Origin of the sequence: Micromonospora sp. WMMD812 (assembly GCF_027497215.1) — a bacterium.
GTDB lineage: Bacteria > Actinomycetota > Actinomycetes > Mycobacteriales > Micromonosporaceae > Micromonospora.
This window is the reverse complement of the sequence record NZ_CP114904.1, coordinates 3444042-3501029: the sequence shown is the minus strand read 5'-3', so window position 1 is coordinate 3501029 and position 56988 is coordinate 3444042. Positions and strand designations below refer to the sequence as shown.

Sequence of the window (56988 nt, the reverse complement as noted above, 5' to 3'; positions counted from 1 at the left end):
CCGGGACCGGCCCGGCGGCCAGGGCCGCAACGCTCTTCGACGGTGCCCTGCGCGCCATTTTCTACCGCAGTGGCACGATGACCGTGATGAGTCCGCCCGGCGGACCCACCGTCGTGACCATGGAGCTGATCCGCTGACCGAATAGTTCTCAGCTGTTCACGTAGCTGGCCATGGCTGCTCGCCGACGGCCTGGCGCCTTGGCTCACTATTGGCCATCGCAGTCGCGCATCACAATGCCGTTTGCGTCGTAGGAGTGGACATCTGCCACCGAAACGCCGTAGGCAGGTCGGTCCCCGAGCGGAGTTACAGACTTCACCTCGGCTGTGCAGGGCTTTCGATAAAAGCCACGCCTCATGTCCCGAGTAGCCTCCGTCCAGGATTCGGCCTTGCGGCGGTCAAGAAAGCCTACTTCCCGTATGAAACGGGCGGCGTTGGCGCCCGTGATGATGAGCCGGTAGGAGGCCTGGGAGGCGTAACCGTGAAAGCTTTCACGGCCTGCGGGATGGCAATCACGGATAACCGAACGGACGCCGAGGCGGGCGAGCATCCGCTGAACCGCCCGCAGCCCGTCCAGGTCAATCCAGGTCAGCCTTATGGAGACGCCGCTCCCGGTTGACTGACCTTCGATGTGACCATCCGTATCGAACAATGCACGTAGAAAGCCGCGATAGAAGTCAGAGGAGCTCCGCTCCACATGACTCGTCACGGTCTTGTTGCCTCGCACGATGCCGAAGTCCCGAGCTAGGGCCGCAAGCCCTTTGGTGCCGATCCGTCGTTGGTTACTGGTGCTGAACCAGCCCTTGAAAGTAGGACCCACACCAAGATCGCGTATCGCACGCTCGATGTACTCCGAGACCGGTTGATCGCCATCGTTGTCCCAAATTGCACAGTAGGCGCGGCCGCCAGGGCCGAAGGTTCCATCCCCGACCAGGTGGCCGATCAGGTAGCCGTTGGCTTCTGAGCCCTCACCGTTCCAAGGGGCGACATCGTCGTGATCCGACAAGACGACCTTATCACCAGCTCGAAGTTTCTGTGCGGTCAACCAAGAAGTTGCCGTTCTGACCACCTGGTCCGCCCCGATGTTTGCCCTATAGCCATCCCGTGTAATCAGCTCCACAGTAGGTTTGGGTCCAGCCGGAAAGAAGCCTTCGGACAATGTCATGTGAGGCTTTCCGTCCAGGATCGCTAAAAACGGAACGTTGATCAAATCACGTGCTGGACGCGCGCCGCCCGAAGTCATGACCCAGGTATCAGAGTCGATACCCGCGTTGGAAGCGGTTATCTTCCGCTCCTTTCGATAAATTCGGACAGGGGTGATTTATGTATTGGTTACCGCCAAGCGGTTCCACAGCAATCGTCTGTGCTAAGTCCTGCAGCCCGCGGCACTCGATCGTACGGGGCGCGTCGTCCATGAAGGCTGATGGAGTTTGAGTGAGGCAAGTCTGGCCCACGACATCCAGTAGGGCCGAGTCATGCGGCGATTGCTCGGGCGGCGGCGTACATCTCGGCGGGCAGCGCGTGCTGCATACGCCACAGGATGCGCATCGGACGGTCGCCCGTGTGCGACTCATACGTCATGGGGCCGGCATAGAGGTAGACGGGCGCGCCCAGGTCGCCGTCGCCGATCTTGGTTTCCCGGACGAACAGGTGCACCGTCGAGCCGCGCTCGGCGTGCTGGATGTAGCGCTGCCCGGTCGCCGAGGCAGCCGACGTGGTGCTCTGTGACTCCCACTGGAAGAGCCTTTCGGTGATGGCCCGGTCGGCGTACATCGTGGTCGGGGAGTAGTGCGTCTCGGACTTGACCAGGGTGACGAAGAAGAGGTCAGCCTGGGCGTCCGGCAGCCACTTCACCCCCTCGCGCAGCGAGCCCGGGTTCGGCATCCCGAACGCGGCGCACGCCTCGTTCCGGCTGTACCGGGCGTGCACCCGCAGCGGCACCTCTTTGAGACCGACCGGCTCGGTGACCCGGTGGATTCGGTCCCGCAGCACCTCCGCCACCTGCCGCAGCTCGGTGCACCGTGCCGGGTCGGCCCAGACCCGCGCCAGCCGCTCGTCCCGCGAGGTCAGCGGAGCGTGCGGCCCCCACAGGTCGAAGTGCAGCAGGTCCCATAGGCGCCCCGCCTCGGGCCGCTCACCGCCTGTGACCCGGATCAGCAGGTCCAGCCGGTCGGGGTCGTCAATGTGCAGCATTCGCCCGATGGCCCGGCTCAGCTCGCGGTCGTCCGGCCCGGGCGCCGAGCTGTCCAAGCCGGCGAGCCGCCGCAACCCGGTCCATCCGCCGATGCCCGCCGACCGGTAGACGTCCTCGATCTCCAAACCGCTCTCCCGCAGGTACTCCGCCAGACTCACATCACCGAGCTGCCGCAGCTCGGCGGTGAGTCCGGGCTTCGAGGTCGGCAGCGCCGACTTCAGGTTGCTAAGCACGATCTCCTTCGCCACCCGGTCCAGCTGTACGTGGCAGCCGCTCGGCAGCGACGGAAAGTCCTGCTCGACGGTCTCCCGGATCACCCGCCGGCTTACCCCGGCTAGGGCCCGCCAGCGCAGGTCGAAGCGGAAGTTCGCGTGCTGCCCGCCGATGAAATCGAGCACGGTCAGGCAGGGCTTGTCGTCGTCCAGGCGCAGCCCACGGCCGAGCTGCTGAAGGAAGATCGTCGCGCTCTCGGTAGGCCGCAGCATCAGGATCGTGTCGACCATCGGCAGGTCGACGCCCTCGTTGAACAGGTCGACCGTGAAGAGAACTCGCAGCGCCCCGCTCTTGAAGTCCCTGAGCAGGGCTTGCCGACCAGCAGGATCGACCCGCGAGGTCACCGCCGCCGACGGTACGCCGTTGCGAGTGAACCACCCCGCCATGAACTCGGCATGCCCGATGCTGACGCAGAAGCCCAACGCCCGCATCCGCGCTACGTCGACCAGGTCCCGAGCCGCCCGCAGCACTGCCCGCGCCCGCGCGTCGTTGCCGGTGTAGAGGTTGTCCAGCTCCGTCGGGTCGTACCCCTGCCCGCGCTTCCACCGGAGCTGCGACAGGTCCACGTCGTCGTGCAGCCCGAAGTACTGGAACGGCGCCAGCAATTGCCGTTCGAGTGCCTCCCACAGATGCAGCTCCACGGCCGCATGGCCGTCGAACCACCGGCGCACGTCGCCGCCATCGGCCCGGTCGGGGGTCGCGGTGAGTCCCAGCAGTACGCGCGGCCGCAGCCGCTCCAACAAGCGGGCGTACGTCGGTGCCTCGGCGTGATGGAACTCGTCCACGATCACCATGTCGTACGCCTCGGGGTTGATTTCCCGCCGATGCAGCGACTGAATCGAGGCGAAGACGTGCTTCCAGTGCTGTGGCTCCCGGCCGCCGACCAGCGTCTCACCGAAGCTGCCGTCCCCCATCACCTGCCGGAACGTCGACAGGCTCTGCCGCAGGATCTGCTCCTGATGGGCGACGAAGAGCAGCGAGTCGACCGTGCCTGCGCGGTGTAGCCGCCGGTAATCCAGCGCCGAAACCACGGTCTTCCCGGTGCCGGTGGCCATGACAACCAGGTTTCGGTGCCGGCCGTGGACCTGACGCTCGGCGTCCAGGTCCGCCAGGATCTCCGCCTGATACCCGTACGGCCGCACGTCCAGGTTCGCTATCTCGGTCGGTGCGTCGCCGGGACGCTCCCCACTGAGGGCGTGCCGGAGCCGGTCGGCATCCCTGGCCGGGTCATACGCCTCGAAGGCCGGATCGTTCCAGTAATCCTCGAAGGTCGCGGTGAACGTGTCGATGACGTACGGCTGCTCCAGGTTGGATACGCGGACGTTCCACTCCACCCCGTCGATCAGGGCGGTCCTCGACAGGTTCGACGATCCGACGTACGCGGTGCTGGTGCCGTTGTTACGGCGGAACAGCCACGCCTTGGCATGCAGCCGCGTGGTCCGGGTCTCGTAGGAGACCTTGATGTCGGCGCCGAGTTCCGCAAGTCGGTCGAGGGCCCGCTGATCGGTCGCACCCAGGTACGTCGTGGTGATGATTCGCAGCCGGCCACCGCGGGCGATCAGCTCGCGGATGGCCGACTCAACGATGCGCAGGCCGTGCCACTTGATGAACGCGCAGAGCAGGTCGACCTGGTCGGCCGAGGCCATCTCGCGCGTGACCTCGTGCCCAATCCGCGGCTGGTGCCGGCCGTTGACCAGGAGGGCGCCGCTGGAGAGCGGGGTGGTTGGGCGCGGCGGAAAGACGGGCTGAGCGGGTGGGATGGGGGGTGCGGCGATGGCGTGCAGGAGTTGCTCGGCGTCGGCAATCTGATCCTGCTGATTTGCCGCCTGCGGGCTTAACGCACCGATGGCGTCGGCCATACGGTTTGCCAGCTCAATTTGGCGCCGGAACCTGTCGTCGCCACCACCGACGGCCTGGAGGGCACGCCGGGCCAGGGCGGCGACGTGATGCGCGAGAGTGTCGGGCGCATCGGCAGAGTCGAGGCCACCGCGCTGGATACGCGCGGCATCCATCGTGCTAAGCCGCTGAGCCAGATTCTCCGTGATCAGGTGTTCATAGATGCCCCGCTCAAGATCCGTCACTCGGTGACGTTAACCAGCCGGCCGCTCGTCCATCACCCCATCGACGGCCAAGATGCGGACCCGCTCGTCGTCATGCGCCCGACCGTGTACGGAGGCGACCTCCGCGATCGGTCGGCCGGCGGCGACCATCCGCCTCGAAATGCGCCCATCTGGAGGGTTCGGCAACCGTCTCAAGTAGCCCGCCATATGACTGGCAGCTCTGCATAATGGAGACGTCAACTCGCAAGCCGCCCAATCGCTTCAGCAATAGGGGCCCAAGGCGCCAGACCAGCGGGGGCAGGTTTCTGCGCTTCCGCCCCCTGATAGAGCGTCACTCCACTGGTCACAAGAAGCTCGGCACTTCGGGCATGAGCCGGGTGTGTGGTTAAAGCTTGTTTCAGATGCGGCGCGGCCAGGACCGGAAGGTGGAGCCCCAGCGCCTCGTTGAGGATGCCGAGGGCGAGGTTGTCGCTGATGCCGAGCGCCCACTTGTTGATCGTGTTGAAGGTGGCGGGGGCGACGACTACGGCATCCGCCTTGGGCAGCACGTCCGGCTCGCCCGGCCGCCGCCACTCCGAGCGGACCGGGTAGCCGGTCTGCGCGGACAGGGCCTCCGTGTCGATCCAGGTCGCCGCTGTCGGTGTCGCGATCACGCAGACGGTCCAGCCGTCTGCCAGCAGCAGTTCGATGAGTTCGCCTATTTGGAGGGCCGGCGGCGCGGCGCAGACGACGAGGTACATGACCCTCTCGTCGGTCATGTGAGCAGCCCGGCGCGTACCGCCATCGGTCGCAGGCCGGGTGTCGCCGATCGGCGTTCCTTGGACAGCAGGTTGAGCAGCAGCGATCGTGCCTGGACGTTGGCGCCGAGCACCTCAGGCGCGACGCGCTCAGCCTCCAGGAGGTGGAGGACGGCGAGCGAGCTGCCGTCGCTGCCCGTCGCGCTTGCCTCTGCGAGGTCGAGGTGAACCTGTGCCCGTCGCCCGACCAAAGCGATTGGCAGCCGGGAGGTATCCAGCCGACTACCGATGTCGATGGCACGTTCGGCATTGCCGGCCGCCACGGCTGCGGACACCGCGTGGATCGTGACGTTGGTTGGCCCGAATCCGGTCCACAATCGGTTCTGGTCGGATCCGAGGTCGTTGGCGACTGTTTGTGCCTGCGAGAGGTGACGTCCAGCCCGCTTCGTGTCACCCCGTCGCGCCGCGATGATGGCGGCCAGAAGCAGAAGCGCGCCCTGCGCGGATATCAGGTCCGGGTGGGGCGACGACCGCAGTCGCGCCAAGTGGTCGATGTTGGCGTCGGTGACCGCCTCAGCCTCGGCGATGCGATCCGGGAACCGGAGTAGGGCGCACGCGGCCTGGTAGGCGGCGACCGCCGCCAGTGCCTGATCGTCGGCGAGCTGCGCCGAGGTCGCGGCCCGGTCGGCGGCGAGGAGCGCCGTCTCACCGTCACCGACCTTGCATCCGATCTTGGAGGCGGCGACGTATGCGGCGGCGAGCATCTTGAAGGCCGTCGCCCGATGGATGCCTGATCCGGATCGGGTTAGCCCGGTCGCGACACGGAGGACATCCGTGATGTGGCGCGAGGCGGGGACGTAGCTGGCTCGCTGATACAGCCCGTGCACCCGGGCAACGGCGCGTCGCACTTCGGGCAGTGAGGCGGAGGGGCTTCCGGCGGTGTGGTTCGGCAGGTAGCGCGTGAGGAAGGCGCGCAGGTCAGCGAGTAGGTCGGCGCGGGTTGCGGGCGGGGTATGACCGGTGCTGTCTCCCATGATGCTTCCTCGGGGCGTCGCGACGGAGACATCATCGAGGATCTCCTGAAGCTGGTCTAGGGGCATCTGGAGGGCATCGGCGATCCGGATCCGGTGCCACGGTTGGGGGTCGTTCTCGGCCCGCTCCCACCGCACGACGGTGGACCGCTCCACGCCCAGGGCCTCGGCCAGTCGCTCCTGGCTGAATCCGAGCATCTTGCGTCGCTGCACCAGCCGGTAACGCTTGAGAGCCACTCGTCCATCCTCCCGGGATGACGTCACTCTAGTGAGAGTGCGTCGCCGTCCACGTGACGGGCAGTGCCTCAGTTTTGCCTCATTTGAGCGCCGCTAGCGCTGTAGTTCCTGCTCACGGCCGGTTTCAGAGTGGGGGTCACAGGCCCGGGGCGGGTGCTGGGCTCCGGGCGGTACGGGCGCGCGGCCGTACCGGGCGACCCCACCCGCCTCGGCGCCACCTGACAAAGAAACGGCGCTGCCGACCGACCAAGGAGGGCCATGGACTCGATTGACGAGATCCTCGGCGAGCTACCCCTGCCGCCCTACGTGACCGCCGAGGACGTTGGCTTCGCCATCAGGGCGGTCACCGTGCACGCCGCCGAGCAGTGGCCCGACGGCCTACGGTGCCGTAACGATCGTGCCCCGCATCCGTGCCGGCTGCACCGCTGGGGCTGGCGGGTCTTGGACCAGCGCGGCCTCACGGACCGCCAGGTCGAGCTGCTGGTCGCCGAGCAGACGGCACCGCGGCGATGATCTATCTGACCGGCGAGCGCCTGCACCCGCACGACGTTCGAGTCGCCACCTTCGACAGCCGGTGGCGCGGGCTCGACCCGGACCAGGTGCACGACCATCTCTACCGGGTGGCCGACGAGCTGGAGCGACTGCACCGCGAGCTGACCACGGCGAACACCGAGGCCGAGCGCATCCGCCAGGCGTTGCGTCAGTGGCAGTCGCGGCACACCACCTGTCGCCATCAGGAGCCAGGAGCGGGCAACAGCCGGTGGCCGCGATGACCGCACCCCGCTGGATCATTCACCTGCCCACCACGCTGACCAGCCTCGACGGCGCAACCATCCTGGCGGCGGCGCTGCGTGACTCGCTCGCGCACGTCAACGCCATCGACTTCGGCGAGACCACGCTTAGCGAGGAGGACCGTCAGTTCGTGCGTACCCGGATTTGGTGTGACGCGATGCTCGGCGGCGGCGGCGGCCGCTGCGGGCGGCGCAACGACCACGACGGCCCGTGCGGGGTCACGGATGAGGAACCACCCCGGTAACAGTCGTGGAAAGGGCCAGGGCACCTGCCCCCCGGTGCGGTGACAGGTGCCCTGGCGGTCGGAGCGGTTCAGGTCAGGAGGCGCCGCCCGGCTGGACGACGCCGTTGACCTTCAGGGTGTACGGCGCGTACTGGTTGACCTGCTCGGTCGGTTCGTCGTAGGCGACCACGGCCACGACCTTCGGGAACAGGCTCAGCACGGCCAGTTGCGCCCGGTTGAGGGTGAGGCTGGACTTGCCGTTGAACTCGAACTGCCAGGCGAGCGAGTGCTGCTCGTCGAGGCCGATCAGGCGTACGTTCCAGTTGTTGACGCTGATCGGCTTGATCTCGGTGGGGGAGTCGAACGGGGTGAGGCTGCTGCCGTCGCTGACCGTGGTGCCGCCGACGGTGATGTCGTCGATGAGCCAGCCGCCTTCGTTGACGCCGCCGTCGCTGACGTAGCGGAAGCCGAGCAGGACGGACTTGCCGGCGTACGCGGACAGGTCGTAGCTGTGCGCCTCGAACCCGTCGGTGGTGCCGTTGACCGCGGGGCCGAGCGGCCCGTCGACCGTCTTGTCGCCGGGGATGGCGGTGTAGGTGACGCCGCCGTCGGTGGAGACGGTGACGTAGCCGTAGTCGAAGCCGAGTTCCGCGCCGTATTTGGCGACGAAGCGCAGCGTCGGGTCGGTCGTCGGCACGGTGACCGGGGTGACGGCGCCGGCGTCGGTGTTGTTGCCGTTGCCGGAGAACAGGACGGGGTTGCCGGCGCGGTCCGGGTCGTTGGTCACCACGGTCCAGGCCAGCGGCAGCGCCGGCAGGGTCTTGCCGCCCTGGAACGACAGCGACCGCAGGTCACGGCCGCGTAGCAGCTGCCCGTCGGCCTTCTGCAGCGGCACGTAGTCGGCGCCGTTCGGGGCCGCGCCCGGGGTGGCGTTCGCGGCCGGGTTGGCCAGGTTGACCGTGGAGCGCAGGCTCTTGCTGGTCACCCGGCTCTTCGACACGCCGAGCATGACCCCGAGGCGGGAGTCCCCGACGATTTTGTCGACCAGCGTCATCGTCTGGTAGTCGTGGATCACCTGGTACATGTCCTTGGCGCCCTCGGCCTTCAGCGCCGCGCCGAGGCTGGCCAGGCCCTGCAGGTCACCGTCGTTGTGCAGGCGGTGGACGATGTCCGTGCCGTAGCGGTCGTAGAGGAACTGGATGAACGAGTACGCGTTGCCGTAGTCGGCGAGCACCGCGTTCGCGTTGGGGCTCTCGTCCCAGAGGTTCAGCGAGTTCTCCGGGCCGCCGCAGTCGCGCGGGTTGGCGTTGTACGGCGTCTGCACGGTGCCGAAGCCCTGGTAGCAGAAGAGGTGGCTGTCGGCGCCCCGGTCGAAGACGGTCGCCGTGGTGTCGACGTAGCCGGTCAGCGTCTGGGCGAAGTCGGACAGGCCCTCGTTGAGCCAGGTCCCCTCGAACGGGTCGGTGTAGTAGTGCGCCAGGTGCTGCCACTCGTGGGCGAAGGTGCCCTCGTAGCTGAACGGGCGGGCCGGGCGGCTGGTGCACAGGTCGCCGGTCGGCTCGTCCGGCGGGTTCGCCCCGGTGCGGTGCAGCCAGTCGTACGCGTCGACGGTCATCACGTTGCGGTCGAACAGCTCGTTGAGCTGCGCGGAGAAGAAGCCGGCGATGTAGGTCGGCGCGGCCGGGAACTGGTAGTAGTTGTCGTCGCGGACGTTGTCGATCAGGGTGACCGTCTTGTTGCCGCCGCCGGTGTAGACGCCGCCGTTGCCGTTGGCGTCCGGCCCGATGAGGGTGTTGGTGCCGTCGCGGTCCGGTGGCCGGCTGAACGCGGCCGTCTCCTTGGGGTACATGTTGGTGTCGAACTCGTGGACGAAGTTCTGTACCTGCGCGTCGGTGATCTGCGTCGACGAGGCGACCTGGTTGCGGCAGTCGTTCGCCGGGAACGCGAGGTCGTTGGCGACCCACACCTCGATGTTGTCGCCGACGCCGCGCAGCGTGTAGTCCTTGCGGTAGTAGCTGCCCTGGATGTCGTCGAGCCCGAGCCACTGCCGGACCGTGCCGACCGCCGGGGTCTCCGGCGCCGCCTGCGCCTTCGACCGGGCCTGCGCGCGCGGCTGGTAGCGGGCCGGCGTCTGGACCTTGCGGCCGTCGAGCGTGAAGTCCTTGCGGGTGAGCTCGCGGGTGTCGTCGCTGGGCCGGCCGTTCGCTGCGGCCGGCTGGGCGGGCGCGGCCGCGGCGCCGGTCGCGGGAAGGACACTCAGGAGCGGTACGACGAGTGAGATGGCTGCGGCACCGGCGATCCGGCTGCGTGCCATTGGCCCCCCTTGGGTCTGGTGAGTCCGGTGGACGGGGTCTCCGTCGAGATCCACCGGAATGACATCCACGTTCGTACGCCAGATAGTTGCCTTTGGCAATGACCTGGCCGCAAGATCCGCCGCACCGGCCGCGTCGTCCACCGGGGCGAACCGGACCCGGCGGGGCCGCCGAGGCAGGCCCAGGGGAGGGGCGTCGGGCAGTAAGGCCAGGTCAACCGACCCGCAGGGCGGCGGCTGGCGGCCAGGTGCGGTCGGCGAGCGTCATGCCCTTGCGTCGACCCGGTCAACTGTCCGGCGGCCGGTCCCGCAGGGCGGTGACCGGGATCGGGCCGCGCGCCTGGCGGGCGACCGCCGCGAACCAGCCGAGGTGGAACCGGTCCTCGTCCGCGACGAACGCGCGGCGCAGTTGGTGCCACGGCAGCCCGGGGTGGCGATGGTGCACGCTGTGCAGGTTGAACGCCAGCACGAACGTCTCCAGCGGACGCGGCAGGGCCAGGTTCATCGCCTCCAGCGGCGCGTCCAGCCGGGTGCCGTAGTGGTAGGCGTTGTCGGCGAGCGAGACCAGCACGGCCCGCCCGGCGACCGCCGCGACAAGCAGCCAGGCGTGCCGGCCGTACGCGACCGCCGACGCGGTGTACAGCGCGACGGTCGCGGCGGCGTCGACCCGGAACTCCCGCAGATGCCGCCGTCGCACGGTGGTCAACAGCATCCCGGTGACCGTGTCGGGAGCGTCGAGCCGGCGGGCGACCCGGCGCCAGCCCGCGGCCGGTACGGCCGCGAGCCCCACGGTGGCGACCTCGGCGAGGTAGAGCCCGCCGAACAGCCGCAGGTAGTAGCCGGGCGCCCGGGCCAGCCACGTGGTGTGGGACGGGTCGAAGATCTCGGTCCGCTCCCGCTGCGTGCGGCTGTAGCGGTGGTGCAGCAGGTGCCCGGTCTTCAACAGGATGAACGGCGCGCCGTACCCGACGGCGAGCATCCGGCCGAGCCGGTCGTTGGATCGGCGGTCGGCCAGCAGCGAGCCGTGGATCGCCTCGTGCAGCACCGACCACAGTGGAATCGACAGCGCGACGAGCGGGACCAGCAGCCACGCGGCGACGCCCGTGCGCGGCAGCAGCCACAGCGGCAACACGAAGAGCTGGAGCATCAGGCAGCCGGCCGCCGCGGTGACGAGGGTCAGCGACGTGGTGGTGTGCGGCCGGGCCCGGAGTGGCGCGGGGGTCTGCACGGCTCGTACCGTCCGCCTGGAAGGCGACGGCCGCGCAACCGCCGCGCGACAGCTCGATGTACGGCCGCGGACGAACGCGGTGCGGTCGGCAAGCCCGCTTGAACTGGCAGATGCCGAAGCCCCGCCGCCGATGACGGACAGCTACCCCAGCCGTAGCGCCAACGCGCCGGCCCTCGACAGCGACACTCGTTCGCTGCCGGGGGCCGGCGCGGGCGGCCGTCCCGGGCGGGGGGTGCCAGGGAGGGGTCGGGACGGACCGCCCGCGGAAGGGCGGGCGGGTCAGCCGGCCCGCAGGGCGGTGGCGGCCTGCGGCCAGGTGCGGTCGTCGCTGACGTCGGCGAGCGTGATGCCCTTCAGGATCTTGACCATCTCCGCGTCGGAGAGCCGGCCGCCGCTGGCCACCTGGATGGTGGTCTTGCCGTCGGGGCTCCACGCGTTGCGGAAGCCGTTGCCGCACTTCGGCTCGGCCGGCGGCTTCTCGCCGTTCTTCAGCGCCTGGTTCGAGTTGGCGTTGGGACTGACGAAGATCTGGAAGCTGCCGGGCGGGTCCTCGCACTCGGCGCCGCCGTACGGCGCGGTCAGCCCGGTGTGAGCCGCAGTCGCGGCCTGCAGGTGGGAGGGTCAGCGCGGTGCCCTGCTATTTCGTCTGCTGCGCCTCTGTGGCGGCTTGGACGAAGGCGCGTACCAGAGCGGTCTCCCCGTCGTTGCGCCACACCGGCGCGTAGTGCAACACCGGTCCGTCGGTGATGGGCAGGAAGGTGATGTCGCCTCGCTGCCGGGTGGATGCCACGTCCGATCCGATCGGAGACACGACGCTGCCGCCGGCGATCGCCCGGAAGGCCTCCTCGAGGGTGACGACGCCCAGCCCGCGCCGGATGGGCCGTCCGGCCGGTGTCGTGGACGGTGTGTGCGCCTGCCACACATAGTCGGGAATGGCTCCCTCGGGGTAGATAACCGGATGATCGCCGAGATCCTCCAGCTCGACCCTGCCCTGGTCGGCCAGCGGGTGGTCAGCGGCGACCGCCAGTACCAGATCCTCGCTGTGCAGGACCGGCCCGACCGCGAGGTCGGGCTCGCGGATGGGTAGCCAGAGGATCCCGATGTCGACCGAACCGGCCCGCAGTGCCCCGAGCGGGTCGGTAGGCAAGATCTCGCGCAGGCGCAGCTCGCATTGCGGGTGCCGCTGCCGGAACAGGTCGAGGGCGGCCTCAACCGACCGGTAGTGGGTGGCCATCGTGCCGACGGTCAGCGTGCCGGCCTGGCCGCGGGCCGTGGCGGCGGCCTCCTCGATGCCGGAAATGATCTCGCTGTAGCCGGCGCGGAGGCGGTCGCGCAGCCGCTCGCCGAGCGGAGTAAGCCGAACGGCACGGCTCGTACGCTCGAACAGGCCCCCGCCGATCCGGCGTTCCTGCTGTTTGATCGACTGACTGACCCGCGACTGGGACACGTGCAGGCGTTCAGCCGTGCGACCGAAGTGGAGCTCTTCGGTCAGCGTCAGGAAGATCTCGATATCACGCAGTTCCACCGGCGGCCCTATCTCCGATCATCGCGCCCTTGAGTGGGGCAGTCTACGGCCGCGACAGCGGCTCGTTGCGCGAGCGTGACCCGGACCATCGGCCGTCGCAGGGTCTGCTGTCGATCGATTACCGGTGACTAATGCGGCGGTGCGATCTTTTGCGTTGTTCGGCAGGGACGGCCGGACGATGGTGGACGCATGAGCGAACGCTTGATCGACGTCGTGGCGGAGCCGGATCACCTCGGGACCCCACGGTGGCACGCTGTGACGCCCCCCGGCTTGGTGGCCGGGGTCGCCGGCCTGCGTCCGGTCATGCCGTTCGAGTACGAATTGCCGCTGCCGACGGCCCTGCAGCCGGGCACCCTCGAGCTGAGCCTGTGCGTGGAGCCGCAATGGCGCCGACGCGGGATTGGATCGCGGCTACTGGCCGCCGTCAGTGCACACGCCGTAGGGCAGCGGCTGACCGTGGAGGTCGCCGCGGGTTCCGCCGCGGAGTCGTTCTGTGTGCGGCACGGTTTCCGGCGCACCGGATCCAGGGGCCATGACCTGCTCAGCTACTGCGATGTTCACCATGCCTGGCTGGGTGAGCTGGTCGACATCGAGCACCCCGGATACCGGCTGCGCTACTGGAGCGGCGACCTGTCCGGCACGACCAGGGTCGAGCAACTGCTCCGGCGCCCGAGCCGTCGCGGTGACGCGGTGGTGAGCGCCGCGGAAGCGGACGGCGGCTTGGTCGCCTACGCCCTGGCGACGATGGGTGCGCTGCCGCAGCGCCGCGCCCGCCAATACGGGCCTGCCGTGCTTGTCGGCCATCGCGGACGGCGGCTGGGCCTCTGGGTCAACGCCGCTCTGATCCAGCGACTACGCGAGATCCACCCACACGTCGAGGAGATCGAGACCCGAACCGCCCAAGACGACCCCGGCCAGCTCGCCCTGCGTCGGCACCTGGGCTTCCACCCCCTCGGGCGGAGCCTTCTCTACGAGCTGACCCTGCCGTAACCGCCGGCCCCGACCCGCTAGTCCAGCGGCACACGCAGCCAACGCGCGCCGCCGAGGAGAGGTTTGTCATGAAAGGTCTTGTCCGCCAGCGAAAGTGCGCCCTCCCAGCCGGAGGCAGGGACCCCCCGAATGATCGCGGCTTGCCCCTCGGTGACCGCAACCTCCATTGAATCCGACTGACGTGAACCGCGAAGGAGTTCATCACTATGTCCGTCACCCTCTCTGCCCACGACAAACTCACGCTCCGAACAGCCGCATACGGTGCCGTTACGCTGCTGTCGGCCGCCGGCGTCGCCGGCGGCTCACCCCACAAGATCGCCACCGATGGGTCCATCGCCCTGGCCTCGGCAACCGGCCTGGTCGGGCACGTGCTCGCGGAGAAGTCCACAGGAGTGGACCTGAGCGGCAGGTCGGTGGCCGAGATCGCCGACCGCGTGCTGCCCGCACTGACCGAGGCGATGCGCCTGCTCGCCGAGCAGGCTCCGTCCGAGGCCGACAACTTCCGCCGCACCGTCGTCGTCGCCCTGGACGCGGCCGTCCGGACTCGGCGGGGCGAGCCCAGCCCCACCGTCGCCGACATGACCAACAAGATCATCGCGGCGCTCGATGCCGCTGCGGCCACCTCTCAGGTGACCACATGACGACCGCAGCGATCTCGGTCTCCGGCCTGCGCAAGGCGTACAAGGACAAGGCCGTCCTCGACGGCATCGACTTCGAAGTCCTCGCAGGCACGGTGTTCTCCCTGCTCGGCCCCAACGGCGCGGGCAAGACGACGACGGTGAACGTGCTCACCACCCTGATGCAGGCCGACGGCGGCACGGTCCGTGTCGCCGGCCACGACCTTGCCACCGACGCCAAGGCGGTCCGCGCGGCCATCGGCGTCACCGGCCAGTTCGCGGCCGTCGACGAGCTGCTGACCGGCCGGGAGAACCTCCAGCTGATGGCGGACCTCAACCGCAAGGTCGCCGGCAGCGGCGAGCGGATCGTCGCGGACCTGCTGGACCGGTTCGAGCTGACCGCTTCGGCGGACAAGCCGACCTCCACCTACTCCGGGGGCATGCGCCGCAAGCTCGACCTGGCGATGACGCTGGTCGGCAACCCGCAGATCATCTTTCTCGACGAGCCGACGACGGGCCTGGACCCGCGCAGCCGCCGCACCATGTGGTCGATCGTGCGTGACCTGGTCGCCGACGGCGTGACCGTCTTCCTCACCACGCAGTACCTGGAGGAGGCCGACCAGTTGGCCGACCGCGTCGCGGTGCTCGACCGGGGCCGCCTGGTCGCCCAGGGTACGCCTGAGGAGCTCAAGCGCCTCATCCCCGGAACCCACGTGCGGCTGCGGTTCACCACCGCCGCCGAACTCGACGCCGCCGCGGGGGTCTTCCCCGAGGCGACCCGCGACGACGATGCGCTGGCCCTGCGGGTGCCCGCCGACGGCGGCACGAAGTCGCTGCGAGCCCTGCTGGACCGGCTCGACGAGCACTCCCTCAGCGCCGAGGAGTGCTCCGTGCACACCCCCGACCTCGACGATGTCTTCCTCGCCCTGACGGGCCACACCACGGAGGTGGACGCGAAATGAGCGCCCAGTCCCACTCGCTGGTCATGCTGCGCCGCAACGTCAAGCACCTCATCCGGAACCCGACGTCGGTGTTCAACGCGGTCCTGATGCCGATCATCATCATGCTGATGTTCGTGTACGTGTTCGGCGACGCCTTCAGCGTCGGGGTCGACTACATCGACTACGCGACGCCGGGCCTGATCCTGCTGGCTGTCTGCTACGGGCTGGGCGGCACCGCGACGGCGGTGAATTCCGATATGACCAAGGGCATCATCAACCGGTTCAAGGTCATGGACGTCTCCCGCGGCGCGGTGCTGACCGGCCACGTCATCACCAGCGTGCTGACCAACGTGATGGCCATCGCGGCGCTCGTCGGGGTGGCCTTCCTGCTGGGGTTCAGCCCGAAGGCGAGCCTGACCGACTGGCTCGGTGTGGGCGGCGTCGCGGTGCTGCTCGCGTCTGCGGCGGGCTGGTTCACCGTCGCGCTGGGGCTGTCGGCGAAGTCGCCGGAGACAGCGGGTATGGCCGCCGTGCCGCTGGTCATGCTGCCGTTCTTCAGCAGCGCGATCGTTCCGGCGGAGAAGATGGGCCCGGGCCTGCGGCAGTTCGCCGAGTACCAGCCCTTCACGCCGATCATCGAGACCATGCGTGGGCTGCTCGACGGCGCGCCCGACACCACCGACGCGGCCGTCGCCGTCGCCTGGTGCGTGGCGATCGCGCTCGTCGGCTACCTATGGGCGCGTTTCACCTTCACGAAGCGAGCGTGATCCCGGCCGGTGTGGGGGTTTTTGCGGCGCCGCCTCGGAGAACTAGCCCGACGAGGCGGTGCCGTGACCTATGGGCACCACCGATGGCTCAGAGAACACTGCGGGGTTGAAGATGCCCAGCGCATCGAGAGCGCGCCTGGGCTCGGCACCCCTTCAATCATCACCGCGCACAGATATAGCGCTCAGAGGCACACCGACCGCCAGGCGAACAACCACCCCACCTGAGCAACACCTGGCCCTCGCGGCCAGACGGCCGGTATGGCGGCGGACGTTCCGATCAGCCTGCGAGATGAGGGCCGTTTTGCTTACGTCGCAACTTTCGCTGCACAACATCATCCGCCGCTACGACGAGCGCGTCGTGCTGGACGCAGTGTCCTTCAGCGTCAAACCGGGCGAGAAAGCCGGCATCATCGGCGACAACGGCGCCGGCAAATCGAGCTCGATGAGCCGACCAATGACCTGGATGATCAGGCCGTGGGCTGGCTGGAGGCGCGCCTGCGGCAGCACCGCGGCACAGTGCTCGCGGTCACCCATGACCGGGAGTTTCTCAGCCGAGTCACCGATACGATCTTGGAAGTCGGTGACGGCGTGGTGACACGCCACGGCGACGGTTACGACGGGTACTTGATGGCCAAGGCCGCCGAACGCCGGCGTCGGCTGCAGGAATACGAAGCCTGGCGCGATGAGCTTGTCCGTACCCCACAAGCTCGCTGCCGCCAACGCGTTCCGTCTGGAAGCGATCCCGCGGAAGGCGCCTATGGCCAAGTTCGGGCACGGCGCCTTCCGGGCCCGCGGCCGTGATCACGGTGCGATGGGACGCATCCGCAACGCCAAGGAGTGCATCGAGCGTCTCACGGGTAACCCGGTCGCGCCGCCGCCCGACCCGCTGGTGTTCGCGGCCAGCATCACCGGCGACGACAACGACGCCCCGGAGACGGTTGCCGAGCTCACCGAGGTCCGCGTCACCGACCGGCTGTATGTGCCGTCCCTGCGGATCGGGGGCACAGGCCGGCTTCTGGTCACCGGGCCCAACGGGGCGGGCAAGTCCACCCTCATCCGTGTCCTGGCAGGAGAACTGCGCCCGGACGAGGGAACGGTGCGCACCCGAGGCCGGATCGGTCACCTGCGGCAGGAGATGACGCCGTGGCCGCCGAACCTGACGGTGTTGGAGGCGTTCGCCGACGGGCAGGCTGCTGACCCGGACGAGTTGCTGTCGCTGGGCCTGTTCCGGCCGGCTGACCTGCGGTTGCGGGTGAGGGAGCTGTCGTACGGACAACTTCGCAGGCTCGAATTGGCCCGCCTGGTCAGCAGGCCGGTCGACCTGCTGCTACTGGACGAGCCGACCAACCACCTCAGCCCGGCTCTGGTCGAGGAGTTGGAGCAGGCGCTGGTCGATTACCCGGGTGCGGTGGTCGTCGTCACCCACGACCGCCGCACGCGGGCTCGGTTCACCGGCGCTCACCTGCAGCTACGTGCCGGCCACGTCGTGCCTGGGTCGCGGCACATAGTCAGGCGGCATCCCCATGCCGGTGGGTGATCTCCTGCCGGGGAGCCCGCTCGGCGGCATCTCCCGCCCCGGGGCCCCGGAATCTGGTGCGACGCCGAGCGCGACGGCACCGGCGGGCGGTGCTGATCGTTGAAACCGGTGCCCGATCTGCGTGAAGGAGGACAGGGTGGCGGAGTATCCGAAGGCGATCACCCCGGTCGACCACATCGAGCCGGTGCCCCGCCGGGTCCGCGCCTTCCTCGCCGGCGAGCAGGTGTTGGACACCAGCCGGGCGTGGTACGTGTGGGAATGGCCGTTCTACCCCCAGTACTACATCCCGATCGCCGACGTGAATCACGGCCTGCTGGTTGACGAGCAGCGCACGGAGGAGTCGCGGCGCGGCCCCGGGCGGCTGCACGGGCTGCGAGTGAGCGAGACGACCCGTTCCTCGTGCGCTTGATGGTACGGCGACGACGCGTTGCCAGGGCTGGCCGACACGATCCGGTTCGACTGGGCCGCCCTGGACAACTGGTTCGAGGAGGACGAGGAGGTCTACGTGCACCCCCGGAACCCGTATGCGCGGGTGGACGCGCTGCGGTCGACCCGCAGCGTACGGGTGGAGCTGGAGGGTGTCGTCCTGGCCGAGTCGACGTCGCCGGTGCTGGCCTTCGAGACCGGTCTTCCGACCCGCTACTACCTCAACCGCACCGACGTGAACTTCGGCCACCTTGTGCCGTCCGAGACGACGACCGCCTGTCCGTACAAGGGCCGGACCAGCAACTACTGGTCCGTCCGCGTCGACGGCGCCGTGCATCCGGACCTGGCCTGGTCGTACGCCTTCCCCACCGCGGCGCTGCTGCCGATCGCCGGCCTGATCACCTTCTACAACGAGAAGGTCGATCTGATCGTCGACGGCGAGCGGCTCAGCCGACCGAGGACGCACTTCTCCTGACCTGGCCGTGCCGTCGCGGTGGGGCGGCTCAGATCAGCGACGGCGCAGGGCAGGTGCCCTGGAGTCGGTGGCTCGGCTCTGATCCTTGGGCTTCCATTGACCCCTTCATGGGGCGTGGGGCCGGTCAGCTTGGGGTGTCGGCGAGCTGGGTGATGAGGAAGTCGAGCCGCTCCTCCTGAGTGTCCGGGGGGATACGGCCGCTGCCCGACAGGGTGGCTATGCCGTGCAACGCGCTCCAGATGACTTCGGCGACCAGTTCGCGTCGCGCGTTGTCCGGGCGGAAGCAGCTGACGAATTCGTCGAAGCCCGCGCGCAGTGGGGGTGGTGTCTCGGCGTGCGCGAACTTCACGTCGGTCGGCATGACGAACATGGCCTGGTAGAGGGCGGGCCGCTCGGTAGCGAACTCCAGGTAGGCGCGGCAGACGGCGTGCAGGGCCTGCCGTGGCTCGGGGTTGGCCAGCCGGGCACGGCGCAGGTGGGCGGCGAGTTCGACGAACCCGTCGATCGCGACGGCGCGGACGATGGCGTCCTTGCCGCTGAAGTGGCTGTACAGCACGGGCTGGCTGTACTCGACGTGTTCAGCGAGCCTTCGCGTCGTCACCGCCTCCCAGCCTTCGGCCTCGGCGAGTTCGCGGGCTGCTGTGATGATCAGCTGGTGGCGTTGGGCGCGTTCACGTTCGCGGCGCTCTCTGATGACGGACACGACCCATCCTAGCAGCGCTAGACATCCTGCCGAAGGTAACTCTATCATCGGCACGACTGCTAGCGCCGCTAGGAATCTAGTGGGCCGCCGCTACCGAGAGGAACCAACCATGCTCACCACCGTCGCCACCGTGCTCGCCGGACTGATCGGCGTGGGCATCATCTTCGTCGGCGCCCGTGCCTTCTGGGCGCCGCAGGCCGCGGTCGGTTTCGGCATCCCCGGCACACCGACCGGGGACCGCAGCTTCCACGCATGGCTGGCCGTCAAGGCCGTGCGCGACATAGCCTCCGGGCTCTTCATCTTCATCCTGGTGGCCAACGCGTCACCCCACCTGCTGGGCTGGTTCATGCTGGCCGCCACCGGCATACCCGTGGGCGACGCGTTGATCGTGCTGCGCAGCAACGGGCCCAAGGCGGCCGTCTACGGCATCCACGGCGCCACCGCGGTGGTGATGCTGGCGATCAGCGTGCTCCTCCTCGTCGCGTAACCGCTCGTCACGCGTCTCGGCGGGGTCTTGCGTCCACTGACGGATGGGTGAATCGGATGCGAAATCCCGCTTCGGCTCGGCGCGGGCGTCGTGCCGGCGGACGTAGGCGGCGATGAGCGCGTTCTGCTCGTCGTGGCTGTGATGATCGGTGCCGTTGAGCGCGAAGTACCGCACCCACGACCACCTTGAAGATCAGACCCTGGAGGCAGTCTGCTGGTCGCGCGCAGCGTGTCGACTACCCGGCACGACTGCGTGACGAGCCTCCAGAAGAGCCGGTCAGCGGATATCGACCCGCGCCCGGGGCCAGGAGTTGTTGCCGTACCCCATGGGATTCCACATGCTGGCGGGGGACTCGGGCTGCGACTCGCCCGCGTCGTCCCACGCCCGGGCGGTGATCTCTGTGTGGCCGGCTGCGAGGTCCAGGGTGGCGTGCCAGTGCTGCCACGCCCACGGGCCGGCCGCGTCGTCGACGGAGGCCTGGATCCAGGTCCGCCCTCCGTCGGGTGAGACATCGACGCGGACGACGGTCCGGCCGTCACCGGCGAAGGCGTAGCCGGTGACGTTGGTGGGGCCGGCGGCCAGGCTGGCGCCATCGTCGGGGGCGAGGATCGCGGAGGTCACGGCGACCGGGCCGAGTGCGAAGCCCTGCCCAGGCCGGGTGGGGTCGGCGTCGGGGGGCAGAAGTCGGTAGTCCACCGCCTGGAAGTAGTTGTCCGACGGCTGTGCCAGGGCGGTGATGCTCTGCACCCACTTGACGCTGCGGGCGCCGATGTAGCCGGGCACTACGACGCGCAGCGGCCCGCCGTGCGCGGCGGGCAGCGGTTGCCCGTTCATCGACCAGGCCAGCAGCACCTCGTCGGAGAGGGCTTTGCGTAGCGGGATGGAGCCGCCGAACGGTTGCGGCGGATCCGCGGCCTGGGCGACGTCCGGGGCGGTGAAGGCGATGTGCGCCGCATCGGAGGCGGGTCCGGCCGCGGCGAGCACGTCGGCGAGACGCACGCCGGTCCAGTCGGCCGTCGAGATGGCGGCGGACCCCCATGGGGTCTGGCCCGGGATGTCCCGTACGGCCATCAGCGCGGCTCGCCGGTTGCCCGCGCACGCGAGCGTGGCCACCTCGGTGCGGGGCGGGAACCGCTCCTGCAGATCCGCCAGGGACAGGTCCAGCTCCCGGTCGACGAGGCCATCGACGCGCAGCTGCCAGGTCGACGGGTCGATCTGCGGTATCGATCCATGGTTGCGGCTGTAGAAGGCGTCGGCCGGGGTCAGCAACCCGGCAAGCGCGGCCGGCGGTGGCTCGGCGTTGAACGGCTCCGTCTGGTGGACGACCATGTCGTCCCGCTTGCCCCACATGCGCGTCCCTTCATCGCCCAGGCCGACCGCGTTGACCACGCTGCGACCCCGCGCAAACGGCGGGTGGGCCCGAGCTGTGACCGCGACCAGGCCGTCGGCCCGCTTACTCCTGGTGCTCATCGTGGCGTGCGAGGTCGCGCTCCGGCGCCCGTTCGGCCAGCCCGGCGTGGTGGGCCGCGGGCATTGGCGAGGTAACAGCGCCAGCACCGAGCCCGGGAACTCCGCTCCTCATCTCCTGATCAACACGCCCGTGACAGCCAGCACGCCGCCAGCAAGCGGCGTTGGGACCGGCCCGGGCTCGTCGGTCACGTTACGTCGGTGCTACCGATGCCGGCCGCGGATGATCCAACTACCGTTCCAGCGGTCAACACCATCTCTGGAAAGCAGCGTCTGACGTGCGAAAACTGACGTACTACATCGCCACCAGCCTGGATGGGTTCATCGCTGGGCCGGACGGCGAGTTCGACTTCTTCGCGTTCGAGGGGGATCTGGCCGCGGCCATCCTGGCCGACTACCCGGAGACCATGCCGGTCCACGCGCGGGAGCCACTCGGGATTGCCGAAGCGGCCAACGCGAGGTTCGACACCGTCCTGATGGGCCGCGCCACCTACGAACCGGCCCTGGCCCTCGGCATCACCAGCCCGTACGCCCATCTCCGGCAGTACGTGTTCTCCCGGACGCTGAAACAGCGCGATCCGGCGGTGGAGATCGTCGACGGCGATCCGGTGGAGTTCGTCCGCGAGCTCAAGCGCCAGGACGGGATGGGCATCTGGCTCTGCGGTGGCGCGACGCTCGCCGGGCAGCTGGTCGACGAGATCGACGAACTGGTCCTCAAGCGCTACCCGGTGGTCCTCGGCTCCGGCATCCCCCTGTTCCACGCGCCCTTCACCGTGACGAACTTCGCCCTGACCGACAGCCGGGTGTTCAACACCGGCGCCACGATCTCCACCTATGTCCAGCGCTGAAGGAGTGCCGATGCTGTTCCGAGCCATCACCGGGGCCGATCTCAACCAGGTCACCGGCTTCCCCGTCGACGACCCAGTCGGCTCGATCGACGCCGACCGCTACCTGAACGAGCTGGGCCAGGGGATGTACCGCCCCGAGTGGACCTGGATCGCCGAGCACGACCAGCGGGTGGTGGGCCGCGCCCTGTGGTGGGGGCAGGCGTCCAGCGCGCACCCCATCGCCCTGGACTGCCTGCACCTGGCGGCGTCGGTCACCGACCGTGCGGCCGTCGCGGCCGCCTTGCTGACCGCGGGGCTGCGGGCCTTCGCCGCCCAAGGCGCGCCGAAGCCGCCGCTGTACAACCTGACGCTGCCCAACGGTTGGCGCGACGAGCCGTCTGTCTCGGCGGCCGTGGCCTGGCGGCGGAGCGCCGCGCTGGCGGCCGGGCTCACCGCGGAGGTGGAGCGGCTGCAGCTGGAGTGGACACCGGCAGTCGGTATGCCCGATTCCCGGGGCAGGCTCGTCTTCACCGAGGCATCCGACGAGGAGTTCCTTCACGTGTTCCAGCGGATCGCGGAGGGCAGCCTGGACGGCCAAACCCGCCGGAACCTGGCGGTCAAGGGCCCGGAGACCACCGCCCGGGAGGAAATGGACTTCTACCTGAGCTGCCCGGGCGATCGGGCATGGTGGCGGCTGGCCCACACCAGCGATGGGACGCTCGCCGGGCTGGCGATCCCGTCCGCGACGCCGTACAACCGCAACGTCGGCTATCTGGGCGTCGTCCCCGAGCTGCGGGGGCGTGGCTACATCGACGACGTGCTCGCCGAGATCACCCGATTCCACGCCGAGCAGGGTGCCGAGCTGGTCACGGCCACCACCGACACCACGAACGTGCCGATGGCCGCAGCGTTCGCCCGGGCGGGGTACCGCACCGCGCAGATCCGGCTGCGCTACTCGGCACCGGAGTCATGAGGCGAGCAGCGTGGCCAGCTCGGTGCGGGAGGTGACTCCCAGCTTGGGAAACGCCCGGTAGAGGTGGTGCCCCACGGTCCGTGGGCTCAGGAACAGCCGCGCGGCGATCTCCCGGTTCGTCGCGCCGTCGGCGGCCAGCCGGACGACCTCGCGTTCCTGCGGGCTGAGTCGGCTGATCGGTCCGCTGACGGACGGTTCCGCCACCTCGCCGCTGGCCCGCAGCTCGGCCGCGGCCCGGCGGGCCCACGGCTCGGCGCCGAGCGCCGCGAAGGCGTCGAGTGCCGTACGCAGGTGGCCGCGCGCTTCGAGTTTCCGTCGCGCGCGGCGCAGCCACTCCCCGTACAGCAGCTCAGTGCGGGCCAGGTCGAAGCCGCTGCCCCCGCGATGCCACCGCACGGCCGCCGCGAAATGCTCCTCCGCCTGGCCGTCGGCCATGGTCAGGGCCCGGCTACGACGGGCCAGCGCGGCGAGTGCCGGGCGACCGATCGCGGTCGCCCACTCGTCGAGCAGACGCACCGGTTCCGCGGCGCGCTCGGGCCTACCGGCACGCACGGCCGCTTCGACGAGATCGGGCAGCAGGACCACGGCGAGCCGACGATGACCCGAAGCTTCCCGGGCCGCCTCGAACCGCTCCAGCGCCGCGTCCGCGCGCCCGAGGCCGAGGTCGAGCAGACCCCACGCCCACAGCGCGTCCGCCGTACCATGGCCGATGCCGCGCGGCCGCGTGTACTCCATGGCGTCGCACGCCAGGTGCCGAACCTGCTCCTCCGCGCCCCGCACGGCGGCCACCGTCGCCAGCACGGCACGCAGGTACGCGGCCCGGTGTGCCAGGTCGTAGCCCTCGGCCAGCCGAAGTCCCTCGGCGGCGTGCGCGTACGCCGCATCGTGGCGGCCGAGCGTCAGCTCCACCCGGGCGAGCAGGTGCAGCGCGGTGGGCAGCCATCCACCCATGCCGCTGTCCCGGCAGCGCTCGACCGCCTCGACGGCGATCTCGTGCGCGGCCACGTCGTCAGCGACCAGGTGGCAGTAGATCCCGGTCATCAGCCGGTCCATGAACCCGGTGCTGGGTCGAGCACGCTGCGCCACCAGTGTCCGCAGCGCGCGCAGGGCCCCGGGCACGTCGTCGGCGAGCAGGCGGGTGGGCACGGCCAGCACCGCCTCGGCCGGGGACCGCGCCCCGATCGCCGCGATCAGCTCGGCATCGCCCGCGGAGAACGCGGCATGCAGGGCGTCCACCAGCAGCGCCGGGAGTTTGTCCGGCCGGACGGCGCCGATCGTGTCGGCGCAGTCGAGGAGCATCCGGCCCGCGGCATCCGGTCTGCCGTACCCCAGCTCCACCACCGCCCGCACCCGGGCGAGGTCCGCGGCCATGCCGGGGTCGTGCGAAGGCACCTCGACCCTGGCCACGAGCCGGCCGCCCCGATCGTCCTGCCCCGCGTCGGCGGCCGCCTGTGCCGCGGCGATGAATCGACGGGCCCGGGTCTCCGGCTCGGCCGTAAGCTGGGCCGCCCGCTCGTACGCCGCAGAAGCCGACGCCAACGCCTGCCTACCGCCGGCCCAGACCGCGACCCGCTCCAACTCGTCGGCGACCCGCTCGTCCGGCCCGGTCGCCGCGGCGGCCAGCTGCCAGGCCCGCCGATGCGCGTGCTCGGGCGCGACCAGCACCTGCGCTAGGGCCCGGTGCGCGGCGACCCGACCGGCGAACGGGCTGGCCTGATAGGCCGCGTACCTGATCAGCGGGTGCCGGAAGCGCAGCGTGTCGCCGGTCAGCACGACGAGGCCGGCGCGCTCCGCGGGCACCAGGTCCCCGACCGTCGCGTCCGCGGCTCGCAGCACCAGTGCCAGCGTTCCGGTGTCGTCCGCAGCGGCCACGAGCAGCGTCGCCCGGGTGGCTTCAGGGAGCCGGTGGATCTGGTCCAGGAAGGCGCCCTGGACCCTGTTCGACGGTGGGGACAGCGCCAACGGGCTCAGCTGACCGGCGCGCTGCGCCGGGGTCAGAGCGGCGGAGAGTTCCCGGAGCGCGAGCGGGTTGCCCTGCGCCTCTTTCATGATCCTCTCCTGAACGTACGGCGGCAGGTCCGGAACCAGCGCGGAGGCCGACTCCTGGTCGAGCCCTGCGAGGTGCAGTACCGAAAGCCCCTTGAACCCGGCCAGGCCGTCAGCGTCCCGGGCGGCGAACATCATCACCACACCCTCGACCTGCAGCCGGCGGGCGGCGAACGTCAGCGCGTCCACCGAGGCCCGGTCGAGCCACTGCACGTCGTCCACCAGGCAGAGCAGCGTCCCCTCGCCGGCAGCCTCGGACAGCATGCTGAGCACGGCCAGGCCGATGATGAACCGGTCGCGCACCGTGTCGTCAGTGAGTCCGAAGACGGCACGCAGGGTCGCGGCCTGGGGCCCGGGCAACCGGTCGACGAGGTCCATGACCGGCAGGAACAACTGGTGCAGGCCGGCGAAGGCGAGTTCGGTCTCCGACTCCAGTCCCTCGATCCGCAGCACCCGCATCCCGGACGCGCGCGCGGCGGCGTGGTCGAGCAGCGCGGTCTTGCCGATTCCCGCATCGCCGTGGATCAGCAGGACGCTGCTCGCGCCCGCACGGGCGTCGCCCAGCATCCGGTCGATGCGTTCGCACTCCGCTGCCCGGCCCTGCACCACGTCCCCCGTCGTCGCCGGTCCCGGGGATGCCGTCCGGAGACAAAGCGACGCCGCGCAGCCGCAGGTCAGTTGCCCCAAGGACTCGAACCACGAACCTAGCTCAGCGTCGGCGAAGGCCGGGACGGGGCCCTGGGCCGACTCGGCCGGGGGCACCGTCGGCTCGCCCCCGGCCAGCCGCTCGGCCGCGTAGAGCCGCACCAGCCCGGTCAGCCGGTACCGGGACCAGCGTTGGGGCTAGCGGGTGGCGCAGGGGTCGATGCCGGGGGTGCCGGGGCGGGCGATGTGACGCTGGCGGAGGATCCGCTCCAGCAGGGTCGGGAACGACGACATCAGCCCGTCCGCGCAGGCGTCGATGAGCCGGTTGTAGGTCGGCTCGTCCTCCGGGGCGGTGCCGCTGAACCAGACGTGGACGGCGTACCCGTCGGCGTGCGCGCGGGCGATGAACTCCGGGGTGGCGACCGGCAGGCCCTGGAACGTCACCGGCACCTGGAGGGCGACCGTGCCGTCGATCGGGCGTACGCCGGCGAGGAAGTAGTTGGTCAGCCCCGTCATGCCCGGCGCCAGCGCGACCTCCGGCGCGAGCCGGTGGAACTCGGCGACGGCGAGGTCGTTGAACGAGGTCACGATGATGTTCCGGGTCCGGTGGGTCTGCTTCAGCTCGGTGGCGAGCAGCCGCGCGTTGTGCAGGAACGACTCGGTGTCCGCGTCGGTGGTGCCCTTGATCTCGATGGTGATCGGCACGTTGCGGAACCTGGTGAGCACCTGGCGCAGCGACGGGATCGCGAAGTCGCTGGCCTGGTAGCCCCGAGGCGCCTTCCGGTCGTAGGTCCGGATTCCGCGCAGCGGGTACGACGCCGGGGGCAGCCCGGGCACCGCGTTCTGGCCCGGCACGAAGTGGTAGGCCGCGTCCAGCTTGCGTACCTCGCGGTACGTCTTGTCCCGGATCAGGCCGGTGCCGTTGGTGGTGCGGTCGACGGACGCGTCGTGGATCGCCACGAGCACGTCGTCGGCGGTGGAGTGCACGTCCAGCTCCAGCATGTCGGCGCCGCGGTCGACCGCGCGCCGGTACGCGTACATGGTGTTCGACGGCGCCTCGCTCTCGCCGCCCTGGTGCGCGATGTGCAGGACCCGCGCCTTCAGCCAGGGGTTCTGGGAGTGACCGGGTCGCGGTTTGCCGCCGGCCTGGGCCGGGCTGGCGGGGGCGACGGCGAGGGCCAGCACGGCCAGCGCGGCCGTCGTGGCGGCGGCGATGCGCCTGAATCTTCCGGAGGTCATGCGTCGCACCCTCGTGAGGCCGGGGAAACTCCCGGGTCCGGGACTGGTGATGCGCAGACTAAATGCCGGTTAACGCCCCCGTAAAGAAGGACATCGACGAATGCGGCCAGCTCTGCGAACGTCCACAGAGCTGGCCGCACCGGTGCGGCGGGACGGTCAGCCGACGCGCGGCACCATGATCAGCGCGCAGAGGCGCCAGTAGTTTCCGGCGTCGTTGCTGATCACAAGGTCGACCGTCCGGCCGGTCGCGCCGCCGTCGAGGGTGAACCGTTCCCAGGCGAACTCGCCCGCGGCGAGGTTGCCGCCGGCGGGCACCAGGGTCTGCCCGTCCGCCTGCACCACCGTCGCTCCCGAGGTGCCGGTGGCGTCACCGCGCAGCAGCGCGAGGTCGTGCACGCCGGCCGGAACCGCGACGCGCAGCGTGCCGGTCCGTCCCCGGGCGAGCGTGAAGTCGCTGCGCAGCGGATCCAGCGTGCCCCGGTCCCGGGACTCCGGGGGCGTACCGACCCAGCCGGCGGCGGCCCCGTCCCGCCAGCTGTCCGAGGGTGCGAGCCGCGTCCAGCCGTCGAGCACCGGGCTGGTCTCGACACCGCTGTCCAGCGCGAACGTGGCGCCGCCCGGGTTCGGCGTCACCCAGGTGGTGGCCGTCGGCCGGCCGTCCGTACGGCCCTTCGTCGTGGTCGCCGCCGCGGTGAGCGTGACCGCGGGGGCGGGGCCGGCGGCCGGCAGACCGGCGGGCGGGGTGACCGTCACCGGGACGGCCACCTGGCCGTTCGGCGGCACCGTCGCCCGGGCCGGGGCGGTGGCGGTCCAGCCGGCCGGCACGTCCACCGAGGCGGTGGCGTCGACCGGCTGCGCGGTCCAGTTGCGGACGGTGACCTTGACCGGCGTCGCGGTGCCGGCGGCCATCGTGGCCGGGGCGTCGAGGCCGGTGGCGGTGGCCACCGGCACGTCGACCGGCACACCGAGCTGGACGAGTTCGGCCACGGCGGCGAGGTTGTTGTGCCCGGCGGTGGCCTCCAGGCGCAGGGCCCGGACCCCGCGAGCGGTGAACCGGGCCGCCTTCTGGGTGGCGTCGTTCGCCCACACCCCGCTGGTCACCGGCGTGAACTGCGTGCCGTCGGTGCTGGCGGCGATCGTGTAGCCGGTGATGTTGCCGGTGAGGTTGCCGTCGGCGCGGGGCCGGTAGCGCAGCTCGGTGAGGTCGTAGACGCCGCCGAGGTCCAGGGTGATCGACTGGGGCAGCGGCTGCGGCGGGCTGAACGTGGAGTGCCAGAAGGTGGCCGGGTCGCCGTCGATGGCCTTCTCCGGCCCGTAGTTGGCCTGCCCGTTCGTCGCCGTCGCGACCATCCGCTGGCCCGGCACGCACTGCCGGTCCGCCGGCGCGGAGACCCGCACGGTGACCCGGTGCCGCTTCGCCGCCGAGTCGCCGGTCTCGTAGTCCAGCTTGTAGTCGCCGGGCTTGATGTCCGGCGGCACCGACACCTTCAGCGGCACGGTCATCCGGTACCCGGCGGGCAGGTAGGTGGAGACCCCGTCGCGGGAGACCCGCAGCGGCGGTTGCGCCTTCACGAACACGTCGGTGTACGTCGGCACCGTCGACGGGTTCTCGATGGTCAGCTGCACCGGCTCGTAGCCGACGCAGCGCAGGATGTCGAGGCGCTCCACATCGCTGGAGAGCTCGACCCGCCTGCCGTGGCCGTGATCGCCGGTCGACGACGCGATGGCGATGCCGGTGCTGCCGGCGAGCGCCAGGACCGCCACCGCGACGAAGGCGATCCGGCTCGCGGCCGGTCCACGGAAGCGGCGGGGCAGGATCCGCACGGCGAAGCTCCTCTTGTCCGGGGCGGTCATCACAGGGCCTCCATCCGCGGGTTGCCGTCGGTGAGGACGAAGCTGGCCCGGGTGGAGACCGGGGCGCCGGGGGTGGTCACGTACGGGACCACGCGGTAGTCGGCCCGCCACTGCTGCGGCGTCAGGGTGCACCGGACGTAGCCGCGCTCGTTGTTCACCATCCGCAGGTGCGGGTTGGCCGCCAGCAGGTTGGCGCCGTTGCTGGGCAGGTCCTGGCCGTTGCCGCCGGAGGTGACGGACGTGCCGACGAACTCGGCGCCGAGCGTCGTCGAGTCCGGGTTGGTGAAGTCTTCCTTGAGGTCGAAGGCGTAGTTGCGGTGCACGTCGCCGGTGAGCACCACCGGGTTGCTGACCTGACGGTCACGGATGCCGGTGAGCAGTCGCTCCCGGGGCGCCACGTAGCCGTCCCAGCTGTCCGTGCTGATGTTCACCGGCGCCTGCCGGTTGAAGTCGAGCTGGGCCATCACCACCTGCTGCGCCAGGACGTTCCAGCGGGCGCGGGAGTTGCCGAGGCCGTCGAGCAGCCACCGCTCCTGCTCGGTGCCGAGGAACGTGCGGGACGGGTCGAACCGCTCGTCGCAGTCGTCGTGCATCCCGCCGCCGCACGGCTGGTCCGAGCGGTACTGCCGGGTGTCCAGCACGTTGAACTCGGCGAGGTTGCCGTAGGTCAGCCGGCGGTACAGCCGCATGTCCGGGCCGTACGGCTGCTGCAGCGGGCGCAGCGGCATGTTCTCCCAGTACGCGCGGTAGCCGTTGGCCCGGCGGATCAGGAAGTCGGCGGGCGCGACGCTGTTCTCCGGGATGTCGTCGGCGTAGTTGTTCTCGACCTCGTGGTCGTCCCACGTCACGGCGAACGGGAACGCGGCATGCGCCGCCTGCAGGTCCGGGTCCGTCTTGTAGAGCGCGTACTGCATGCGGTAGCGGTCCAGCGTGTCGATCTCGCTCTGGTACGGCTCGGGCACGGCCGTGGCCCGCACCTTGCCGTCGGCCGGGATCCCGTACTCGTAGATGTAGTCACCGAGGTGCACGACGAGGTCGAGGTCCTCGGCGGCCAGGTGCCGGTAGGCGGTGAAGAAGCCGTCGTCCCAGCGCTGGCAGGACACGAACGCGAACGCCATCGCGGAGGTCTGCAGCCTCGGGTCGGGCGCGGTCTTCGTCCGCCCGACCGGGCTCTCGTGCCGGCCGACCCGGAAGCGGTAGTAGTAGTGCCGGCCGGGCTTCAACCCGCGCACGTCGACGTGGACGGAGTGCCCGTACTCGGGGCGGGCCAGCGCGGTGCCCCGGCGCACCGGCCGGTGGAAGCGCTCGTTGTCCGCCACCTCCCAGTCGACCTGCACCGACCGGTACGACATGCCGCTGAACCGCTCAAGCGGCTTCGGCGCCAGGCGCGTCCAGATCACCACCGCGTCGGGCAACGGGTCACCCGAGGCCACGCCCAGCGTGAACGGGTAGTCGGCCGGCGACGACCCGTGCGCCGACGCGCTCTCCGAGCCCGGCAGCCGCGTGGCGAACGCCAACGCGGCGGCGGCGCCGGTGAGGGTGAGAAATCGCCGGCGGGTGGCCGCCAGCTTCGCCGGGCTCGCCGACTCCAACTCGTCCATCTCCATGCGGACCCTTCACTTGTCGCGGCGAGGATCGGGTTCGTCGCCACGTCAAGATCGGATTCGACCAGCGGGAGGTTGCTGACCCCTCACGCCGAGGTGGACGGTCACTTAAGCCGTTCCTTACGCCACAATTCGACTCGACGTCAGATGCTCGTTCTGTGGCGCCGAGAGGGTGACGGGCATGACTGTTTCCCAGCCTGGCCTGTCCGGCTTCCGCCGCGCCGGCGCGCTCGCCGCCGCCGCCCTGGCCGCGGTCGCCCTCGGCGTCGCTCCCGGGGCCCGCGCCGAGGCCGCCGCCGGCACCCTGCCGATCGGCGACGCCGACCTGACCGAGGTCCGCACCAGCAGCACCCTGGCCGCCGGCGTCTCCCTGACCCGCATCGTGCGGGGCACCGAGCCGGCGCCGGCCGACCAGATCAACACCACCACGCGGGGCCCGTGGGTGGTCAACGTGCTGACCATCGACCCGCGCCGCGCGCGGGGTCACCTGAAGGCGACGTACGGCCCGGACCTCAGCCAGGTCGAGAAGACCACCGACCTGGTCCGCGCCTCCGGCGCCCTGGCCGGCGTCAACGCCTCCTTCTTTACCTTCACCGCCAGCCAGCAGTACCCGGGCGACCCGGTGGGGCTGGGCCTGTTCGGCGGGAAGCTGCTCAGCGAGCCCACCGCCGACCCGGCCGAGGTCAACTTCCTCGTCGACGCCAACACCAACCGGGCCACCGCCGGGAAGCTGAGCTGGTCGGGCAGCGTACGGAACCGGCAGACCGGGGCCACCCTGCCGCTGGAGTTCATCAACCACCCGCCGGTCGTCCCGGCCGCGTGCGCCGCCCTCGCCGACCAGACGCAGTGCACCGTCCCCGGCGACGTCACGCAGTTCACGCCCGAGTTCGCGGCGGCCACCCCGTCCGGCGCCGGCGTCGAGGTCGTGCTCAACCGGCTCGGCTGCGTGGTGCGTACCTCGACCACCCGCGGCACCGCGCTGGCGGCCGGCCAGACCTCGCTGCAGGCCACCGGCCAGGAGACCGCCGCCCTGCTGGCGGTGGCCTCGCGCGGCTGCCTGCAGCGCACCTCGACCCTCGTCGACCCGGACGGCGAGAAGTTCGCCGTGCGCCCCGGCCTGTTCGGTGTGAACGGCCGCTACCGGCTGACCGCCGACGGCCAGATCGTCGTGCCCGCCGGCGCCCCCGGTGACAGCTTCTTCGCCCGCAACCCCCGGACCATCGCCGGCACCACCCGGGACGGGAAGATCGTGCTGGCCACCATCGACGGCCGGCAGACCACCAGCGTCGGCACCACCATGGCCGAGACGGCCGCCGTCGCCCAGGCGCTGGGCCTGCACAACGCGGTGAACCTCGACGGCGGCGGCTCCACCACGATGGCCGTCGGCGGCGCCCTGGTGAACCACCCGAGCGGAGCCGAGCGGGCCGTCGGCGACGCGCTCGTCTACGTGGCCGGCCGGTACCGCAACGGGAACTGACCCCCGCCGCTGACGGCTGGTCACGACCGGGTGCGGGAGCGCGCCGGTTGACCGAAGGGTGGGTGCGGGCCGGTGGCGTGTGCCAGCGGCCCGCACCCGGCTCGTACGGTGGCGGGACCGCCGGGGCAGGCGGCAGCCGGGTTCGGAAGCGGCCGCGAACCCCGGGGCCAGCTACTCATGGCCGGATGCACTGGCGGCGTCGTCAGGTCGCGGCTCGCCGTGAGCCGATCGGAGCGCAGACACGGACGGGTAGCCGAGTTGACGCTCGCAGAGCGTGTCCGTAGCCTCTACTCATAGGGGAGATGGTGGCTGGCGATGATGAGCTGAAACGTAGTCATCGTCCGATCCGTCTCAATACCCGGCCCCAGCCTTCGCGCTGGGGCTTTCACTTTTCCCGCCGCTCCGGCGGCCTTCGCGTGATCGCGTCCGGGTGCGGTCAGAGCGTCCCCGGCTCGTGCCCCTCCACGTAGTGCCAGGCGCCGAGCCCTCGCGGGTCGAAGAGCGCCGTTGTCCGACGAGGGTTCGCGAAGACGTCGACATACTCGAGATCAAGCCAGTAGGCGATGTTCGGCCCGGCGTCCTGCGCCGTCACCGAACGGAGCGCCTCCGGCAGCGGTCGTCCGTCGGCCCGGATCATGGCCGCCATCACGCCGGTCCGGCCCACCCCCAGGGCCGGCACACCGGCCACCGGGCCGTAGCGTCCGTCCGAACACCACAACGTCCCTCGAATGCGCAGCGCCGGCCCCTCACCGACATTCTCCACCGGCACGAGGAACCTGTCCTTCGCGATCGCGATGAACGCGTACGCCGGGGCGGGCGTGGAGGTCAGCGCGAAGCGCTCCTGGGCCGGTGGATGCTGCGCCAGCATCCCGCCGGAGTCCGGGAACGCCACTGACTCGTGGATCGGCAGCAGGAGCGGATACCTGCTCAGCACCAGGGATCGGTGTGTTTCCGCGAGTTGCCGGTCCGTCCGGGACAACGCCTGCCGGGAGAAGTAGATCGCGGCCAGCACACCGATGGTGGACGCGATGGCGGCGAACGAGCCGGCGACCGCGGCCGCCCGCTCGTTCTGCCAGGTGAAGGCCACCACCAAGGCGGTGCCGGCGGCGACTACCGCCACCAGCCCGGCGAGCGCCAGCCCGTACCTGCCGGCGCCACGCAGCAGGCTCCTCGTCCAGCGCGGCACGGGAGCTCCTAGGCGAAGGACGAACCGGCGTCGCCCCATCGCGTCTGGGGGATCGTGACCTTCTCGCTCCGCCAGGTGATGGCCCGGGACTGTGCCAGGATGCGCAGGATCCGGTGCCGGTCACGCGGGTCGTAACCGAACACCGGCTCTGCCCGCGTCCGATCCTTGACCGCCATGAACTCGAGGATCTCGCTCTCCGGGATCGGGCTCGGAGCCCGCCCGACGAAGGCGCGGTAGAGCTCGTGATAGGCGTCCTCGATCGGACGGGCGAACGGTGAGTTCGTGGGCAGCGCGTGGCGGGCGCCGCCGACCGCCACGGCGTCCACGACGCCTGCCGCGCTGGCGTACTTCATGACCCGGTTGATCAGGCCGGCGGCGAACTTCTCCGGCCCCTGCCCGACACCGGTCGCGCTGAGCAGTCCGGGAAGGCGCCGGAACGGGATGGTCCGGCTCTGCGTCCGGAAGCACTCCATGGTCAGGCCGGCATGGACCCGCCACAACGGTTCCAGGTACCCGAGGCCGAGGTCGTTCACGGTCACCGCGTACGTGTCGTCCGCGCCCTTGCGAACGAGCTGCACGGCGGTCAGCGCGTCGAGCACCCGCAGCAGCCGGGCACCGTTGTCCGCCTGAAGGGGGCCGGCGCGCAGCTCCGTGACCGTCAGGCCCTTGGGTCGTGCGGCGAGCCGTCGGACCAGGTAGTCGATGGCGACGATGTCGCCGAACCGGCCGGAGCCGACGTCGAGGTAGGTGCGGGTGGCGTTGCGTGGAAGGAACTGCTCCTTGGCCCGGACCGCGGCGTCGGTACGGACCACCTTGTGACCGAGGGACTCGATGAGCGCCCAGTACTGACTCTCGTCTTCGTTCTCGAGGATGGCCCAGCGGGCCAGGGTCGCGGTGCGGTCGGCCTGCTCCTTGCCGCCCAGGATGATGCCGCGACGCTGCAGCTCGAGCAGGCCGAGCAGCGCTCGGCAGGTGACCGGTGGAGGCTTCTTCAGGGTGTAGATGTCGTCGATGCAGATGGAGTCGAGCCCGGGCAGGGTGAGAATGCCGCGGAACTGGGGGGAGAGCCGGTCCTTGTCGCCGTACACGACCGTGACCCGGCAACCGTCGCGCAGCAGGCGCCGGATCAGCGGGATGAAGTCCTGGTCGCCGGTGACCAGGACGAACTGGCCGCAGTCCTGGTAGAGGTAGTCCATCGCCAGCACGGTCAGATGGATGTCGGCCTGCTCCTTGGTGCTGCCCACCACCTCGTCGTCGATGAGGTGCTCCGTCATCGCCGTCGAGATGCTCCGGTCGAACTTCGCCGCCGCCATGTGCTTGTACTGAAGGTGGCCGCCGCACCGGGTTGTCGCGTCGCTCCAGAGGGCATCGACGATGCCCCGCTCCACAACGTGGCCGCGGCCGATGATCGCGCCGGCCAGGTTGTCCCAGTCGACAAGCAGGACACCTTTGTTCCCGACGGCCATCTGCGGGTCCTCCGTGAACTCATCGAGGCGCGATTGATTTCCGAATTCTGCCTCCGTGTCCCCACGCTGCTTCGTCATCCGTTCGGCCACGATGTCCGTCACTTGTGCGAGCGGGCGGGGGCGATCGGTTCGCTGTGCGTGACATCCAGATGACCGATCGTCCAAGGAAGTCCACAAGTCCGGTGGAGAGCGGACAGGCCTCGAGCGAGCAGACAATGTGGACTCTTGCGTCGTCACCACAGTCGTCGAACAACCCGTGTTGGGGAGGCGGACTTGGCGCGCTTCTATCCGAAGCATCTGCGAGCGAACGCCACTCGCGGGGAACGGATCGTCTTCGACAAGCTCCGGTCGCTCAACGACTCGTGGTTCGTGCTGCACAGCCTCTCGTACTTCGACCCCGGCCAGCCGAGGTGGCGGATGGGAGAAGCGGACTTCGTCCTGCTGCACCCCGGACGTGGCCTGCTGATCATGGAGGTCAAGGACGGGCTCTACCGGGTCGCGGGCCGGCAGTGGTTCGCGCAGCGCCGCGGCGGCGACGTGCCACTGAACGTCGAACCGTTCGATCAGGCCGTTCGGAACAAGTACGCCCTGGCAGGGTGGCTGCGCGATACCGCCGGCATCCGGCACGTCCCGGCCGGGCACTGCGTCGTCTTCGCCGACGGCCGGCCCTCGGGCAATCTCGGCCCTCACGCGCCGGACACGATCGTGCTGACCGCGGCGGCGTTGGAGCACGCGCCGGTGCTCGTGGAACGCGTCATGGCCCACTGGGACCAGCATGGGTGGGCCAGCCAGGCGGACTTCGAGAAGGCCCTCGCGGCGCTCGCGCCGACCGCGGTCGTCGCTCGCACCCTCCGGTACGACGTCGATCTGGCCTTCGACGACCTCGCACGCCTGACCCAGCGCCAGATCCGCCTGACCAGCCGCCAACTGGAGGTGCTGGAAGGGACCTCCAGGAAGCGGGCGTCACTGGTCCTCGGCGCGGCCGGCACGGGCAAGACGGTCCTCGCGCAGGAGCGGGCGCGCGAGTTGGCCGCCAGAGGGCTGCGGGTCGCGGTGATCGGGCAGCAGCGCAACCTGCGCCTGGAGATCCGCCGTCGGTTGCGGGTGGAAGGTGTGAGTTCCGGTGACCCGGAGGACGTGCTGTGCGACCTCTACGGCGCCGATCGGCTGCGCGACTACGAGGGTGAGCAGCTGTGGGTCACCGTGCTGGGCCTCGCCGAGGCGTACGGCAAGCCGCTGGACTGCCTCATCGTCGACGAGGCGCAGAGCCATGACGAGGATCTCCTGGACGCGCTACGCGAACTCGTCCGTCCCGACGGTTCGGTGGTGCTGTTCGCCGACCCGTACCAGCGCGACTCCTCCGGAACCTGGCGCCCACGCCCCGACGGCTCGTACAACGAGTTCTGGTTGACCGAGAACTGCCGCAACGTCCTGCCGATCGCGAAGCTCGTCGCGCGAATCTCGGGAGCGCACACGCCCGTCACCGGTCCGGCCGGGCGGGCGCCGCGGTTCAGCGGGGGCGCCACGGACCTCCCGTCGGCGTGCGCGGACGCCGTCCTCGCGATCCTGAAGGATCTGCCGGCCTCCCAGCTCGTGGTGGTGACGTCGACACGGGCGCACCATGCCGCGATCCGCCGGACGCTGGCGGAGCGGGGCGTGCGGACGACGAGTGGGCTTCGCGGCGACGAGCTGGCTGTCTGCACGGTGCGGCAGTTCCACGGCTGTGAGGCGCCGGCCGTGGTCTACGCGGACGACGGCGAGGAGGACTGGACGACCAGCTACATCGCGGTCAGCCGCGCCTGCGCCTACCTCCACGTTGTTGGCCGGCCGGACCGCTGGCAGCCCTTTCGATTCCTGATGGAGGATGGTTCATGACGCTGTATGACGAGGCTGTGACTTTCCTCGAGTCGGAAGGCTGGTCGGTTCCCGGAGAGTCGCGGGGTGAAGTTGTCCGGGCGAGGCGGGCGGCATACGCGGACAACAGCGAGCACATGACGGTGTGGTGCCCGGCCGCCCCGGACGCCGACGAACTGCATCGCCGCGAGGCCACCCTCCTGCAACGCTTCGCGGAGGAAGCGCGCACTCCCGGCGCGAAGTTTCTGCTGGTCGAGTCCACCCAGGGGCTGTCGACGGATTTCCGGAGACTCGCCAAGCACGAGTACAACGTCGACATCCGGGTTCCGATCCAGTTCTTCGACGCGCGATTCAAATGGGACGACACAGCCGTGTCGGCCTTGGCGGGAACCGCCGCGCAGCAGCTACGCCGCGACGGAGAGGTGGAGGCGCTCAGACGCACACCCCAACCCTTCGAGGCGGTGGGAACCGGGGTGGTGGGCAGTGACCTCCTGACCGAGCTCGCTCGCCGCTTCGACAGCCCCGGCGACTGGGACCGCCCTATCGTGCTGGTGACCGCGCCGGCGGGCTACGGCAAGAGCGTCCTGTTCGAGTCGCTGTTCGCGACGCTGTACACGAACTTCCAGAAGGCCAAGAAGCAGCTACGGCGGGCGTACCGTCCGCTGCCACTCCTGCCCGACTATGCTGCCCTGGCGAGTGCCCCCGCACTGGGCCCCATGGTCGACGCCCTGCTGCAGACCGAGGTCGCGCGGCCGGTCAAGCAACCGACCTTCCAGTGGATGCTCACGCGGGGCTTCGCGAGCTGGCTGCTGGACGGGCTCGACGAGGTCATCGCCCAGGACCCCGGCTTCTTCGAGTACATCCACGAGATCGTCGCCCGACCGGACAACCCGACCACCCCGCGCCTCCTGCTCTGTGTCCGAGATTCGCTGCTGAGCTCCAACCAGGCGCTGCGCGACTTCCTCACGGTGGCCCACGAGTACGTCGAGGAGTTCCGCCTGCTCCCGTGGCGGCCCGAGTCGATCACGACGTTCGCGCGCATCCGCCTTCAGGACAAGGACCGAGAGCTTCTCTCGATCCTCGACGCGAAGCCGCAGCTGATGAAGCTCTGCGGCACCCCGTACTACGCCGAGCTGCTCGCCGAGCGCGTTGCCGAGGGCAAGACCGACGGGATACCGAACGATTACTCCGAGATGGACCTGGTCCGGGACGCCGTGGACGCGATCATGGATCGCGAGTACAAGAAGGAGCAGTTGCAGGAGAACCTGGTCTCCCGGCATGACCTGCTCGACGTCATCAGTCACGTCGCGGTCGCCGAGCTGGAGAACGACAATCGCGGTGTGCCGATCGATGAGATCGGCCAGCTCGCCGAGTTCGTGATGCCCTCGGACCTGTCCGACCCCGAGCGCGAACGGTGCACCGCCGCCATCTGCCGCCTACCGGTCTTCCGTGCCGCCTCCGAGCGACAGCGGGTGCGCTTCGCTCAAGATGTGATCTTCGAGCACCAGATCGGAATCCGCGCCGCCCAGTATTTCGCCGTCAACCCGGTGCGATTCGCGCAACTGCTGGATTGTCGCCCCTTCCCGCCCGACTCCTTCGCACTCCGGGTGCTGTGCGCCCGAATCAGGGAACTCGCCGCCGGTGAGGAACTGCTCACCCGGCTGTCCAGCGCTACCGCGACCCCCAACGCCTTTCGCAACATCCTCCAGGTGCTCCTCGGGCTGCCCGACTGCGCCCGGCTGCTGATCCACGCTCCGCTGGAACGCCAGGATCTTTCCGGGCTCACCTTCGCAGGCCTGTCGCTGGCCGGCGTCAGCTTCCGCGGAGCGAACCTGGAGTCGACGCGCTTCAACAGCTGTGACATGACCGGCTGCGACCTGTCCGACGCGACGTTGCACGGGACACGATTCGACGCCTGTCTGCCCACCCTCGCCGAGGCCGACTTCGGGCATCTCACCGGCTTCGTCTCCGTCGAAATCGACTCGCGAACCGCCATCGAAGACGTCGCGGACTTCGTCAAGCTGCTCGGAGCGGACGGGCGTCGGGAGCACCCCTTCGTCGGCCCTTGCCCCACCGCCCTTCAACTGCGATTCCTGTTCCTGAAGTTCGTGCGGCCGGACGGCCACTATCGTCGGGACTCGCTCGACGAAAAGGGTCTGCTGTCGGGGCGGCGCATCGTCGATCCCGCTTCCGTGCTCAGTGGTGCGGTGCGCGCCGGCTTCCTCACCGCCATTCCCAAGCGCCGCCGGTACGAGCGCACGCACAGCCAGCTCTACGCAGACATGGTCGGCTTCGCCCAGAACCTCAGAGTGACCCCGGCTATCCGGTCACTTCTCGAGGACACCTGCCGGGTGGAGGGATGTTCGCACGTCGTTCAGGAGAACCTGACCTCCGCGACCTTCGACTGATTGTCCATCGCCGGCAACGCCAGGCATCGAGTCCCGAACCGGTTCTTTCACCGCGTCCACGCCGCAGACCGGTCGACCTTCGGGCCGCCTTGGCCAGCCTCGCGGAGCGGCTAGCGCAGCGGGCACTGACCGCCGCCACGGAAGCGGCATTTCCCCACCTCAATCCCTTGGGGCGGCCGGCTCCGTAAGACCGGCGCCGGCCGCACCATTCTCATGGTTTGGTTCGCCGAGGCGAAGGCCTGTGCCCGCCGTAGCGAGGTCGCAGGTCGCGCGGCGGGTTGACCGCGTGGAGCCGTTCGTTGCCGCCGAGCCGTACCGCGTCAGGTGGTTGTGGGATGTTGGCTCCGCAGGTGGCCGGCCAGCAGGGTCAGCCAGAGCAGGCCGACGACGATGGTGAGGCGCTGGTAGAGCCCGGCGAGGTCGACCAGGCCGGCGGTCTGGGCGAAGCCGGCGCTGGAGAGGACGAAGCCGGCCAGGAAGGCGAGGCCGGTGAGGGCCGAGTAGATCGCCCACCCACGCCGGCGTAGCCCGACGAACCTGCGGGTGAAGACGAAGAACGCGACGGTCAACGCCGGGAACGCGACCAGCGCGGCACCGTCGTGCAGCGCGCCGCTTGTGGTGTACGCGGTCGGCGCGTCCGGGGTGCCGGCCGGATAGCCGCTGACTGGGTCGGTGGTGAAGGCGCCTGCGACGAGCAGGCCGACCGCCCAGACTCCGATGAGCAGCGGCCCCCAGGTCGCGTGCGCCGGCCGCAGTGCCCGCCGGAGCCCGATGGCGAGGGCCAGGGTGAGCAGCCCGCACACGAGGAAGTTGACCGTCTGGGTCCAGCCGTGCGCGCCGAGGGCGAGGGAACTGACCGGATGCCGCAGCGGGTCGTAGCTGTCGCGGGTGGCGCCGTCGACCAGGAACGTCAGGACGAAGAGCGGGCCTGCGACGATCCCGCAGAGGAGGAGTCTCCGCGTCCGGTCCGGTCGTGGGGCGGGAGGTGTGGCGGCGGCTAGGAGAGTAGTGGTCGTGGTCATCGCCGGACTCCTTCCAGTGATGATCGCCGCTGCGGCTCGGCGTACGGGACGAGGCTTCGCCCTGTTCGCCGATGGCCGTCTGCGGTCATCGTGGCCGTCAACCTACATTGACACCGCGGGGGTGTCAACCACAGTTGACGCGGGCGGTTGTTACCGCCATATGCCGATGCCGGCCGGCGCGCCGTCACTCACGTCGATAGCCGTCCGGCCAGCCGGTTCCGCTTTCGACGGAGTAGCCGGTAGACGGACAGGAAGAGGAATCCGTGACCGAGTCGAACGCTGTCGCGCTGGCCGGCGAGCCCGCGGCCGTCACCGCCCATCTCAGCCGGTGGCGCGAGGTGCTGCCCTGAGGCTCGCGCCGAGGCCGCTGGCGGCGCCCTGCCGAGCGGCGACGCCGACCTGACCGAGGTCCGCACCAGCAGCACCCTGGCCGCCGGCGCCACCGTCCCGAAAGTACGTGACCGTCGCCTTTGTTGAGCTTCATCGAGCCCGTCGCCCGTATTCTGATGGGCGGCGGGCCCTGTTTGGTGATTGTGGGTTGACTCCACCCGTGTCGCCGGGGCGTACTGGAGGGACGTTGCCCGTACCGCCGGCCCGCCCGTGTCAAAGAACGCCAGCAGGCACCCCGGAGTTGGAATGCCTGCTCTTGTTCCTGGCGGCACCGGGGACGCTGAGAGACGGGAGGGACCCACATGAAGGACCTTCTGCCGGCGAGCTGAGCCGCCCCAGCACACTGGCGCCGTGGCGCTGTCGGTGCTGATCCGGACCCCTCGCTCGGCTTGACCGTCCGCCCGGTGTCCGCTGCTGACCACCGCCTCCTGCGGCAGGTTCGCGGCGAGCCTGCCGCCCCCACCGACCCCTGCATGAGGTCCGGCTCATCAGTCGAATCGCCCACACGCCGGTACGGGCCCTATCAGGGGTCGGCGGGGCCGCCGCCTGGGTCGCGCCTACCCGGGTGACGGGCAAGCGGGGTCTGCGCCGATTTCTTCGTCGCCGCACCTTCAACCACTGGAAGCCAACCTAGGGAGCACAAGCATGACGTCACCCGAGATCAACCCGGCGACGCCACAGGTTACGGCGATCGCATCTGCCCCGCCGTTCCGCACCGGCCCGACCGTGCACATCGAGGCCCCAGACCGACTATCTGCAAACGGATGGTGGGCTGTTGGCGACACCTGAGCGTCGACCCCACAACCTGTCCGGCGAGATCCACTCACGGCGCGAGCGACTAGAGAACCAGGTCCAGGTACTGATCATGCTGGTAATCGGCGGCGCGGCCGGCGCCGCTTCCTTCCGCCATGTTCACGACGTGGCCGCCGCGCACGGCCAGCCAGGCTGGCTGGCCTGGGCTGACGCCGTCGTACTCGAGCTGACCTCGATCGCCGCCGGCCTCGAACTGCGCCGAAACAGACGCCACGGCAAGAGCATCGCCTTCCCGGCGACCATGTTGACCGTGGCAGTGTTCCTGTCCCTCGCGGCGCAGGTGGTGGAGGCGCAGGCATCGGTAATCGGCTGGATCGCCGCCGCGCTGCCAGCACTCGGCTTCCTGGCGATGGTGAAGATCGCCCTCGGCCGCGCCGACGCCGCACCACCGGACCGGACGGCCCGGCCCGGCCCGATCGTGTCCCGACCGCTGCCCGCTACCCACACCGCGGCCCGGGGCAGCCGAGAGCCGGTCCCCGGACCGCGTGTGCCGGTCCGCGCTGACCCGGCCGCGGTCCGGGACCGCACCGCCGCAGTCCCCGCATCGGCTCACAGGCGTGCGCCCGTCCGGGGTCATCAGTCCGGCGACGCGCCGAAGGCGGACCGCCGGTCCGGTGACGCGTCGGTCCGGGACCGCCGCTCCGGCGATGCGCCGGTCCGGGACGGCCGCCCGGCACTCGTCGAGCTGGTACCGGCAGCCCGGACCGCCGCTTACATGTTGGCCGCCCACGGTGTCCCGCTGTCCCGCAAGGCACTCGCCCAACAGTTACGCACCGACGGGCACCCGCTGTCCAACGCCACCGCGTCGGCGCTCGTGCGCCTCCTCCGCACCGAGACCACCACGCCCCCGCCGGCTACGTCAGGGCCGGACGCGGCGTGACGGGACGACGCCTGCGAGGTCCCTCAGGTCACAGACAGACTCTGTCAGCCCTACGGGCGCTCTCGTTGGAATGCCCGCGTCTGACAGCACCTGACCCGACCTCACACCGCCCGCATCCCACCGCCCACGCCGAGCCGACACCCGCATGTCGGGGGGCCACCCGGCATAGCCAAGGCCAGCGGATCATCCGCGACGACCCGCCCATCGGGAGGACGGTACGACCACGGGCGCCGGGCAGGCGACCAGATCATCGCCGCACCGCCCTCGCGAAGATCAGCCACCCCAGCAGCGGAAGACGCGCACGGCAACGAAACAGCAAGTGATCATAAAAGCGCCATCCCCTATGCCAGCCCTGCACATCTTGTCCGGGCGCGTGCGGGGGCTCGGCTGGGTACGGCATGGGGGGCTCGTTTGGGGGTGTCCTCGAAACGAGCCCCCACACGAGTCACTCGGCCTGTCCTGTCAGGTGTGTGGCCTGCCCAAACCACGCCGGGTGGCATCGGCTCTGCATGATCAACCTAGCCCTACTCCCTACGGGATTCTCTCTCCAAGGGGGACCACTGAGGATTACCGATACATACGCAATCGTGTCCCCGCCTGCTGACCGCCTCTGTACTGTGCCGGCCCTGGACTTCGCCCACCGCCGACCGCGAGGAGTGGCTCGCCGGTCTGCGGCGGCCAGCGGAGCAGGCGCATGCGGGGCGCCGAGCCGAACGCGCGGCGATGGCGGTCGGGGCAGGTACCTGCGCGGCTCTGGCAGGAAGTCGACCGGCCTCGGGCGGAAACGCGACGGCAGCAGAATGAGCGGATTCATGCCGCCGTTGATCGCTGACATTCATGTCGGGGTGCCGATAGAACGGTGATTCTTTCGATCAATGCCCGTCGATAGCGTGTCGGGGCAAAGGCCGTCACGGAAAGGCGGACGATGACCGACACGATCCCTGCACTGTCCCGGCGGCGCGTCCTCGTGGGCGCCGCCGCGGCCTCGGCGGCGGCCACGGTCGCCGGCGCGAGCGCCGCACACGCCGCACCACCCACCGCACGCCCCGCGCAGCCCCTGGTCACCCGGGACCGGGTCGCGGGCGCGCGGCTCACCGGAGGGCCGGTCCGCGTCGCGGCGGACTTCGCCGACCGGCTCGACGACTGGCTGGCGTTCTGGTCCGCCAACTCACCCCGACGGTGGAGCAGCCCGGTGGAGGTGGACGCGGAGGTCGGCTCGGCCGGTGCCGCGTTCACGCTGCGCGCCATCCGGGTCGTCCGCGACGACGAACAGGTCGAGGCGTTCACCGCGGGCCGGGTCGACGCCGCGCACCTGGCCACCCTCGCCAGCCTCTACCACCACTTCCCGCTGGTCGGCGTCGTGGCCGGCGGCGGGCTGCGGGTGACCGACGGGCTCGCCGGGTTCACCGGCGCGACCGAGCAGGTGGCGTTCGCGGTCGCCGCCTGCAGTGAGCTGTGGGGTGTGCGTACGGCCAACGCCGGCGCCTGGCGTGACCAGGTCGGCGGGCGGCGGGCCGACGCGTGGGCGGCCTTCACCAGGGCGAGTCTGCGGCGCGGGCTGCGGACCGAAGCGTACTGATCATCGGAGGTAGGACATGGCACGCAGCGAGTTCCGGTTCGTGGTCGACGGCGTCGAGCTGACCACCGAGCAGCAGAGCCTCATCGCGGGTGAGATCCAGAAGGCGGGGCTGAACGCCCTCGCCGTGGCCGGCACGAGGCTTACCAACCCGCTCTCCGTCGGGCACGCCAACCTGAAGCTGCGCCCCGAGTGGTACGGGCTCTGGGTGCTCGACGGCCCGTTCGCCGACGACCTCGGCAAGAGGATCAACGACATCGGTTTCTGGGTGCAGCGGTGACCGACACGGTCTCCCGGCCGGCCTCGCCGGAGCGGATGTGCCCGAGTACGCCCGCGGCCAACGCCACGGTCTTCCTCGGCATGATCACTCCGGCGGGTCGGGTCGCCTATGTCACGCCGCAGCTGCCGGCCGACGTCGCCCTCGCCACGGCCGGCACGGACCGGCCGGTGGAGTCGCAGTTCCGCCTCGCCGGCCCCTGCGTCACCACCTCGTGCGGCTTCTGGACGGGCTCCCACTGCGGCCTCGGCGAACGCCTCGCCGCCTCGTACCAGGAGACCACCGGCGAGACCGAGGCCGACCTGCCGCGCTGCGCCATCCGGCGCAGCTGCCGCTGGTACGCCGAGCAGGGCCGCTCGGCCTGCGCCGCCTGCTCCCACGTCGTCACCGACGCCCGCTGACACCCGACCCCGGGGGGAGCCGCCGGAGGGGTCAGGCGCTCACCGGCCCGGCGCCTCATAGGCGATCTTCCGCCGGGTCGCCGCGTCGACCTCGTCCGCCGTCAGCACGGGGACGACCCGCGTGTCGACGCCGCCGGCGGCCCGGATGTCGATGGCGAGCCGGGCCGCCGTCTTGTGGTCCGGCAGCTCACACAGCACGTACGTGTCGTGGTCGCCGAAGCCGAAGTACATCGACTCCATCCGCCCGCCGGCGTCCTCGACCATCTTCCGGACGACGTCGACACGCTTCGTGCCACCGTCGTTGACCAGCCCCTTGACCCCATCGATCGTGTAGGTCGACTTGAGCAGGAACATCGCCACCGTGACGTCACCCTCCCCGACGATGCGGCACCCGCGCCGCGGGCGCGGGTGCCGGCACGGACTACTCGTGGCGTACCACGATCGTGGTCAGCGGCTGCCCTGGCGCTGGATGCGTTCGCTGCCCTCGACCTTGGCCCGTCCGTGGTCACGTTCGCTGCCGGACGTCCCGGTCGCGGCCCGCAGGTGCCGACGGTCCGGCGAGTGCTCGACCTCCGAGCCCTGCCGACCCCGGGCGCCACTGCCCGGATGTCGCCGTCCACGCGCCGATTCGCCGCCGGGATCATGCTTGTTCGGCTTCTGGCTACCCATGAGCGGCGCGTACCCGGCCAGCCGGCGCCTAGTCATCGGGCGGCCGACCGGGCGCCCGCGGAAACGGCGGGAGCCCCGCCCGACGGTGGCCGGGCGAGGCTCCCGCGCTGATCGACCGGTCGGTCAGTCGCGGCCCACGAAGATGCCGATGCCGTTGGCGACCGCGCGCTCCGTACCGTCGGAGGGGTTGTTGCGGGCGGTCGCCGCCGTCTGGCCCGGCTCCCGGACGGCGATCGTGGTCGAGCCGCCGCCGTCCAGGTTCACCGCGGCGTCCGCTCCGAGCGACCGCATCAGGTCGGCCAGCTCGGCGATCGTGAAGCCCGCGCTGGCGGGGGCGCGGCCGGCCAGCGCGACGAGGTACACCGTTCTGCCGTCGGCGCTGACCCCGGCCGAGCTGCGGACGGCGGCGGTCTTCGTGTCCAGGCCCGCGAGGGGCTGCCCGTCACGCAGGATCGGCGCGCCGCCGACCGCGAACGTCAGCTTCGGCTTGCCCACCGAGACGAGCTTCTCGTCCACCTTGACCCGGTCGCCGACGACGAGGTCGTCGAGCGCGTCCGCGCCGCCCTCGCGGCCGACCAGCACCTGCGTGTCGCTCGGGATGGCGCCCGCGCCCGGCGTCGGGCTCACCGAGGTCACCACACCCCGGCGGACGGTCACCTCGTAGGTGTGGGTGCTACACGGATCGTTGCGGCTGGTGTCGCTGCCGCAGGTCGACCGGACCCGGGAGGCGGTGCCCCAGTCGGCGGTGAACATGCCCACGCCGCCGACCGGCAGCGCGTACTGGTTGAGGCCGCCGAGGGCGATCGTGCCCTTGGCGCTGCGCACCTCGCCGGCCAGGGACAGGGTGTCGACGCGCGCCTTGCCGTTCACGCCCACACCGAACACGTCACGGGTCGAGGTGCCGGGGGCGAGGCCCGGGCCGAAGCGCTGCGCGGTCGGCACGGCGAACTTCAGGTCCTCGCCGTCGGCGATCTCCGGGCCCGACGCCGAGCCGGTCGGCGCGACTCCGGCGTGGGTCTCGCTGATGTTGAAGAAGTCGCCGTTCACGCCGGCGACGGCGCCCTGGCCGTTGGTCATGGCCGAGACGACCTGGCGCTGCGCGACGCTGCCGGGGTGCAGCAGGTCCAGGGAGACCTTGTTCTTGTGCAGGTCGGCGGTGAGCAGGTAACCGACGGTCGCGCCACGCGGCGTGTCCACCTGGAACGACCCGTAAGTGACGCCCGGGGCGAGTTTCTCAGTCGCGGTGAAGGTGATCGAGGTGTCCGCAGTGGACACCGACGTCGCGGGGCCGGTCGCGGCCTGGGCGGTGCCGGTGGGCGTCACGAGGGTGCTCAGCCCCGTGGCGAGCAGCAGCGCCAGAGTCGGGCGCACGAGGTGTGATGACCTCATCGCCGCTCCTTTCTCCGTGCGATCCCGGGCGCGTGCCCGGGGTCGATCCGGCCGAGGAGGCGGCCGGACCAGCGAAAAGGTTCCCGACGAGCCGATCATGCGGGGATGAACGGGGGAGATGATCGACATGAACCGCCCGTGCTCTCTTGATCATCTGGCCGGTCTCCGCCGTGTGGCGGAGGACGCCGTCGCCCGGGCGCCACCGCCGCTTGGCGGGCGACGCCGTCGCACCCGACGCCGCTCGCGGCTTGGTGGGCACGCCTTCGCGTCCGGCGCCACCCGCACGGTCAGGACGACTCGCCGCCACGGTCGAGCCTGCGGCGGTGCCGCTCCACCGCCCGGCCGTGCGCGTGTGCGAGCAGCCGATCCACCTCGGCCCGGCTCCGGGGGCCGGGGTTGAGGACGCACGCCCAGGCGGCGGTGCCGTAGACCGGATGCGGCAGCACCTCGTCCAGCGCGGCGACGTCGACCGACGCCCGATGGTCGGCGGACTGCGCCGGCGGGTAGCCGAACAGCCGCTCGAACTCGTGGCGGCCCAGGTCCAGGTTGAGCCGGTAGACGTCCGGCCGGTCGAGCCGCGATTCCTCGTCGAAGCCGGGCATGTCGCGTACGACGATGGTGGCGAACGGCATCCGGCGGTCCGGGCCGACGAAGAAGAACCAGTTGCCCCAGTTCGATTCCGGAGCGCCCGACGCCTCGTCGGCCCGCAGAACCTCGACCTCGGGCAGGGCGAGAATCCGTCCGGCGAGGGCGTCCACGCTCAAGGCGGGCTCGTGAGGGTCGGGGGAGGGTACCTGAGAAGAAGCCATGACCTTCACCGTATCGTTGAACCACCTATTGAGACCTTCCCCGCGGTTGAGCCCGAGGAGCACGCCTGAACCCTCAAACCGGAGGACAGGTCTACCGGCCGGTGGACCTCGCCCGCGAGCACGGCATCTCCACCCAGGCCGTCCGCAACTACGAGCGCGACGGCGTCCTCCCGGCCGCCGATCGCACCCCCAGCGGCTACCGCGCCTACACCGACCTGCACGCCGCGGCGCTCCGCGCGTACCTCGCGCTCGTCCCGGCGTACGGCTACGGAGTCGCCGCCGAGATCATGCGGGCGGCGACCCGCGGCGATCTCGACGCCGCCCTGCGCGCCGTCGACGGCGGCCACGCGCAGCTGCTCCGCGACCGGGAGACCCTCGACGCCGTCGAGACGACGATCGGGGTGCTCACCGCGGCGCCGCCCCCGGACCGACCCGACCGGCCGCTGACCGTCGGCGCCCTCGCCCACCGGCTCGGCGTGACGCCCGCGACCCTGCGCAAGTGGGAACGGGCCGGCATCCTCACCCCGGCCCGCGACCGCGCCAGTCACCAACGCCTCTACGGCCCCGACGACGTCCGCGACGCCGACCTCGCGCACCTGCTGCGCCGCGGCGGCTACCTGCTCGACCACATCGCGACGGTCATGGCGCAGGTCCGCACCGCCTCCGGACCCGGGCCGCTGGCCGAGTCCCTCGACGCCTGGCGGCAACGCCTGGCCGCCCGTGGCCGCGCGATGCTGGTGGCCGGCGGCCACCTCGCCGCCTACCTGACGGCGGCCGGCCGCTGACCGACCCTCGGAACGATGTCGTCCTCGGCCCGGGCCGACGAGCTCGGCGGTCCAGCGACCCGACGCTCCGGGCGACCGGTCGCCGAAGCGTCATCGATCGGTCGTCGGAGGGTGCCGGTAGGGTGCCGACAGCGGCGAGGGGAGGGGCACGTGCTGGCTGGGCTGGAGTTGCCACCCGCGGTGGAGGCCGAGCGCGTCATCACGGCCGTGCTCGCCGACGTCCGCTCCGGTGACCACCGCGGCGTGGTGGTCGACTCGCCACCCGGGGCCGGCAAGTCGACCCTGGTGGTCCGCGCCGCCGTCGAGCTGGCCGCCGCCGACGAGCCGCTGATCGTCATCGCGCAGACCAACGAGCAGGTCGACGACCTCATCGACCGCCTCGCCCGCAAGGCACCCGAGCTGCGCATCGGCCGGCTCTCCGCCACCGACTACCAGCCGTCCGCGCGGGTCCGGGGCCACGACACGGTCCAGGTCGCCGCGAAGGTCACCGACCTCGGCAGCGCGGCCGTCATCATCGGTACGGCCGCCAAGTGGGCCACAGTCACCGAGGGCTCCTGGCCGTGGGCGATCGTCGACGAGGCGTACCAGATGCGCTCGGACGCCCTGCTGCGCGTGGCCGGCAGATTCGAACGGGCCCTGTTCGTCGGCGACCCCGGGCAGCTCGACCCGTTCTCCACCGTCGACACCGCGCGCTGGACCGGCCTCACCTGGGACCCGATGCAGTCCGCGGTCGCGGTGCTCCTGCGGCACAACCCCGATCTGCCTGTTCACCGGCTACCCGTCTCGTGGCGGCTGCCGGCCTCCGCCGCGCCCCTGGTGGCCGCCGCGTTCTACCCGTTCACCGGCTTCCGCGCCGGCACCGGGCGCGACGAGCGGGCGCTGTCGCTCACCGGGCCCGGCCCGGGCGACGCGGTCGACGCCGCGATCGAAACGGCCGCCCGCACCGGCTGGGCGCTCTACGCGCTGCCGGAGCGGCACACCCTACGTACCGATGTGGAAGCCGCGGCGGCGTGCGTGGCCCTCGCGGTGCGGGTGCTGGAGCGGGGCGCGGTCGCCGTCTCCGAGCAGGCGCCCACGGGAGCGCCGGTGACCGCGGACCGCCTCGCGATCGGCGCCGCCCACCGCGACCAGGTCGCCGTCATCCGCGCGCAGCTCGGCGCAGCCGGAGCCGGCATCACCGTCGACACCGCCAACCGGCTCCAGGGCCGCGAGTACGACCTGACGATCGTGCTGCACCCGCTGTCCGGGCGGCGGGACGCGACGGCGTTCCACCTGGAGTCGGGGCGGCTGTGCGTGCTGGCGTCACGCCACCGGCACGCGTGCGTCGTGGTGGCGCGGGACGGCATCGGCGACCTGCTCGACGCCCACCCGTCCACCGAGCCGATGCACCTCGACGTGCCGGTGAAGTTCCCCGACGGCTGGGAGGCGAACCAGTCGACGCTGACCCACCTGCGCCCGCACCGTGTCGCCGCCGGCTGACCCAGCCGGCACCCTCGCGGTCGCCGGCCGTTGCTCCACCTTGCTCCTTCGGGGTCGCGGGCCGTTGACCCAGCCGGCTCCTTCCGGGCCGCCGCCGTTGTCCGGCCCGGTCCGTTCGGGGTCGCCGGCCTGCGTGATTCCCGGTAGGTTTCGAGGCCGAGCATCTCCACCGTCGTCGATTGAGGTACGTGACCCCGTGACGCAGGTCGAGACGATCACCGGTGAACTCCAGGCGCTGGCCAACGGCGCGGAGCGAGCGCAGGGGCTGACGGCCGCGGCCGACAACCAGGCCCAGGAGATCGCCCTGAAGGCCGCCGGCGCCGGGTTCGCCGCCGTCGCGGCGGGCATGACCCGGGTACGCGCCGCGATCGGCGACATCCGGGGCGGCCTGAGCGGCCTCGGCACCGCGATCGACGAGGCCAGCAAGGCCACCGCCGCGGTTCCGCGCGAGGCGACACCCCAGGACACCGTCGCCGCACTGGCCCCCGTACAGCAGGGCATCATCGGTGCCCGCGAGGCGTCGGCGGCCACGATCACCCAGATCGGCACGGTGCAGCAACTCGTCACCACGGTCCTGCACGGCGGGCAGCCCGGCCCGCTGCTCCAGGCGCTGGACGGCATCAAGCAGGTCCTCGCCCTGTTGGCACAACGCGCCAGCGCCGCCGAACAAGCCGTGGAGGCGGCGATCGCCGAAGCGCGGCGGCTGGGGTCGGCGGGAAACTGACCGGGGCTGGCGGCCCGGCACCGACCAGCCCTGCCCCCGATCGCGCCGCAGCAACTCGTGCTACCGATGTCAGCAAGGCGGATACGCCTTGGACAAGACGACCGACGGGTGCGCCCGGAGGCAGACCGACCGGACCGCGAACCCGGATCAGACCCAGGGAAGACGACGTGGTGCGGCGCTCGCTGCAACTCGAGAACGAAGGCGCTGACAAGATCGCCGACAAGGGCTACCAGATCCACCAGAACCCGACACGGCTTGAGGTTGCGGAGGCTCGGCTTCGCACCGGAGACGTCGGCGACGCGCAGACGGATCCGGATTACCTGATCGAAGGGCACGTCTTTGATTGCTACTCTCCCACCCCGAGCAGGCCGGTCAGAGGCGTCTGGAGTGGGATCGCCGACAAGATCGACAGTGGACAGACCGAACGGGTGGTGCTGAATCTCAAGGACTGGCGCGGAGATGTGTCAGCCCTGCGTCACCAATTCGACGACTGGCCCATAGAGCGGCTGAAGGAACTGGTCGCGCTGACACCAAGCGGCGCGATCGTGCAGATCGTACGGCGAGACTGACGAGAGGTTGCGACATGGCTTTGGAGTTTCGGCTCACGCTGGCCGGCGACATTGCTCTGGAGGACATAGCCGAACTCGCAGCCGCCGACCCCTCCGAGAAGCCCACGCCGACGGCTCTCCCGCGAGTGCTCAGCGCGCGGCTTTACGAACAGCGTGGCTATGCCCTGAGCGTCTACACGGGCGATCACGGTTACTTCGATGCCGAGGACGACGACGGGTCGCTCTGGGAGTGGGAACTGACCGACTACGTCAACGTCGGCTTCTCGATGCGCGGCGACGAGATCGCGGAGAAGGGCATCCCGAACATGGCCGCCACTGTCGCACGGGTGCTGGCCGGCCGGCCCGAAGACGCAGCGCTTGTCCAGACCGACGGATACCTGCTCCTCACCCGCGTCGGCGGAGTGCTCCGCAAACACCGACCGGTTTTCTGGAGCCACTACGGCCTTGAGGGCGTCCCGTGAGTCGGCGCTCGCGGCGACCTTCGCTTTCACGGTGTCCGGTCTTGGTCGGGTCGTCACGTCGACGACATCCGCCTAGCCCAGGTTCGCGGGGTGTATCCCCGCCCTGCCGTACTGTGCCGCCCCGATGATCTGCACGTAGCACAATCTTCACGCTTGTGGATCGTCACCAGTCGCATGAGTGATGTGGCGCGATGGGCACGCGCAGTGGCCGACGGCCCTGTGGAGAACTGTGGCTGGCCGGCCGAGTACCTCCACCAGGCGAGGCAGATCCCGTTGGGCCCGATCGCCGATCCGCTGGACTCCGAGCAGCCGCTTCTGCCGGTCGACCCGAACTACCTGTTCTTCGCCGGCATTGACCGGCTGACCCGACACCTGGTGGCCGGCTTGACGGTCGCCAGTTCCAACGGGGTCAGCGAGGTCGGCGGTGCCGTCCACCGCGACTACCGCGCGCAGGGTTACGGCAACGAGATGCTGGACATGGTGTGCGCCTTGGTGCACCGGCACTTCGGCATCGCGCGCCTCGTTGCCGGCTGCGAGGCGACGAACGTAGCCAGCCAGCGCTGGTTGGCCAAGTCAGGGTTCGTGCCGGCCTCCGGGCCGCCGACGCACACGCTACCTAACGGGCGGGTCATCCAGGCGTTGTGGTGGGACCGGGTCGACCACGATCCCGAGCTGCGGTGCCGGCGACCGCGACCGCGTCCCCGACGGCGGCTGTTCAACCGGCGCTAGCCGTTCCGATGATCGTGGCGGCCGTCGGCCTTTGATGTCGGAAACGACTCAGCTCCGAAGCGTCCGAACCTCCCTGGTCGGGCTCCGTCGCCGGCACCGTCATCCGCCTGCGCCAGCCAGGCTCGACCGTCCCAGCTGCCCCGGCCACCCCGGCGGCACCGAGCGTTACAACCGGTGTCGGAGGGTTCGGCTACGGTCGGTACGTCATGGGCACGCGGACCAGCGAGGCGATCATCGGGCGGGACCACCCCGCCGGTCTGCTGCGCGCCGAGCTGGACCGGGCGACGACCAGCCACGGCGGTCTCGTCCTGGTCACCGGCGAGCCGGGCATCGGCAAGACCACGCTGGTCACGGCGGTGGCGCGGGAGGCCCGGGAACGGGGCGCGCTGGTGGTCGGCGGCGCCTGCTGGGATTCGGCCAGCGCACCCGGCTACTGGCCCTGGGTGCAGGTGCTGCGTCGCCTGCGCGGCTCGACCGACGACTGGGCGGTCGCGCGGGAGGTCGCCGAGTCCGGCCTCGGCGTCCTGCTCGGCGAGGACACGGCCAGCGTGAGCGGCATCGCCGGGTCGGGCGGCCCGATGAGCGAGGTGCTCGGCGGCGACCGGGACGACCGCGGCAACCAGGAGGAGTTCGCCCTCCACGACGCGGTGACCACCGCGCTGGTCGCGGTCTCCCAGCGCCGCCCGGTCGTCGTCGTCCTCGACGACCTGCACTGGGCCGATCCCGCGTCGCTGCGTCTACTGGAGTTCACCGCCCAGCACACCTGGTTCGAACGACTGCTGCTCGTCGGCACCTACCGCGACGCCGAGATCGAGTCGGCCGACCACCCGCTGCGCCCGCTGCTCATGCCGTTGCTCGCGAAGGCCACCACCCTCACCCTCACCGGCCTGTCCCGTGACGAGGTGGGCGCGCTCATGCGGCGTACGGCGGGGCAGGAGCCGGCCGCGGACCTGGTCGACGAGGTGCACCGGCGCACCGGCGGGAACCCGTTCTTCGTCGAGCAGACCGCCCGGCTGTGGCGGGCCGACGGCGCGGTGAGCACCATCGCTCCCGGCGTACGCGAGGCGGTGCGCCGCCGCCTCGCCCAGCTGCCCTCGACGGTGGTCGACGCGCTGACGGTCGCCGCCGTGCTGGGCCGCGAGTTCCACCGGCAGGTCCTCGCGGCCTGCGCCGCGTCGCCCGCCGCCCAGGTCGACCGGCTCCTGGACCGCGCGGTCACCGCCCGGCTGGTGGTGGCCCGCGGCGGCGGCCGGTTCGCCTTCGCGCACGACCTGGTCCGCGAGACCCTCTACGACGGTCTCGTCGACGACGACCGGCGTCACCGGCACGCCGCCGTCGTGCGGGCGGTGGACGGCTCGGCGGATCTCGCCGAGCGGCTGATCCCCGCCGACCTGGCCCGTCACGCCTACCTCGCCGGTGCCGCGCTCGACCCGTCCCGGGCCACCGACCTGCTGGTCGCCGCCGCGCGGGACGCGGGCGGTCGGCTGGCCACGGACGAGTCGGTGGTGCACTTCCGCCGGGCGTTGGAGGTCGTCCAGGACCGGGCGCACCGGGTGAAGATCATTATCGAGTTCGCCCAGTTGCTGTTCCACTCCGGCGTCGCGGACGAGGCCCGCCAGCTCCTCGGCGAGGCGGCGGCGATCGCGGCCACGCTCGACGAGCCGGTGGTGCTGGCCCGGGTCGCGCTCACCGTCCAGCGGCACCGGCAGGCCGGCGCCGGGCACTCGGCGGAAGCGGAGGCGCTGCTGCGGGAGGCGTACCGCCGGCTGATCGGCGAGCCCGACGAGACGGTGCCGGTCGGCACGCTCGTCACCGACCTGATCACGGCCACCGAGACGCTGGCCCGCCGCGGCAAGGACGACGAGGCGCTGACCTTCACCCTGTGGGCCCGCCACGACACCACCTGGGGGCTCGGCACCGCCGCGGACCGGGCGGCGATCACCGCCGAGATCCGGGAGGTGGCCCGGCGCACCGGTGACCGGGAGACCGAGATGTGGGCGACCTCGCTGCGGTGGGTCGCGCTGATCGAACTCGGCGACCCCCGCTACCTCGCCGAGTGGACGTCCTTCGTCACCGACGGCCAGGCCAGCGACGTGGCCCGGCACCGCATGGCCGGGGCTGTCGACGGCGGCATCATCGCCGCCTTCCGCGGCGACTTCGCCCAGGCCGACGCGCACTTCGCCGTCCTCGACGACCTCGGCGAGGTACCCCCGACCGACTTCGCCTTCATCGCCCACCACCTGCGCTGGGCCCGGCTGCTGCTGCAGGGCCGGTTCGACGAGATCGACGCCTACCTCGACCGGCTCGATCCCACTGACTACCCCTACCTCGAACTTGCCCGCGCCATCGTCGCGGCGGAGCGCGGCGACCACGAGACGGCGGTACGGATCACCGCCGGCATCGAGGCCGCCGGCACCACGTACACCCGGCCGGTGTCGCCGCTGTGGCTGCGGCTGCGGGCGCAGGCCGCCGCGGCGGCGGCCGACAAGCGGCGGTGCGCGGACGCGCGGGCGGCGTTGGCCCCGTACCGCGGGCAGTGGATGGTCGGCCTCTTCGGCTGCGACGTCGGCGGCCCGGTCGACCACTGGCTCGCGTCACTCGATGCCGCGCAGGAGCGCTGGGACGACGCGGTCGCCGGCTTCCAGGCTGCTCGGGACGCCGCCGACCGGATGGGCGCCCGCCCCTGGTCGGTCATGGCCTGCGCCGCCCTGGCCGACGCGCTGGCCCGACGCGACGGACCGGGCGACGCCGCCGCCGCGGTCGCGCTGCGCGCCGACACGGAACGGCACGCCGCCGCGCTCGGCATGCGGCACGTGCTCGACCGACTCGCGGCCGGCGCCGGTCGCGACGGCGAGCCCGCCATCGCCACGGCCATGTTCGGCACCCCGGGCGTCGCCGCAGCCGACGGGACGGGCGCGCGGGTCGCGAGCTCGCCGCGCCCCGACGCGTCGGCCGCCGGGCCGCCGGTCGTGGCGGTGGCCGGGCCGCCGGTCGCGCCGGTGGCCGGGCCGCCAGTCGCGGCGGTGGCCGCGCCGCCGGTCGTGGCCTACGAGTTCCGGCGCGACGGACCGGTGTGGCAGCTCGCCTACGCCGGCACGGTGGTCCATCTGCCCGACGCCAAGGGCCTGCACGACCTGCATCTCCTGCTCAGCCGGCCCGGCACCGACATCCCGGCCGTCGAGCTGCTCGACCCGGCCGCGGGTCCGGAGTTGGTCGCCGCGCGGCGGATGGGCGGCGACCCCGTGCTGGACGACGAGGCGAAGGCCCGCTATCGGCGTCACCTGGACCGGTTGGACGACGAGATCGACCGGGCCGCCGCGCGTGGCGACGAGCGGAAGGTGGCCGCGTTGGACGCCGAGCGGACGGCGCTGCTCGACGAGTTGCGGGCCGCGGCCGGGCTGGCCGGGCGCAGCCGCCGGCTCGGCGACGAGGCGGAGCGTGCCCGCAAGGCGGTGACCGCGCGGATCCGGGACACGCTGCGCAAGCTCGACGGGCAGCACCCGGCGCTGGCCTCGCACCTGCGCGAGACCGTGTCGACCGGGAGCAACTGCCGCTACCTCCCGCCCGACCCGCTGCCCTGGCGCCTCTGACCCAGCCCGTCCTGCGCGGCGCTCGGGCGAAGACGCCGACGGGGCGCCGCCACCTGGGTGGCGACGCCCGTCGGACAGGCCGTGGTCAGCGGCGGTTGTACCGGTACATGGTGAGCGTGCCGAAGACCACCACGAACCCGGCGCTCCACAGCAGGAGCCACATGGTGTTCGCCGGGTCGGACGAGCCGCCCATCGCGGCGCGGACCGCGGCCACCAGGTGGGTGATCGGGTTGGCCTTCACGAACGCCTGGAGCCAGCCGGGCATGGTGCTCGGCTCGACGAAGACGTTGCTGAGGAAGGTCAGCGGGAAGAGCACCATCATGCTCACCCCCATCACCGACTTCTCGCTGCGCAGGATCAGGCCGAAGAACGTCCAGACCCAGGAGAAGGCGAACGAGAAGATCACCAGCAGGCCGATGCCCATGGCCACGCCGAGCAGGCCGCCGTCGGGGCGGAAGCCGAGGACCAGCCCGACGCAGAGGATCACCACGGCCGCCAGGATGTAGCGCAGCACGTCGCCGAAGATCATGCCGACCAGGGCGGCCGGCCGCCAGACCGGCAGCGTGCGGAACCGGTCGAAGATCCCCTTCTCGATGTCGGTGTTCAGCCCGACCCCGGTGTACATGGTGATCATGACGACGCTGGTCACCATGATGCCGGGCAGGAAGAACTGCAGGTAGTCCCGCGGGCTGTCGGCGAGGGCGCCACCGAACAGGTACGTGAACATCAGCACCATGATGATCGGGAACGCGGTCACGTCGAACAGCTGCTCCGGCACGTGTTTGATCTTCAGCATGGCCCGCCAGCCGAAGGTGAGCGACGCCGACAGCGCGCTCGGCCTCGGCGGCCGCTCGCCCGGCGCCAGGACCGTCGACAGCGCCTGCGCGGACGGTACGTAGACGGACGGCGCCCGCCCGGTGGTGGTCGTGGTGTCGCTCATCGGGCTGCCTCCAGCTGGTCGTCCCGCTCGTCGGCCGGGACGGCGGGGTGGTCGGTCAGGGCCAGGAAGACCTCGTCCAGGCTGGGCTGGCCGAGGGAGAAGTCGTCGACGAGGATGCCGGCGCGGGCCAGCTCGGCGAGCGCCCGAGCGGCCTGCTCGCTCGCGGCCAGGCCGCTGCCCTCGCCGCCGACCCGCGCGGTGAGCGCCACCGGGTCGGGTTCGAGCTGCACCGGTACGCCGAGCGCCGCCTGGAGGATCTTCTCCGCGTCGGGCCGCTGCCCGGGGTCGCGCAGTCGCAGGTGGACGGTGCCGGAGCCGACCGAGGACTTCAGCTCGCCCGGGGTGCCCTCCGCGATCACCCGGCCGTGGTCGACCACCGCGATCCGGCCGGCGAGCTGGTCCGCCTCGTCCAGGTACTGGGTGGTCAGCAGCACCGTGGTGCCGTGCGCCACCACCGCCCGCACGATCTCCCACACCTGGTTGCGGCTGCGCGGGTCGAGGCCGGTCGTCGGCTCGTCGAGGAACAGCAGGTCGGGGGTGTTCAGGATGCTCGCGGCGATGTCGATGCGCCGCCGCATGCCGCCCGAGTACTTCTTCACCTGTCGCCCGCCCGCCTCGGTCAGACCGAACGCGGCGAGCAGTTGGTCCGCGCGCTCGCGGGCGGTCTGCTTACGCAGCCCGAGCAGCCGGCCGAGCAGCACCAGGTTCTCGATGCCGGTCAGGTCCTCGTCGACCGAGGCGTACTGGCCGGTCAGGCTGACCCGGGCGCGGACCTTGTCGGCCTCGGCCAGCACGTCGTGCCCGAACACCCGGGCCCGGCCGCCGTCGGGCCGCAGCAGCGTGGCCAGTATCCGGACCGCGGTGGTCTTGCCGGCCCCGTTCGGGCCG

Annotated in this window: 52 protein-coding genes (1 of these 52 cut by a window edge); 28 read left to right on the top strand and 24 right to left on the bottom strand. The window is 70.8% G+C overall.

All coding sequences use genetic code 11. From position 1 onward, the window contains the following. Positions 1 to 205: 205 nt before the first annotated feature. From O7603_RS16035 to O7603_RS16015, 4 genes are all read right to left on the bottom strand, one after another. Positions 206 to 1240, bottom strand: coding sequence for an LAGLIDADG family homing endonuclease (locus tag O7603_RS16035; RefSeq protein ID WP_281576514.1), 1035 nt, complete (start codon positions 1238 to 1240; stop codon positions 206 to 208). 230 nt (positions 1241 to 1470) lie between these two features. Continuing rightward, the gene (locus tag O7603_RS16030; protein ID WP_348651064.1) at positions 1471 to 4545 is read right to left on the bottom strand and encodes a DUF3427 domain-containing protein; all 3075 of its coding nucleotides are present in this window, start codon (positions 4543 to 4545) and stop codon (positions 1471 to 1473) included. 215 nt (positions 4546 to 4760) lie between these two features. Then, positions 4761 to 5282, bottom strand: a complete 522-nt coding sequence (locus O7603_RS16020) for a flavoprotein (protein WP_281576511.1) — start codon at positions 5280 to 5282, stop codon at positions 4761 to 4763. After that, positions 5279 to 6529, bottom strand: coding sequence for a helix-turn-helix transcriptional regulator (locus O7603_RS16015; RefSeq protein ID WP_281576510.1), 1251 nt, complete (start codon positions 6527 to 6529; stop codon positions 5279 to 5281). The genes O7603_RS16020 and O7603_RS16015 overlap by 4 nt, the downstream gene beginning before the upstream one ends. A gap of 258 nt (positions 6530 to 6787) precedes the next feature. Between O7603_RS16015 and O7603_RS16010 the strand changes: the two genes are divergently transcribed. Genes O7603_RS16010 through O7603_RS16000 form a run of 3 tightly spaced genes read left to right on the top strand, consistent with a single transcriptional unit; the run spans position 6788 to position 7565 of the window. After that, complete coding sequence (locus tag O7603_RS16010; protein WP_281576509.1) at positions 6788 to 7042, top strand: hypothetical protein; 255 nt, start codon at positions 6788 to 6790, stop codon at positions 7040 to 7042. Next, positions 7039 to 7302: a DivIVA domain-containing protein gene (locus tag O7603_RS16005; protein ID WP_281576508.1), complete on the top strand. Its 264-nt coding sequence runs from the start codon at positions 7039 to 7041 to the stop codon at positions 7300 to 7302. The genes O7603_RS16010 and O7603_RS16005 overlap by 4 nt, the downstream gene beginning before the upstream one ends. Then, on the top strand, positions 7299 to 7565 hold the full coding sequence (locus tag O7603_RS16000; RefSeq protein WP_281576507.1) for a hypothetical protein: 267 nt from the start codon (positions 7299 to 7301) through the stop codon (positions 7563 to 7565). Before O7603_RS16005 ends, O7603_RS16000 begins: the two co-directional genes overlap by 4 nt. Positions 7566 to 7638: 73 nt before the next feature. Here O7603_RS16000 and O7603_RS15995 read toward each other — a convergent pair whose 3' ends face one another. The 3 genes from O7603_RS15995 to O7603_RS15985 form a co-directional block, all read right to left on the bottom strand. Next, positions 7639 to 9858, bottom strand: coding sequence for a choice-of-anchor J domain-containing protein (locus tag O7603_RS15995; RefSeq protein ID WP_281576506.1), 2220 nt, complete (start codon positions 9856 to 9858; stop codon positions 7639 to 7641). A 283-nt stretch (positions 9859 to 10141) separates the two neighbouring features. Continuing rightward, a complete protein-coding gene (locus tag O7603_RS15990; protein ID WP_281576505.1) occupies positions 10142 to 11083 on the bottom strand; it encodes a fatty acid desaturase in 942 nt (313 codons plus the stop codon). A gap of 279 nt (positions 11084 to 11362) precedes the next feature. Then, on the bottom strand, positions 11363 to 11485 hold the full coding sequence (locus tag O7603_RS15985) for a hypothetical protein (RefSeq protein ID WP_281576504.1): 123 nt from the start codon (positions 11483 to 11485) through the stop codon (positions 11363 to 11365). 34 nt (positions 11486 to 11519) lie between these two features. Between O7603_RS15985 and O7603_RS15980 the strand changes: the two genes are divergently transcribed. Then, positions 11520 to 11675: a hypothetical protein gene (locus O7603_RS15980; protein WP_281576503.1), complete on the top strand. Its 156-nt coding sequence runs from the start codon at positions 11520 to 11522 to the stop codon at positions 11673 to 11675. A gap of 45 nt (positions 11676 to 11720) precedes the next feature. Here the strand turns inward: O7603_RS15980 and O7603_RS15975 are convergent, their stop codons facing one another. Beyond that, positions 11721 to 12608 (bottom strand): LysR family transcriptional regulator, encoded by an 888-nt coding sequence (locus tag O7603_RS15975; protein WP_281576502.1) that lies wholly within the window; start codon positions 12606 to 12608, stop codon positions 11721 to 11723. Positions 12609 to 12797: 189 nt separating this feature from the next. Here O7603_RS15975 and O7603_RS15970 point away from each other — a divergent pair, with 189 nt between their 5' ends. The 4 genes from O7603_RS15970 to O7603_RS15955 all read left to right on the top strand — a co-directional run bounded on the left by O7603_RS15970 (position 12798) and on the right by O7603_RS15955 (position 15923). After that, positions 12798 to 13598 (top strand): GNAT family N-acetyltransferase, encoded by an 801-nt coding sequence (locus O7603_RS15970; RefSeq protein ID WP_281576501.1) that lies wholly within the window; start codon positions 12798 to 12800, stop codon positions 13596 to 13598. Positions 13599 to 13804: 206 nt separating this feature from the next. After that, positions 13805 to 14239, top strand: coding sequence for a hypothetical protein (locus O7603_RS15965; RefSeq protein ID WP_281576500.1), 435 nt, complete (start codon positions 13805 to 13807; stop codon positions 14237 to 14239). Continuing rightward, a complete protein-coding gene (locus O7603_RS15960) occupies positions 14236 to 15177 on the top strand; it encodes an ATP-binding cassette domain-containing protein (RefSeq protein WP_281576499.1) in 942 nt (313 codons plus the stop codon). The genes O7603_RS15965 and O7603_RS15960 overlap by 4 nt, the downstream gene beginning before the upstream one ends. After that, on the top strand, positions 15174 to 15923 hold the full coding sequence (locus tag O7603_RS15955; protein WP_281576498.1) for an ABC transporter permease: 750 nt from the start codon (positions 15174 to 15176) through the stop codon (positions 15921 to 15923). The genes O7603_RS15960 and O7603_RS15955 overlap by 4 nt, the downstream gene beginning before the upstream one ends. A 342-nt stretch (positions 15924 to 16265) precedes the next feature. On the opposite strand, the gene O7603_RS15950 is transcribed toward O7603_RS15955, so the two are convergent. After that, positions 16266 to 16457 carry a hypothetical protein gene (locus O7603_RS15950; RefSeq protein WP_281576497.1) on the bottom strand — a complete coding sequence of 64 codons (192 nt, stop codon included), beginning with the start codon at positions 16455 to 16457 and terminating at the stop codon, positions 16266 to 16268. Between the two features lie 148 nt (positions 16458 to 16605). Between O7603_RS15950 and O7603_RS15945 the strand changes: the two genes are divergently transcribed. From O7603_RS15945 to O7603_RS15935, 3 genes are all read left to right on the top strand, one after another. Next, positions 16606 to 17460 carry an ATP-binding cassette domain-containing protein gene (locus tag O7603_RS15945; protein WP_281576496.1) on the top strand — a complete coding sequence of 285 codons (855 nt, stop codon included), beginning with the start codon at positions 16606 to 16608 and terminating at the stop codon, positions 17458 to 17460. Positions 17461 to 17596: 136 nt separating this feature from the next. Further along, the gene (locus tag O7603_RS15940; protein WP_281576495.1) at positions 17597 to 17869 is read left to right on the top strand and encodes a DUF427 domain-containing protein; all 273 of its coding nucleotides are present in this window, start codon (positions 17597 to 17599) and stop codon (positions 17867 to 17869) included. A gap of 18 nt (positions 17870 to 17887) precedes the next feature. After that, positions 17888 to 18361 carry a DUF427 domain-containing protein gene (locus O7603_RS15935; RefSeq protein ID WP_281576494.1) on the top strand — a complete coding sequence of 158 codons (474 nt, stop codon included), beginning with the start codon at positions 17888 to 17890 and terminating at the stop codon, positions 18359 to 18361. Between the two features lie 124 nt (positions 18362 to 18485). Here O7603_RS15935 and O7603_RS15930 read toward each other — a convergent pair whose 3' ends face one another. Next, a complete protein-coding gene (locus O7603_RS15930) occupies positions 18486 to 19064 on the bottom strand; it encodes a TetR/AcrR family transcriptional regulator (RefSeq protein ID WP_281576493.1) in 579 nt (192 codons plus the stop codon). Between the two features lie 109 nt (positions 19065 to 19173). Here O7603_RS15930 and O7603_RS15925 point away from each other — a divergent pair, with 109 nt between their 5' ends. Beyond that, the gene (locus O7603_RS15925; RefSeq protein ID WP_281576492.1) at positions 19174 to 19551 is read left to right on the top strand and encodes a DUF4267 domain-containing protein; all 378 of its coding nucleotides are present in this window, start codon (positions 19174 to 19176) and stop codon (positions 19549 to 19551) included. Between the two features lie 276 nt (positions 19552 to 19827). Here the strand turns inward: O7603_RS15925 and O7603_RS15920 are convergent, their stop codons facing one another. Continuing rightward, on the bottom strand, positions 19828 to 21021 hold the full coding sequence (locus O7603_RS15920; protein WP_281576491.1) for a sulfite oxidase: 1194 nt from the start codon (positions 21019 to 21021) through the stop codon (positions 19828 to 19830). Positions 21022 to 21296: 275 nt separating this feature from the next. Between O7603_RS15920 and O7603_RS15915 the strand changes: the two genes are divergently transcribed. Both O7603_RS15915 and O7603_RS15910 read left to right on the top strand, forming a co-directional pair. Next, positions 21297 to 21866 carry a dihydrofolate reductase family protein gene (locus O7603_RS15915; RefSeq protein ID WP_281576490.1) on the top strand — a complete coding sequence of 190 codons (570 nt, stop codon included), beginning with the start codon at positions 21297 to 21299 and terminating at the stop codon, positions 21864 to 21866. A gap of 10 nt (positions 21867 to 21876) precedes the next feature. Further along, the gene (locus tag O7603_RS15910) at positions 21877 to 22818 is read left to right on the top strand and encodes a GNAT family N-acetyltransferase (RefSeq protein WP_281576489.1); all 942 of its coding nucleotides are present in this window, start codon (positions 21877 to 21879) and stop codon (positions 22816 to 22818) included. On the opposite strand, the gene O7603_RS15905 is transcribed toward O7603_RS15910, so the two are convergent. The 4 genes from O7603_RS15905 to O7603_RS15890 form a co-directional block, all read right to left on the bottom strand. Next, positions 22813 to 25470 carry a LuxR family transcriptional regulator gene (locus tag O7603_RS15905; RefSeq protein WP_281576488.1) on the bottom strand — a complete coding sequence of 886 codons (2658 nt, stop codon included), beginning with the start codon at positions 25468 to 25470 and terminating at the stop codon, positions 22813 to 22815. The genes O7603_RS15910 and O7603_RS15905 overlap by 6 nt on opposite strands. A gap of 237 nt (positions 25471 to 25707) precedes the next feature. Further along, on the bottom strand, positions 25708 to 26748 hold the full coding sequence (locus O7603_RS15900) for a glycerophosphodiester phosphodiesterase (RefSeq protein WP_281576487.1): 1041 nt from the start codon (positions 26746 to 26748) through the stop codon (positions 25708 to 25710). 156 nt (positions 26749 to 26904) lie between these two features. Continuing rightward, positions 26905 to 28602: a discoidin domain-containing protein gene (locus O7603_RS15895; RefSeq protein WP_281576486.1), complete on the bottom strand. Its 1698-nt coding sequence runs from the start codon at positions 28600 to 28602 to the stop codon at positions 26905 to 26907. Next, a complete protein-coding gene (locus O7603_RS15890; protein WP_281576485.1) occupies positions 28602 to 30209 on the bottom strand; it encodes an alkaline phosphatase D family protein in 1608 nt (535 codons plus the stop codon). The genes O7603_RS15895 and O7603_RS15890 overlap by 1 nt, the downstream gene beginning before the upstream one ends. 178 nt (positions 30210 to 30387) lie before the next feature. Between O7603_RS15890 and O7603_RS15885 the strand changes: the two genes are divergently transcribed. Further along, the gene (locus O7603_RS15885) at positions 30388 to 31683 is read left to right on the top strand and encodes a phosphodiester glycosidase family protein (protein WP_281576484.1); all 1296 of its coding nucleotides are present in this window, start codon (positions 30388 to 30390) and stop codon (positions 31681 to 31683) included. 436 nt (positions 31684 to 32119) lie between these two features. Here O7603_RS15885 and O7603_RS15880 read toward each other — a convergent pair whose 3' ends face one another. Beyond that, complete coding sequence (locus O7603_RS15880) at positions 32120 to 32869, bottom strand: hypothetical protein (protein WP_281576483.1); 750 nt, start codon at positions 32867 to 32869, stop codon at positions 32120 to 32122. Between the two features lie 8 nt (positions 32870 to 32877). Beyond that, on the bottom strand, positions 32878 to 34335 hold the full coding sequence (locus O7603_RS15875) for an NYN domain-containing protein (protein WP_281576482.1): 1458 nt from the start codon (positions 34333 to 34335) through the stop codon (positions 32878 to 32880). Between the two features lie 273 nt (positions 34336 to 34608). On the opposite strand from O7603_RS15875, the gene O7603_RS15870 reads away from it, so the two are divergent. Together O7603_RS15870 and O7603_RS15865 are read left to right on the top strand one after the other, a co-directional pair. Continuing rightward, positions 34609 to 36210, top strand: coding sequence for an AAA family ATPase (locus O7603_RS15870; protein WP_281576481.1), 1602 nt, complete (start codon positions 34609 to 34611; stop codon positions 36208 to 36210). Then, a complete protein-coding gene (locus tag O7603_RS15865; protein ID WP_281576480.1) occupies positions 36207 to 38597 on the top strand; it encodes a pentapeptide repeat-containing protein in 2391 nt (796 codons plus the stop codon). Before O7603_RS15870 ends, O7603_RS15865 begins: the two co-directional genes overlap by 4 nt. Positions 38598 to 38917: 320 nt before the next feature. On the opposite strand, the gene O7603_RS15860 is transcribed toward O7603_RS15865, so the two are convergent. Then, complete coding sequence (locus tag O7603_RS15860) at positions 38918 to 39619, bottom strand: DUF998 domain-containing protein (RefSeq protein WP_281576479.1); 702 nt, start codon at positions 39617 to 39619, stop codon at positions 38918 to 38920. A gap of 1255 nt (positions 39620 to 40874) precedes the next feature. On the opposite strand from O7603_RS15860, the gene O7603_RS15855 reads away from it, so the two are divergent. The 4 genes from O7603_RS15855 to O7603_RS15840 all read left to right on the top strand — a co-directional run bounded on the left by O7603_RS15855 (position 40875) and on the right by O7603_RS15840 (position 43956). Next, a complete protein-coding gene (locus O7603_RS15855) occupies positions 40875 to 41702 on the top strand; it encodes a DUF2637 domain-containing protein (RefSeq protein WP_281576711.1) in 828 nt (275 codons plus the stop codon). Between the two features lie 925 nt (positions 41703 to 42627). Continuing rightward, positions 42628 to 43281, top strand: a complete 654-nt coding sequence (locus tag O7603_RS15850; RefSeq protein ID WP_281576478.1) for a hypothetical protein — start codon at positions 42628 to 42630, stop codon at positions 43279 to 43281. A 16-nt stretch (positions 43282 to 43297) separates the two neighbouring features. Further along, on the top strand, positions 43298 to 43558 hold the full coding sequence (locus O7603_RS15845) for a hypothetical protein (RefSeq protein ID WP_281576477.1): 261 nt from the start codon (positions 43298 to 43300) through the stop codon (positions 43556 to 43558). After that, positions 43555 to 43956 (top strand): hypothetical protein, encoded by a 402-nt coding sequence (locus O7603_RS15840; RefSeq protein ID WP_281576476.1) that lies wholly within the window; start codon positions 43555 to 43557, stop codon positions 43954 to 43956. Before O7603_RS15845 ends, O7603_RS15840 begins: the two co-directional genes overlap by 4 nt. 39 nt (positions 43957 to 43995) lie before the next feature. Here O7603_RS15840 and O7603_RS15835 read toward each other — a convergent pair whose 3' ends face one another. The 4 genes from O7603_RS15835 to O7603_RS15820 form a co-directional block, all read right to left on the bottom strand. Then, positions 43996 to 44310 (bottom strand): GYD domain-containing protein, encoded by a 315-nt coding sequence (locus O7603_RS15835; protein ID WP_281576710.1) that lies wholly within the window; start codon positions 44308 to 44310, stop codon positions 43996 to 43998. Positions 44311 to 44403: 93 nt separating this feature from the next. Further along, positions 44404 to 44625 carry a hypothetical protein gene (locus tag O7603_RS15830; RefSeq protein WP_281576475.1) on the bottom strand — a complete coding sequence of 74 codons (222 nt, stop codon included), beginning with the start codon at positions 44623 to 44625 and terminating at the stop codon, positions 44404 to 44406. A 123-nt stretch (positions 44626 to 44748) separates the two neighbouring features. Continuing rightward, a complete protein-coding gene (locus tag O7603_RS15825) occupies positions 44749 to 46014 on the bottom strand; it encodes a phosphodiester glycosidase family protein (protein WP_281576474.1) in 1266 nt (421 codons plus the stop codon). Between the two features lie 287 nt (positions 46015 to 46301). Continuing rightward, positions 46302 to 46823: a DUF6194 family protein gene (locus O7603_RS15820; protein ID WP_281576473.1), complete on the bottom strand. Its 522-nt coding sequence runs from the start codon at positions 46821 to 46823 to the stop codon at positions 46302 to 46304. Positions 46824 to 46924: 101 nt separating this feature from the next. Here O7603_RS15820 and O7603_RS15815 point away from each other — a divergent pair, with 101 nt between their 5' ends. The 7 genes from O7603_RS15815 (at position 46925) to O7603_RS15785 (ending at position 55160) form a co-directional block, all read left to right on the top strand. Then, complete coding sequence (locus O7603_RS15815; protein ID WP_281576472.1) at positions 46925 to 47608, top strand: TioE family transcriptional regulator; 684 nt, start codon at positions 46925 to 46927, stop codon at positions 47606 to 47608. A gap of 150 nt (positions 47609 to 47758) precedes the next feature. Further along, positions 47759 to 49087 carry an AAA family ATPase gene (locus O7603_RS15810; protein WP_281576471.1) on the top strand — a complete coding sequence of 443 codons (1329 nt, stop codon included), beginning with the start codon at positions 47759 to 47761 and terminating at the stop codon, positions 49085 to 49087. A gap of 196 nt (positions 49088 to 49283) precedes the next feature. Beyond that, positions 49284 to 49811, top strand: a complete 528-nt coding sequence (locus O7603_RS15805) for a DUF6244 family protein (protein ID WP_281576470.1) — start codon at positions 49284 to 49286, stop codon at positions 49809 to 49811. A 167-nt stretch (positions 49812 to 49978) separates the two neighbouring features. Continuing rightward, on the top strand, positions 49979 to 50380 hold the full coding sequence (locus tag O7603_RS15800; RefSeq protein ID WP_281576469.1) for a hypothetical protein: 402 nt from the start codon (positions 49979 to 49981) through the stop codon (positions 50378 to 50380). 14 nt (positions 50381 to 50394) lie between these two features. Further along, the gene (locus O7603_RS15795; RefSeq protein WP_281576468.1) at positions 50395 to 50841 is read left to right on the top strand and encodes a SitI3 family protein; all 447 of its coding nucleotides are present in this window, start codon (positions 50395 to 50397) and stop codon (positions 50839 to 50841) included. Between the two features lie 153 nt (positions 50842 to 50994). Further along, the gene (locus tag O7603_RS15790; RefSeq protein ID WP_281576467.1) at positions 50995 to 51570 is read left to right on the top strand and encodes a GNAT family N-acetyltransferase; all 576 of its coding nucleotides are present in this window, start codon (positions 50995 to 50997) and stop codon (positions 51568 to 51570) included. 206 nt (positions 51571 to 51776) lie between these two features. Further along, entirely contained in the window at positions 51777 to 55160 is a 3384-nt protein-coding gene (locus O7603_RS15785) for an AAA family ATPase (protein WP_281576466.1), read from the top strand. Positions 55161 to 55245: 85 nt separating this feature from the next. Here O7603_RS15785 and O7603_RS15780 read toward each other — a convergent pair whose 3' ends face one another. Both O7603_RS15780 and O7603_RS15775 read right to left on the bottom strand, forming a co-directional pair. Further along, positions 55246 to 56100, bottom strand: coding sequence for an ABC transporter permease (locus O7603_RS15780; protein WP_281576465.1), 855 nt, complete (start codon positions 56098 to 56100; stop codon positions 55246 to 55248). Continuing rightward, on the bottom strand, positions 56097 to 56988 hold the 3' portion of the coding sequence (locus tag O7603_RS15775) for an ATP-binding cassette domain-containing protein (RefSeq protein WP_281576464.1). The gene runs 122 nt beyond the window's last position; 892 of the gene's 1014 nt are visible here — the last part of the coding sequence; the start codon falls outside the window, past its right edge — the gene reads right to left on this strand; its stop codon occupies positions 56097 to 56099. The genes O7603_RS15780 and O7603_RS15775 overlap by 4 nt, the downstream gene beginning before the upstream one ends.

What these genes read in the sequence shown, in the direction of transcription:
- O7603_RS16035 (WP_281576514.1), bottom strand. Translation starts at nt 1,240, where the DNA reads ATGACTTCGGGCGGCGCGCGTCCAGCACGTGATTTGATCAACGTTCCG.
- O7603_RS16020 (WP_281576511.1), bottom strand. Translation starts at nt 5,282, where the DNA reads ATGACCGACGAGAGGGTCATGTACCTCGTCGTCTGCGCCGCGCCGCCG.
- O7603_RS16010 (WP_281576509.1), top strand. Translation starts at nt 6,788, where the DNA reads ATGGACTCGATTGACGAGATCCTCGGCGAGCTACCCCTGCCGCCCTAC.
- O7603_RS16005 (WP_281576508.1), top strand. Translation starts at nt 7,039, where the DNA reads ATGATCTATCTGACCGGCGAGCGCCTGCACCCGCACGACGTTCGAGTC.
- O7603_RS16000 (WP_281576507.1), top strand. Translation starts at nt 7,299, where the DNA reads ATGACCGCACCCCGCTGGATCATTCACCTGCCCACCACGCTGACCAGC.
- O7603_RS15995 (WP_281576506.1), bottom strand. Translation starts at nt 9,858, where the DNA reads ATGGCACGCAGCCGGATCGCCGGTGCCGCAGCCATCTCACTCGTCGTA.
- O7603_RS15970 (WP_281576501.1), top strand. Translation starts at nt 12,798, where the DNA reads ATGAGCGAACGCTTGATCGACGTCGTGGCGGAGCCGGATCACCTCGGG.
- O7603_RS15965 (WP_281576500.1), top strand. Translation starts at nt 13,805, where the DNA reads ATGTCCGTCACCCTCTCTGCCCACGACAAACTCACGCTCCGAACAGCC.
- O7603_RS15960 (WP_281576499.1), top strand. Translation starts at nt 14,236, where the DNA reads ATGACGACCGCAGCGATCTCGGTCTCCGGCCTGCGCAAGGCGTACAAG.
- O7603_RS15955 (WP_281576498.1), top strand. Translation starts at nt 15,174, where the DNA reads ATGAGCGCCCAGTCCCACTCGCTGGTCATGCTGCGCCGCAACGTCAAG.
- O7603_RS15950 (WP_281576497.1), bottom strand. Translation starts at nt 16,457, where the DNA reads ATGGGTGACCGCGAGCACTGTGCCGCGGTGCTGCCGCAGGCGCGCCTC.
- O7603_RS15945 (WP_281576496.1), top strand. Translation starts at nt 16,606, where the DNA reads ATGAGCTTGTCCGTACCCCACAAGCTCGCTGCCGCCAACGCGTTCCGT.
- O7603_RS15925 (WP_281576492.1), top strand. Translation starts at nt 19,174, where the DNA reads ATGCTCACCACCGTCGCCACCGTGCTCGCCGGACTGATCGGCGTGGGC.
- O7603_RS15920 (WP_281576491.1), bottom strand. Translation starts at nt 21,021, where the DNA reads ATGAGCACCAGGAGTAAGCGGGCCGACGGCCTGGTCGCGGTCACAGCT.
- O7603_RS15910 (WP_281576489.1), top strand. Translation starts at nt 21,877, where the DNA reads ATGCTGTTCCGAGCCATCACCGGGGCCGATCTCAACCAGGTCACCGGC.
- O7603_RS15900 (WP_281576487.1), bottom strand. Translation starts at nt 26,748, where the DNA reads ATGACCTCCGGAAGATTCAGGCGCATCGCCGCCGCCACGACGGCCGCG.
- O7603_RS15895 (WP_281576486.1), bottom strand. Translation starts at nt 28,602, where the DNA reads ATGACCGCCCCGGACAAGAGGAGCTTCGCCGTGCGGATCCTGCCCCGC.
- O7603_RS15890 (WP_281576485.1), bottom strand. Translation starts at nt 30,209, where the DNA reads ATGGAGATGGACGAGTTGGAGTCGGCGAGCCCGGCGAAGCTGGCGGCC.
- O7603_RS15885 (WP_281576484.1), top strand. Translation starts at nt 30,388, where the DNA reads ATGACTGTTTCCCAGCCTGGCCTGTCCGGCTTCCGCCGCGCCGGCGCG.
- O7603_RS15875 (WP_281576482.1), bottom strand. Translation starts at nt 34,335, where the DNA reads ATGGCCGTCGGGAACAAAGGTGTCCTGCTTGTCGACTGGGACAACCTG.
- O7603_RS15865 (WP_281576480.1), top strand. Translation starts at nt 36,207, where the DNA reads ATGACGCTGTATGACGAGGCTGTGACTTTCCTCGAGTCGGAAGGCTGG.
- O7603_RS15860 (WP_281576479.1), bottom strand. Translation starts at nt 39,619, where the DNA reads ATGACCACGACCACTACTCTCCTAGCCGCCGCCACACCTCCCGCCCCA.
- O7603_RS15855 (WP_281576711.1), top strand. Translation starts at nt 40,875, where the DNA reads ATGCTGGTAATCGGCGGCGCGGCCGGCGCCGCTTCCTTCCGCCATGTT.
- O7603_RS15850 (WP_281576478.1), top strand. Translation starts at nt 42,628, where the DNA reads ATGACCGACACGATCCCTGCACTGTCCCGGCGGCGCGTCCTCGTGGGC.
- O7603_RS15845 (WP_281576477.1), top strand. Translation starts at nt 43,298, where the DNA reads ATGGCACGCAGCGAGTTCCGGTTCGTGGTCGACGGCGTCGAGCTGACC.
- O7603_RS15835 (WP_281576710.1), bottom strand. Translation starts at nt 44,310, where the DNA reads ATGTTCCTGCTCAAGTCGACCTACACGATCGATGGGGTCAAGGGGCTG.
- O7603_RS15830 (WP_281576475.1), bottom strand. Translation starts at nt 44,625, where the DNA reads ATGGGTAGCCAGAAGCCGAACAAGCATGATCCCGGCGGCGAATCGGCG.
- O7603_RS15825 (WP_281576474.1), bottom strand. Translation starts at nt 46,014, where the DNA reads ATGAGGTCATCACACCTCGTGCGCCCGACTCTGGCGCTGCTGCTCGCC.
- O7603_RS15820 (WP_281576473.1), bottom strand. Translation starts at nt 46,823, where the DNA reads ATGGCTTCTTCTCAGGTACCCTCCCCCGACCCTCACGAGCCCGCCTTG.
- O7603_RS15795 (WP_281576468.1), top strand. Translation starts at nt 50,395, where the DNA reads ATGGCTTTGGAGTTTCGGCTCACGCTGGCCGGCGACATTGCTCTGGAG.
- O7603_RS15785 (WP_281576466.1), top strand. Translation starts at nt 51,777, where the DNA reads ATGGGCACGCGGACCAGCGAGGCGATCATCGGGCGGGACCACCCCGCC.
- O7603_RS15780 (WP_281576465.1), bottom strand. Translation starts at nt 56,100, where the DNA reads ATGAGCGACACCACGACCACCACCGGGCGGGCGCCGTCCGTCTACGTA.